Here is a 55,089-nt window from a genome sequence, read left to right on the forward strand (position 1 = left end):
TCCGCGTCTTGCGCAGGATGCGGCCGATCCGGGTGATGCGCGGGTCGTTCTTTTCGGCCCAGACGGCCGAACCGGCCGCCTCCGCATCGGTGCGCATCGAGCGCAGCTTGGGGATGTCGAAGCCGCTGCTGTACAGCCCGACGCGGCGCTGGCGGTAGAAGACCGGTCCGCGGCTGTCGAGCTTCACCGCCAGCGCCGCCAGCAGGATCACCGGCAGCGTCAGCGCGAGCAGCAGCAGGCTGGCGGCGATGTCGAACATCCGCTTGAACACGCTCGACACCATCCGCCCCGACGAGAAGCCGTCCGAAAAGATCAGCCATGACGGGTTGACGCTGTCGAGGTCGACGCGGCCCGTCTCGCGTTCGAGGAAGGTCGAGATTTCGTTGACGTGCACGCCCGTCGTGCGGATGCGCAGCAGGTCCTTGAGCGGCAGCGCGTTGCGCCGCTCCTCCAGCGCCAGCACGACTTCGGAGGCGCCGAGCAGCACGACATGGTCGGCGAGGTTGTAGATCGCGTCGCGGGCGATCGCTTCGGGGATGACCCGGTTCGCCTCGCTCATCGCGATATAGCCGACGACGACGAAGCCCGCACCGGGGCGCTGGCCGAGGTCCTTGAGCCGCTGTGCGCGCGGGCCGGCGCCCAGCACGATCACCCGCCGCTTGAACGCCTGTCCGCCCAGCAGCGTGCCGGTGACGATGCGCAGCAGGAGCAGGAGCACCGCGGCGAAGCCGACCGCATAGAGCAGGTTCGAGCGCCAGAAGGTGATGCCCGGCGCCACGAAGAACAGCACCGCGAGGAAGATGACGCCCAGCAGGATCGCCACGATCAGGCGCGCAGCGGCGAACTTCACCGATTGCAGCGCGTCGGTGCCGTACACCCCGACCGCGACCATCGCGATTTCCAGGCTGAGCGCGAAGCTCGCCAATTGCGGGATGCGGGTGTGGATCGGCTCCACCGCCATGCCGATCTGCATCGCGCGCGTGATCCAGCCCAGTTCGGCCGCCACGAGCAGCGCGGCGATGTCGAGCAGGCCGAGCAGCAGCACGGCATGGGGGATGTAATGCTTGAACAGCCGAATCATCGCGGCGATCCCGATACAGGTGTAAGGCAATCCGACACCCACCCGCTATGCCGCGAAAGCGCAAAGAAATACTGAACGCCACGATGACGCCGTTCGCCATTGTGGTCCGACCGCAACAGTTGTGGCGACTGGTCCCGCCTGTTCAGCCGGCGATCAGCATGGGCGCAGCATTGTCGCTGTTCGAACGGGACCGGACGGCGAATCCCCCTTCCCTTCGTCATCCAGCCATCTAGGCTGGCGTCAGTTCATGGAGTGGATGTGATGCGGGTACGGATCGGGGCGGCGTTGGGCGTGTTGGCGATACTGTCGGCCTGTGGCGGCGGCGGTGGTGGCGGGGGCAGCGTGACCGGCGGCAGTCCGGCGCCGACCCCGGCGCCCACCGCCACGCCGACCCCCACCCCGACGACCACGGCGGGCTGTTCGCTGCGCGAGCGGCAGGACTGGGCGCTCGCGCAGCTGCGCGAATGGTATCTCTTCCCCGAAACGCTGCCGGCCAATCCCAATCCGGCGGCGTTCTCGAACGTCGACGACTATATCGATTCGCTGACCGCGACGGCGCGGGCGCAGCGCAAGGACCGGTATTTCACCTATCTGACGTCGATCAAGGAAGAGGATGCCTATTACAGCTCGGGCGCGACCGCCGGGTTCGGCACCCGCTTCGCGCTCGACCAGACCGGGCGGCGGCTGTTCGTGATCGAATCGTTCGAAGACGCGCCGGCGCTGGGCGCCGGGATCGATCGCGGGACCGAGATCCTGCAGATCGGCACGTCGACCAGCAATTTGCGCAACGTATCGACGATCATCGATTCGGAAGGGACCGCCGGGCTGAACGCGGCACTTGGCCCCGATACGCCGGGCACGGCGCGGGTGTTCCAGTTCCGCACCATCGCGGGCGAGACCAAGACCGCGACGGTGACCCAGACCGACTTCTCGCTCCTGCCCGTCTCCACCCGCTATGGCGCCAAGGTGCTGACCGACGGCGGCAAGAAGGTCGGCTATATCAACCTGCGCACCTTCATCGATTCGGCCGAGGCACCGCTCAAGGACGCCTTTGCCAGTTTCCGGGCGCAGGGCATCAACGAGTTCATCATCGACTTCCGCTACAATGGCGGCGGGCTGATCTCGATCGCGAACCTGATGGGCGACCTGATGGGCGGCGGCAAGTCGACGAACGACGTGTATAGCTATACCAGCTATCGTCCCGAAAAGGCGTCGCGCAACACGGTCAAGTATTTCGCGCCGACCGCCCAGTCGGTTACCCCGACCAAGATCGCCTTTATCGGCACCGGGCGGACCGCATCGGCCAGCGAGCTCGTCATCAACGGCTTCGTGCCCTATCTCGGCAACAACATGGCGCTGATCGGCACCAACACTTATGGCAAGCCGGTCGGACAGATCCCGGTCGACCGGGCGAACTGCGACGACCGGCTGCGCATCGTCGCGCTGGCGGTGCAGAATTCGGCGCGGTCGGCGGCCTATTATGACGGCCTCGCGACGACGGTGCCCAATACCTGCCAGGCGAGCGACGACATCAGCTATCCGCTGGGCGACAATCGCGAACAGTCGGTCGCCCGCGCGCTCGACTTCCTTGCGGGCCGTACGTGCAGCCGCATCTCCGCCTCGACCGGCAGCAGCGCGCAGCGCGAGACGGTGCGCTTCGACGAGCGCACGCTGCTGCAGCCTGCCCGGCCGAACACGGCGCAGCGCGAGGTGCCGGGGTTGTTCTGACCGTGGTCGCTCGGCTACGCCTTCGATCATGAGAGGCGGTGCCGGCCCGCTCCCCCGCCCCACCACCTACGCCAGTATGGTGATGGGTGGGGGAGCGGGCTGGCACCGCATCCGCGTGAGCGGATCGAAAGGGCCAGGCCATGAGCGACGACGACTATATCTATGACGAAGCGAGCGGCGAGTGGATGCCGGCGTCGCAGGTCGCCGCCGCGCCGGCCGATGACGACGCGGTCGTGGTGCGCGATGCGGTGGGCAATGTGCTGGCCGATGGCGATCAGGTGACGCTGATCAAGGACCTGACCGTCAAGGGCGCGGGGCAGACGCTCAAGCGCGGGACGCTCATCAAGTCGATCCGCCTGACCGGCGATGCGCAGGAGATCGACTGCAAGTTCGACGGGATCAAGGGGCTGGTGCTGCGCGCCGAGTTCGTGCGCAAGCGGGCATGATCCCGAGCGCGATCGACCCGAGCTGGGCGGACGCGCTCGGCCCCGTCTTTGCCAGTCCGGGGATGGCGGCGCTGCGCGACTATCTGAAGGCCGAGAAGGCGGCGGGGAAGCGCATCCTGCCGCACAGCGCCGACTGGTTCACCGCACTCTCCCTCACCCCGCTCGACAAGGTGCGGGTCGTGATCCTGGGGCAGGACCCCTATCACGGGCCGGGACAGGCGCATGGGCTGTCCTTTTCGGTGCGGCCGGGGGTGGCGGTGCCGCCGTCGCTGCGCAACATCTACAAGGAGCTGCACAGCGACTTGGGCGTAGTGCCGCCCGCGCACGGCTTTCTGGAGCATTGGGCGCGGCAGGGGGTGCTGCTGCTGAACGCGGTGCTGACCGTCGAGCAGGGCCGCGCCGCCGCCCATGCCGGCCGGGGGTGGGAGGCGCTGACCGATGCGGTGGTCCATGCCGTCGCCGAACAGGGCCGGCCGAGCGTCTTCCTGCTATGGGGCGCGCATGCCCAGAAGAAGGCGGGCTTCGTCCGCGACGTTTCCGCCGGGGGGCGGCATCTGGTGCTGAAAAGCCGCCACCCCTCCCCGCTGTCGGCGCATAGCGGGTGGTTCGGCAGCCGCCCGTTCAGCCAGGCGAACGCGTTCCTCGAGGCGCAGGGACGCGGCAGCATCGACTGGGCGATCCCCCCGCTCGATACGCAGACGGAACCATCGGCCCTTCCAAGCGATTGAACACGCTTGTCCGCCACAGGGGCGGGATCAAAGAGGGAATTGCCATGAAGACGATGATGACGGCGACCGGCCTGGCCGCGCTGATGCTGCTGGGCGCGTGCGGTGGCAATGCCGACGACAAGGCCGCCGACAATATCGAGGCGATGACCGAGAACCGCGCCGACGCGCTGGAAGACCAGGCCGACATGACCAGCAACGAACAGGTTTCGGACGCGCTGGAAGCACAGGCTGAGAACGTCCGCGACATGGGCGAGGACGCCGCCGACAAGGCCGACGACGACGACAATGCCCAGGTCGAACAGGCCGTGCGCAACGCGATGTAAGTCGCGTCACGCGGCATGAAGGACCGAAAGGGGGCGCTGCGGGATCGCGGCGCCCCTTTTTGCATGTGACGGCGGCCAGCTACTGTCCCGTCACCCCGGACTTGATCCGGGGTCCCGCTTTCTTGCGACGGCGGCAGAAGAAGAAGCGGGACCCCGGGTCAAGCCCGGGGTGACGAGAGGGGTGGCGGTTTTCACGCACGGAACCGTCACCCCGGCGGAGGCTGGGGTCTCAAGCGGCGCTTGCCGTGCGCTACAACCGGAAGACCCCAGCCTGCGCTGGGGTGACGTTCGTGGCGGTTGGGGTCGACGGTTGAAATTCCACAGCGCGTTTCCCGTCCAAAGTTCACTAAGTTCACACTCGTCGCTGCGCGCGGCGGGCGCGGCGGTTCGGTTTGGGGCGGGGCACGACGATGCCGCGCTTGGCGAGTTCGAGCTCGACCTCGAACGCTTCGCCCAAGGGACCGGGTTCGCCGATATAGATGTCGTCCTGCGCGGCCAACGCGGCGGCGAGCGCGTCGTGGAGCGGCGGTTCGACCCGCTTGCGCGCGACGGGCTTGATACGGCGATCGGGGTCGAGCCAGCCGGGCAGGCGGCCGTCACTGAGGTCGGCGACCTGGATCGCGACGTCGAGATCGGCGGGCGACATCAGCTTTTCGGGCTCGGCCGGGGTGACGGGGGAAAGCGCGTCGAGCGCCGCCGCCACGCTTTGCGCCGAGGCCGGGGGCGGTGCCTCCGCCTCGCCGGGGGCCGGGCGGCGGCGCTGCTGCTTGCCGTAGCGGTCGGGATAATGGGCGGCGAGCAGGAACATCAACATCCGGTCGCCGGGGCGATGCTTCGACCCGACGCGGCGGCCATCGGCGTCGAGCACCGGTTCGACGGTGCCGTTGATCGCCCGGTCGAACGCGACGTCGACCAGCATGCCTACCGCTTGCGCAACCGCCGCATCCCAGGCGCGGGCGAACGCCTCGCCACCGGGCGAGCGACGCAGGCGATAGGCGCTGCTGGCCGACATGTGGACGGCGCGGGCGGCTTCGGCGACCGATCCGCCATCGGCGAGCGCCTCGATAAAGTCGCGCTGCTTGGCTTCGGACCAGCCGTCGCTGCGCGGTTTGCGCAGGACCGGGACCCATTGATAGGCGGCCGGGTCATAGCCGTTGGCGTCGAGATACGGCGTCTCGGACGGGACCGTCAGGTTCGAGGGGTCGAGCGCCGGTGCGGGCGCGGGCGAATGCTCCGGGAGCTGGGTGTTGGCGTGCATGGAGGGCAGGGGAACATATTGGGAACTTGTAGGACAGTGGTTTTTGGGGGATGCGTTGCAGTGGGCGTCGGTTCCGGTACACTCGGCGGATGGAATCAATCAGCCTGTCCGCCGCGCGTGCCGATCTGAAAGCGGTCATGGACCGGGTCGTCGCCGACCGGATGCCGGTGGCGATCACCCGCCGGCGTGGCGAGGGCGTCGTGATGATTGCAGCGAGCGAATGGGCGTCGATCGAGGAGACGCTGTATCTGCTGCGGTCGCCGAAGAATGCTGAGCGGTTGTTGGCGTCGGTGCGCGGGTTCGAGCGGGGCGTAGCTTTCCCCTGAAGCGCAGTTCCTCGGTGCCGTATCTGCCGAACCCTCTGGAACATGGATCACGCATTTTCATATTCGTCCGAACGGACATAAGCAGATACAGATCGCTTATAGATTTTACTTGATTGGTGGGTTAAGTGGCGTAGGTTCCCTCATAACTATCGTGGGGATCGCCCCGGACAAAAGCAAACACCGGGTTCTCCCCCGCCGCTTGCGGGGACGAAATTAGGCTGTGCAGGTGATGGCGATTGGCCATTGTCTTCGGCCAAAAGAATTGGGGCCACAACCGCGCCAACGGAAGTGACCCCTAGCGGAGGAGGCAGACGCCCACTCTCCGGTGCTTGGTAAGCCCTAGGAGTTTAGTGGACCTTCGCGACGCAATCAACCGTGCAGGCGTCTGCGCACGGGATCGCCGGAGCGCGATATGACACAGACTGCCGAAATCCAATGCATCAACAAAACCTATCGTAGCAGCGCCTATGACCGCATCTCCCATGTGGGAGGCGGTTATCCGACGCGCTGGAAACTCACACAGCAGCAAGCGATCATCGAGATCGAAACTGGTAGGTGGCGCTTCTACACCAATGTCGGCGGCTCGATTGCGTGGGTGGAGGTTGCCCGAAGCGCAGCGGGCAACAAATATCTCAAGACCGAGAACGACGGCGAGCAGCCGAACAACCTGCTCAGCCTGCCCGAGTGCCCCTGATCTGAAGTTGCGGCGGGGCGGTGGCTTTACCACCGTCCCGCTCGCGGCCGCGCCCCTCCACCATGCTGCGCATGGTCCCCCTCCCCGCATAGCGGGGAGGATCTTTGGGGTGGCACTTTCAACACAACCGCTCGTGCTGAGTAGGGGCTGAGCGAAGTCGAAGACCCGTATCGAAGCATCCGCCTCAGACGGTCCTTCGATACGTCGCTTCGACAAGCTCAGCGACTACTCAGGACGAACGGTTGCCGGGTGGGGTGTACGCCCCACCCTCCACCTCACTCCGCCGGCAGGTAAACCTCCCCACCCTTCTCGCGGAACTTCTCGCTCATTTCCGCCATGCCGGCTTCGGCCGCTGCGGTGCCGTTCGCGAACAACGCGCGGTCGGCGTCCACCTTGTCGGCGGCGAGGAACGTATCCGCCGGGGCGTTCTGCTTCGCGGCGAAGTCGCGCACTTCCTGCGTGATCTTCATCGAGCAGAATTTGGGGCCGCACATCGAACAGAAATGCGCGGTCTTGGCGCCTTCGGCCGGGAGCGTCTGGTCGTGGTAGCTTTCCGCCGTATCGGGGTCGAGCGACAGGTTGAACTGGTCGCGCCAGCGGAATTCGAAGCGGGCGCGGCTGAGGGCATCGTCGCGCATCTTGGCGGCGGGGTGACCCTTTGCCAGATCGGCGGCGTGGGCGGCGAGCTTGTAGGTCACCACGCCGACCTTCACATCGTCGCGGTCGGGCAGGCCCAGATGCTCCTTGGGCGTGACGTAGCAGAGCATCGCCGTGCCGTACCAGCCGATCATCGCCGCACCGATGCCGCTGGTGATATGGTCGTAACCGGGCGCGATGTCGGTGGTGAGCGGCCCCAGCGTATAGAAGGGCGCTTCGCCGCAGACCTGCAGCTGCTTGTCCATATTCTCCTTGATCTTGTGCATCGGCACATGGCCGGGGCCTTCGATCATGACCTGCACGTCCTGCGCCCAGGCGCGGTGGGTCAGTTCGCCCAGCGTATAGAGTTCGCTGAACTGCGCTTCGTCATTGGCGTCGGCGATCGAACCGGGGCGCAGGCCATCGCCCAGCGAATAGGCGATGTCATACGCCTTCATGATCTCCGTAATCTCGTCGAAATGTTCGTAGAGGAACGATTCGCGATGATGGGCGAGGCACCATTTGGCCATGATCGACCCGCCGCGCGAGACGATGCCGGTCACGCGCTTCGCGGTCATCGGGATGTACGGCAGGCGGACGCCGGCGTGGATGGTGAAGTAATCCACCCCCTGTTCGGCCTGTTCGATCAGCGTGTCGCGGAAGATGTCCCAGGTCAGTTCCTCGGCGATGCCGCCGACCTTTTCCAGCGCCTGATAGATCGGCACGGTGCCGATCGGGACGGGCGAGTTGCGCAGGATCCATTCGCGGGTGTCGTGGATGTTGCGGCCGGTCGACAGGTCCATGACCGTGTCGGCACCCCAGCGGATCGACCAGACGAGCTTGTCGACTTCGGCGGCGACGTTCGATGCGACCGCGCTGTTGCCGATGTTCGCGTTGATCTTGACCAGGAAATTGCGGCCGATCGCCATCGGTTCGGTTTCGGGATGGTTGATGTTGTTGGGGATGATCGCCCGGCCGCGCGCCACTTCGTCGCGGACGAATTCGGGGGTCACGTAATCGGGGATGGCCGCGCCGAAGCTCTCGCCGTCGCGGACGTACTCGCGCAGCATCTCGCGGCCGAGATTTTCGCGGGTCGCGACATATTCCATCTCGGGGGTGATGATGCCGCGGCGGGCATAGTGCATCTGGCTGACGTTCATCCCCGCCTTGGCGCGGAGCGGCCGCTTGACGACGTTGGGCAAGGGCTGGACGCCGCCCGAACGATCGGGGCCGAGCTGGCCGTTATCCTCGGGGCGGATTTCGCGGGCGTCGTAAGATTCGACGTCGCCGCGCGCGAGAATCCAGTCGCGGCGGAGCTGCGGCAGGCCGGCCATGATGTCGATGCGCGCGTTCGGGTCGGTGTACGGCCCCGACGTGTCGTAGACGTTGAGCGGCGGTTCGCCTGAAGAGGGATCGAGGTCGATCGCGCGCATCGCGACGTTCAGGGGGCCGACGTGAATCTTGCGGCTGCCACGGATCGGGCCTGTCGTTACGCCGATTTCGGTCTTTGCGGGGATGTCTGCCATATTCCACTCCATGCGGAGGGGGCGGGACTCGTGATGCCGCTCCCTCCCTACGCCGGTGTCAGCCGGATCAGGTTCAGCGGGTCGAAGGCTGCGGCCTTCCTCTCAAGCGTGACGGAACGCTCCCCCGGGGACGCGGGTGTTGTAGGCGGGTTGGGCCGGTGCGTCAAAGTGTTGCGCGCCGTATCCCCGCGCAGGCGGGGATCCAGGGCCAAGCAAACTCCCGTAGGCGCCTGTGGCTCTGGGCCCCCGCCTGCGCGGGGGTACGGGCTGGGCGGTCACTACAACAGGTCCAGCTGGCCACTCGGGCCTTCGCCCGCGCCAAAGCCGGCCATCGTTACCCCGACCAGCCGCAATCCCATGCGTAAAGGGTAGAGCGTCGCGATCAGGCTGCGGGCCGTGGCGTGGAGTGTCGCGCGGTCGGCGACGGGGGCGGAGAGCGTGCGGCTGCGGGTGACGATGCGGAAATCGGCGTATTTCGCCTTCACGGTGACGGTGCGACCGTGCTGGCCGGTCTTTTCGACCCAGTCCCACACGTCGTCGGCCATCGCCAGCACCCGCTCCTCGATCGCTTCCGGGTCGGTCAGGTCGTGGTGGAAGGTGGTTTCGGAGCCGGACGACTTGCGCACGCGGTTGGGCCGGACCGGGCGGTGATCCTCGGCGCGGGCGATGCCGTGATACCAGCTGCCCGCCTTGCCGAAGGTGCGTTGCAGGTCGGGAAGGCTCCATGCCGCAAGGTCGGCGCCGGTGCGGATGCCGAGTGCCTCCATGCGCTCCACCGTCTTGGGGCCGATGCCGTGGAACTTGCCGACCGGGAGCGACGCGACGACGCGCGGGCCGGCCTTTACGGGGATCACGAACTGGCCGTTGGGCTTGTTCATGTCGGAGGCGAGCTTGGCGAGGAACTTGTTGTAGCTGATCCCCGCCGATGCGGTGAGGCCGGTGGTGTCGAGGATGCGGGCGCGAATTTCCTCGGCGGTCGCGGTGGCGCTGGGCAGGCCGAGCCGGTTGGCGGTGACGTCGAGATAGGCTTCGTCGAGCGACAGCGGCTCGACCAGATCGGTATAGTCGAGGAAGATCGCGCGGATCTGCTGGCTGACGGCCTTGTAGACCTCGAAGCGGGGGCGGACGAAGATCAGGTCGGGACAGCGGCGCAGCGCGGTGACCGAGGGCATGGCGGAGCGCACCCCGAACACGCGCGCTTCGTAGGAGGCGGCGGCGACCACCCCGCGCCCGCTCGACCCGCCGACCGCGACCGGCTTGCCCTTCAGCTCGGGGGCATCACGCTGCTCGACCGACGCGAAGAAGGCGTCCATGTCGACATGGATGATCTTGCGGGTGGGGTCCGACATTGCGCGGGTTTACAATGCGCTACGGTACGAGACAGCGCAAGAACAAAGAGGGAATGGATGCTGCACGCTTGCCGTACCCCCGCGCAGGCGGGGATCCAGAGCCAAGCAGGCGAGCGGTAGCGTCTGACGCCCTGGACCCCCGCCTGCGCGGGGGTACGGAGCGCGCGGTACGGGCCGCTCAGCTGTTCGTCAGGTTGAGGAACACGTCCTCGAGGTCCGCTTCGCGCGTTACGACGTCGACGATGCCGTAGCCCTGTGCGGTCACCGCCGCGAGAACCTCGCCGGCATTGGCGACGTCCTTGCGATAGGTGATCGCCAGCAGCCGGTCGCCCTTGCGCTCGACCTTTTCGAAGCAGCTGGCATCGGGCAGGTCGGCGACGTCGCGGTCGAGGGTCAGTTCGACCGCCTTTTCCTGTGCCATGCCGAGGAGTTCGCGAGTCGGCTGGTTGGCGACGACGCGGCCATGGTTGATGATGGCGATACGGTCGCAGAGCTGCTCGGCCTCTTCCAGATAGTGCGTCGTCAGCACCACCGTCACGCCCGCCGCATTGAGTTCGCGGACATAGTCCCACAGCTGGTTGCGCAGCTGGATATCGACGCCGGCAGTCGGTTCGTCGAGGACGAGGACCGGGGGCGAATGGACCATCGCCTTCGCCACCATCAGCCGCCGCTTCATGCCGCCCGAGAGCGTCCGGGCATAGGCGTTGGCCTTGTCCTCCAGATGCACCGCGCGCAGCAGGTCCATGGTGCGGCGCTGGCCCTTGGGCACGCCGTAGAGGCCGGCCTGGATCTCCAGCGTTTCGGCAGGGGTGAAGAACGGATCGAACAGGATTTCCTGGTTGACGATGCCGATCGACGCCTTCGCATTGCGCGGGTGCTGGTCGATGTCGAAGCCCCAGATCGACGCGCTGCCGCTGGTCTTGTTGACGAGGCCGGCCAGCGTGTTGATCAGCGTCGACTTGCCCGCGCCGTTGGGGCCGAGCAGCCCGAAGATCTGGCCGCGGGGCACGTCGAACGACACGCCGTCGAGTGCCACCTTGGGCGCAGCGCCGCCCTTCCCCGCTGCATAGGTCTTGCACAGGTCGCGGATCGAAATGGCGGCTTGGGTTTCCATGGGGGTTGCCGATACGCCCGTGGGGGCCCCAAGGGAAGCATCGACTTGTCGAGGCTTCGCACCGTTGCTATTCGCGCAGACATGCTGCCTCCGCCCGAACTCCTCCGCGTCACCACCCCCCGCGTCGCCTGCGACGGCGCCGGCGACATCGCCCCCGCGCTCGGCCACCCGCGCGTGTGGTTGCAGATCGACGAGACGGGCTATGTCGATTGCAGTTATTGCGACCGGCGCTTCGTGCTGGTCGGCGGGCCGGCGGATGGGGCGGATCACAGCCAGTTGAAGGATCATGGGGACGGCGCGGGCCGGTAAGGCCGAACGTAGTTCGGACGACCAGCAAGGCCCGCGCCCGGCCGGCGGCGGGCAAGCTCGCCGTTGCCCGCCGACCGACGACGCGGCTTTGCCGCGGCGGTGAGACTGTTTCCTTACCCCGCCCCAACGTCATCCGCGCGCAGGCCGGGTATTTCGGCGATCGCGCGGGACGAGCGCCGCGAGAGACCCCAGCCTTCGCTGGGGTGACGGTTTAGGTCAGAAGTGCCGTTGCACCGCCCATACCAGCTGCATCACGATGGAGATGGCAACCACCGCCATGCAGATGAGGAACACCCGGCGGCGCAGCGGGCTTGCCGGCAGCAGGCCAGTTGGTTCCTGCTCCTCGGCCTCCACCGCCTGGATCCGGTCGCGCCGTGCCGTCAGTGTGCGCCGACCCAGACGCCGACGGCATAGGCCGCGCCGCTGCCCCATTTGAGCGCCGTACAGATGCCGAACACGACCAGCGCTGTGTTAGCCGCCGTCTGAAATTTCTGCTTCATTCGTCGATGCTCCACCCTTCAAGTTCTTCAGCCTATGGCCGACCGCCCGTGGCTGCAAGCACTGGAACGCGACCCCGGCTACGTCGGCAGCTGACGGCGGCACGGGGCAGGAATGGCGACGACTTTGGCTTGGGGGGAGGCCCGATATCGCAAAAGCTGAAAAGACGCCGTCAGGCTTCGTTGTCAGGCATAGGGCGGACCATCACGCTGCCAAGAAACGCGAGCAGGAATGACGTCCCCAGAAGGGCGCAACCACCATAGACCATCCAATCGTTCCGGCTGTCGAGCATGGCGTTTGCGTCCGACGCCAGTAACGCCAGCGCGCCGCCGCCCAGCAGGCCGCACGACATCGCGGAGAGCCATAACCGGCCGACGCGCCGTTCCGCCGGGGCGATGCTGTGGGCCATGGCATGAAGGCCCGGCACCAGACGCCAGGCAAGCCAGAGCGCACTCGCCAGGCACAACAATGTCAGGACAAGGAACGGCAGGTTCGGCGGATCGCCGGCCGCTACCGCGCCGAGGACCGTCGACAGGCCGCTCAACCCCGCAAAGGCCAGAACGGCGAAAGCATAGATCGAGTAGCTGACGTCGCGCTCGTGCATGGGCGAACGCTATGTGCCGGCACGCCCAAAGGCAACGTGGTCGCTCGTCCCGCACACCGGGGACCGACACCCCATTCCCCCACGCCGCCGCCGCCCTATATTGGCCGCATGACCCCGACCGATCCCCGCTCGTACCTCTATTCCGGCGACCTCGACCCCGCCGCTGCGCTCCGCGCCACGCAGGCGACGCTGGCCAATGTCGAGGATGGCGAACTCTATCTCCAGTATCGCCGGTCCGAGGCGTTCGGCTTCGACGACGGGCGGCTGAAGACCGCGTCCTACGATACCCATGCCGGGTTCGGGCTGCGTGGCGTTTCGGGGGAGACGACCGCCTTTGCGCACGCCAACGAGCTGTCCGAGGCGGCGATCCGCCGGGCCGGCGAGACGATGGCGCTGATCGATCCGGCCAAGGGGGCGAAGGCACCGCCGCCGCGCGGCAACAATAGGCATCTCTATACCGCCGCCGATCCGCTCGACCTGATCCCCTTCGCCGACAAGGTCGCGCTGTGCCAGTCGATCGATGCCGCCGCTCGGGCGCGCGATCCGCGCGTGTGCCAAGTGTCGGCGAGCCTGATGGGGTCGTGGACGGTGGTCGAGATCGTGCGGCCCGATGGCTTCGTCGCCACCGATGTCCGGCCGCTGGTGCGGTTGAACGTGTCGATCGTGGTCGAGGCGAACGGGCGGCGCGAAACGGGCAGCTTCGGGATCGGCGGGCGCTATCTGTACGAATCCTTGTTCGCCGACGCGACGTGGAACCGGGCGATCGACGTGGCGCTGGGCCAAGCGCTGGTCAATCTGGAGGCGGTCGACGCGCCGGCGGGCGAGATGACGGTGCTGCTGGGTGCGGGCTGGCCGGGGATTTTGCTGCACGAGGCGATCGGGCACGGCTTGGAGGGCGATTTCAACCGCAAGGGCACCAGCGCCTTTTCGGGCCGCATCGGCGAGCGGGTGGCGGCACCGGGCGTGACCGTCATCGACGACGGATCGATCGCCGACCGGCGCGGGTCGCTGAGCATCGATGACGAGGGTACGCCGACGCAGGAGAATATCCTGATCGAGGACGGCATCCTGAAGGGCTATATCCACGACCGGCTGAACGCGCGGCTGATGGGCGTCGCGCCGACCGGCAACGGGCGGCGTCAGGACTTTTCCCATGCGCCGATGCCGCGGATGACCAACACCTTCATGACCGGGGGGAAGGATGACCCCGCCGAGCTGCTGTCGCGGGTGAAGAACGGCATCTTCGCCAAGTCGTTCGGCGGGGGCCAGGTCGACATCGTGTCGGGCAAGTTCGTGTTTTCCTGCACCGAGGCGTACCGGGTCGAGAATGGCCGGATCGGTGCGCCGATCAAGGGCGCGACGCTGATCGGCGACGGGCCGGAAGTGTTGAAGCAGGTGCGGGGCATCGGCAACGACTTTGCGCTGGACGAAGGGATCGGCATGTGCGGCAAGGCCGGGCAGTCGGTGCCGGCAGGGGTCGGGCAGCCGACGCTGCTGATCGACGGGCTGACCGTCGGCGGCACCGCCTGATGCCGCTGGCCGAACTGGGGCGGTTTCCGCGGGTCGAGGCGCAGATCATCGTCGGGCGGCTGGAAAGCGAGGGCGTGCCGGCGGTCGCCTTCGATGGCGAGGCGAGCATCGGCGATGGCAGCTGGCTGCTGATCCCCGTGCGGGTGATGGTCGATGACGACGATCTGGATGCGGCGCGCGCAATCCTCGACGCGGCCGACGGGCCTGCCTGAAAAACGGGCAGTCGTGACGCGCTGCACAAATTAACCGCTCGTTAATCCGGCAACCGCGCCGCCAACGCCTGAAAATTGGTGGTACGGCACTTTGGCATGGCCGTTGCAACGTTTCCCCCGAGCAATGATGCGACACGGGGGGCGACATGAAATTAGTCATCGCCATCATCAAGCCGTTCAAGCTGGATGAGGTACGCGAAGCACTGACCGAGATCGGCGTCGCCGGCATGACGGTGAGCGAGGTGAAGGGATTCGGGCGGCAGAAGGGCCAGACCGAAATCTATCGCGGGGCCGAATACAGCACCAACATGGTGCCCAAGATCAAGATCGAGGTCGTGTGCGACAGCGAGATCGCAGCGCGCGTCGTCGAGGCGGTGCAGTCCGCCGCGAACACCGGCGCGATCGGCGACGGCAAGATCTTCGTTCTCGACGTCGGACAGGCGGTGCGCATCCGCACCGGCGAAACCGACCTGACCGCGCTGTGATGGGGGGCATCATGCAACATCCGAAGAAACTGATCGCCGGCATGGGCCTCGGCCTGTTCGCGGCGCTGCCCGCCTGGGCACAGGACGCCGCGCTGCAGGCACCCGCCGCCGCCGCCGCGCCGGTCGCGACCGTGAACAAGGGCGACACCGCGTGGATGATGGTGTCGACGGTCCTCGTGCTGATGATGATCGTGCCGGGCCTCGCGCTATTCTATGGCGGCCTGACGCGGACCAAGAACATGCTGTCGGTGATGACGCAGATCGGCGCGGTCGCGGCGCTCGCGATGCTGATCTGGGTCATGTACGGCTACTCGCTGGCCTTTGGTCCCGACGTGTCGAGCGCCACGCTGGCGAACTTCATCGCCAGCCCGGGCAAGGCGTTCCTGGCGGGCGTCACCTCGGCGTCGCAGGCGGCGACCTTCACCGCCGGGGTCGAAATCCCCGAATATGTCTTCATCAGCTTCCAGATGACCTTCGCCGCGATCACCATCGCGCTGGTGCTGGGGTCGGTGGTCGAGCGGATCAAGTTCGCTGCGGTGATGGTCTTCGCCATCGTCTGGCTGACGATCACCTATTTCCCGATCGCGCACATGGTGTGGGCATCGAGCGGCTATTTCTTCAAGGCGGGTGCGCTCGACTTCGCCGGCGGCACGGTGGTGCACATCAATGCCGGCGTGTCGTCGCTGGTCCTCGCCATCCTGCTGGGCAAGCGGCTGGGCTTCCCGACCGAGCGCATGGCGCCGCACTCGCTGACGCTGACCATGGTCGGCACCGGGCTGCTGTGGGTGGGCTGGTTCGGGTTCAACGCCGGGTCGGCGCTGGAAGCCAATGGCACCGCCGGTCTGGCGATGATCAACACCTTCGTCGCCACCGCTTCGGCAGGGCTGTTCTGGATGCTGGCCGAGAAGTTCTCGGGGCATAAGGGTTCGGCGCTGGGCTTCTGCTCGGGCATCATCGCCGGCCTCGTCGCGGTGACGCCGGCGGCGGGCAATTCGGGTCCGTTCGGCGCGATCGTGCTGGGCGCCGTCGCCTCGGTCGTGTGCTTCTTCGCAGTGACCGTCGTGAAGCCCAAGCTCGGCTATGACGACTCGCTCGACGCGTTCGGCATCCATGGCGTCGGCGGCATCATCGGCGCGATCGGTACGGCGGTCGTCTATGCCCCGTCGCTGGGCGGTCCGGGTGCGGCCGACTACGACATGGGCGCCAAGCTCGGCGTGCAGATATTCGCGGTGCTGGTCACCATCGTGTGGGCATCGGTCGGCACGACGATCGCATGGTTCGTCGCCAAGGCGCTGACCGGTGGCCGGGTGTCGAAGGAAGTCGAGCTGGAAGGCCTCGACCTCGGCGAACATGGCGAGCGCGCCTACAATTACTGAGTTTCCCTACCGGGCGGCGGCCTAGTCCCCTGCCGCCCGGAACCACAGTTTCCTCCTGCGGAAAAACCCCTGGGCCGGTGCGGTGACGCATCGGCCCTTTTTTTGGTTTCCGGTGCCCGGGAAGAAGAAGGGAGGGGTTCACGCGGAGGCGCGGAGACGCGGAGACGCGGAGGGGTTTCGCACGCTGGCCCGTTACCCGCGCCAGCGGCCTTATCCCAGTTGACGGCGGAGGAACGGAAAGCGCTGACGCGCGACGGCACCCCCTCCGCGGCTCCGCGTCTCCGCGCGAACCTCTTCCTTCTTCCCAGCCCACAACCCGCAGCCTAAGACGCCCCCATGACCCCTTATCTCGATCTGATGCAGCGCGCCCTGAACGATGGCGTACCGACCGACGACCGCACCGGAGTCGGCACAAGGTCGGTGTTCGGGCACCAGATGCGCTTCGACCTGTCGGCCGGCTTTCCGGTGCTGACCACCAAGAAGCTGCATCTGCGCTCGATCATCATCGAGCTGTTGTGGTTCCTGCGCGGGGATACCAATGTGCGCTGGTTGCAGGAGCAGCGGGTCAGCATCTGGGACGAATGGGCCGATGCGAACGGCGACCTCGGCCCGGTGTACGGCAAGCAGTGGCGCGACTGGGTGGCGGCGGACGGGCGGCATATCGACCAGATCGCCGAGCTGATCCACACCATCCGCACCAACCCGGCCTCTAGGCGACAGATCGTGACCGCGTGGAATCCGGGCGAGCTGCACGCCATGGCGCTGTCGCCCTGCCATTGCCTGTTCCAGACATACGTCGCGAACGGGAAATTGTCGTTGCAGCTGTACCAGCGCAGCGCCGATATCTTTCTGGGCGTGCCGTTCAATATCGCGAGCTATGCGCTGCTGACGCATATGCTGGCGCAGCAATGCGATTTGGCGGTCGGCGAGTTCATCTGGACCGGCGGCGACTGCCATTTGTACGAGAATCACCTCGATCAGGCCCGCGAGCAGCTGTCGCGCACCCCCGGCCCCCTGCCCCGGCTGGAGATCGTGCGGAAGCCCGAGGCGATCGACGGCTATGCGCTCGAAGATTTCGTGCTGCATGACTATGTCGCCCAGCCGCATATCAAGGCGGCGGTGGCGATATGATCGACGCGATCCTCGCGCGGGCCGACAATGGCGTGATCGGGGTCGATGGGCAGCTGCCATGGCACCTGCCCGCCGACCTCAAGCGGTTCAGGGCGCTGACCATGGGCCGGGCGATGGTGATGGGGCGCAAGACGTTCGAGAGTTTTCGCTCCCCCCTGCCCGGCCGGCGCCATATCGTGCTGACCCGCGACCGCGACTGGCGGTCGGACGGGGCGGAGGTGGTGCATGATCCGGAGGCCGCGCTGGCGCTGGCCGGTGGGCAAGCCGCAGTCATCGGCGGGGCGGAAATTTTCGCCCTGCTCCTGTCGCGGATCGAGCGGGTCGAGCTGACCGAGGTCCATGCGACCCCGGCGGGCGATGCGTTCGTCCCGCCCTTTACCGGCTGGGTCGAGGCGTGGCGCGAGGACCACAGTGCCGAGGGAGAACGTCCGGGGTACAGCTTCGTCACATTGCTCCGTCAGCCCACGACCGCGTAAGGGGCGGCAGCGCCGGGCAACGGCGCGTGGGGGAACGGAGCGGATGCGCAGGGCGATCTGGTGGGGCGTGGCATTGCTGGCGATTCTGGCCGCCGGCTTCCTTGCGTTGGCGCCCGGCATCGTCGAGCGGTCGATGAACAAGGTCGAGCCGACGCCGGCGATCGAGCAGCGCATGGGCGCCGATATCGATCCGGACGCGCTCGCCCGGGAACTGGCCAAGCCGACCCCCGAACCGGTTTTCGCCGACCCGATCGTGGATTTGCATGCCGACACGCTGCTGTGGTCGCGCGACCTGTTGACGCTCGGCACGCGGGGTCAGGTCGACCTGCCACGGTTGCAGCGGGGCAATGTCGCGCTGCAGGTCTTTTCGTCGGTAACCAAGACGCCACGCGGGCAGAATTACGACTCGAACGGCGACGACAGCGACAATATCACCCCGCTGGTGATCGCACAGTTGCAGCCGGTCCGGACCTGGGGATCGCTGCTCAACCGGTCGCTGTGGCACGCGACGAAGCTGCGCCGCGCGGCGCGGGCATCGAACGGGGAATTGCGGCTCATCACCAGCCCGCGCGAGCTGGACGCATTGCTGGTCGCGCGGGCGAATACGCGGCCTTGCCCGCATCATGCTGCGCCCGATTTCCCCTGCGTCAAACCGACCGGTGCGCTGCTGTCGATCGAGGGGCTGAACGGGCTGGAGGGGAGCCTGGCCAATCTCGACCGGCTGTATCGCAGCGGGTTCCGCATGGCCGGCCTGACCCATTTCTTCGACAATGAGATTGCCGGGTCGATGCATGGCCGGGCCAAGGGCGGCCTGACCCCGTTCGGGCGACAGGTGGTCGCGCGGATGGAGGACAGGGGCATGATCGTCGATGTCGCGCATCTGAGCCATGCCGGCATCGCCGACGTACTGAAGGTCGCAAGGCGGCCGATTGTCTCCAGCCATGGCGGGGTGCAGGCGACGTGCCGAGTCAACCGCAACCTGACCGATGACGAGGTGCGCGGCATCGCCCGGACCGGCGGGGTGGTCGGCATCGGATATTGGGCGGGCGCGGTGTGTTCGACCGATCCCAAGGCGATCGCGAAGGCCATCGTCCATGTCCGCGACGTGGCCGGGATCGATCATGTGGCGCTCGGGTCCGACTTCGACGGCGCGGTGACGACCGCGTTCGATACCGCATGGGTCGCGCTGGTCGCCGAGGCGCTGCGCGATGCCGGGTTGCGGCAGGACGAACTGGACAAGGTGATGGGCGGCAACGCCATCCTCGTGCTGCGCGCCGGGATGCAGCCCCTTTCGCCGGCAGCGCCCGCCCGCTAAGGGGCGGCGATGCAGCGTCTGGACGGTGGCGCGGCGGTTCCCGCGTCGTTGCGCGGGGGCATCGTCGCGCTGGGCAATTTCGATGGATTCCATGCCGGGCACCAGGCGGTGGTCGGGCGCGCGGTCGAACGGGCGCGCGCCGAAGGCCGGCCGGCGATCGTCGCGACGTTCGACCCGCATCCGCGCCGCTATTTCCAGCCGGGGCTGCCGCCGCTCCGGCTCACCAGCCTCGACCAGCGCGAGCGGCTATTCGCTGAGGCCGGGGCCGATGCGATGCTGGTGTTCACCTTCGACGCGGTGCTGGCCGGGCTGTCGGCGCAGGCGTTCGCGGCCGAGCGGCTGGTCGGGATGCTGGGCGTCGGCGGGGTGGTGACCGGGACCGACTTCACCTTCGGCAAGGCGCGCGGCGGCGATGTCGCGACCCTCAAGGCGCTGGGCGAGGCGCATGGCTTTTCGGCCGAGACGGTCGCGCCGGTCGGCGACGGACAGGCGGTGGTGTCGTCGTCGCGCGTCCGCGATGCGCTGCGCGAGGGGCGTCCGCGCGAGGCGACGGCGCTGATGACCCGCCCCTTCGCGGTCGAGGGCGTGGTGGAACATGGCGCGAAGCTCGGGCGGCAGCTGGGTTATCCGACCGCCAACTTGTCGATGGGCGGCTATCTGCGCCCCGCTTACGGCATCTATGCGGTGACCGGGCGGTTGGCGGACGGGCGGGTGCTGAAAGGCGCGGCGAATCTGGGCATCCGGCCGACGATCGAGGGCGAACCGGTCGAGCTGCTGGAGCCGTATTTCTTTGATTTTGCAGGCGATCTGTACGGACAGACGATCGAAGTCGCTCTGATCGAGTATCTGCGCGGCGAGGAAAAGTTCGAGTCGCTCGATGCGCTCAAGGTGCAGATGGCGGCGGATTGTGATCGTGCTCGGACGGTGCTGGGGTAGCTTCGGAAGTTGGCGAAGGTTGCGGTACGTTCGTTTTTGGATGGGCGGCTGGTTCGTTTTTTTTCAATGGGTTGAAGGGTTGCGCAGGGCCGTTCCGGGCGCGGAAGTTGACGCTGGTGGCGTGAAGAAGAAATCGGTTCACGCGAAGGCGCGGAGGCGCGGAGGGGTTGCGGTCCGGGCGAGCGCATCCGCGCCAGCGGCCTTGTCCTGCGGTTGCAACGAGGTTGGCGTCTCCCGATCGCGGGCGGGGGGTGCGGGCGGGACATTCTCCGCGTCTTCGCGCCTTCGCGTGAACCATTCTGCCCTCGCGGAGCAGGGATAACGACGATGCAAAGAGCGCGGCGATCCTGACCTGATGCGCCCTTGTAGGAAAGCGGTTTGCGTGGGGCCGCGCATCGGCTAATCGCTGGCGCAATCCTATGACCGATACCAGCGAACCCACGCGCGACTGGCGCGACACCGTCTTCCTGCCGAAGACCGACTTCCCGATGAAGGCCGGCCTGGCCGCCAAGGAACCCGCGATCCTCGATCGCTGGGCGAAGATGGGGCTGTACGACCGGCTGCGCGCCGAACGGCAGGGCCGCGAGCGTTTCCTGCTGCACGACGGCCCGCCCTACGCCAATGGCGACATTCATATGGGCCATGCGATGAACAAGGTGCTCAAGGACATCGTCGTCCGCACCCAGTCGCTGATGGGCAAGGACGCGCCGTACATTCCCGGCTGGGACTGTCACGGCCTGCCGATCGAATGGAAGATCGAGGAGGCGTATCGCGCCAAGAAGCGCAACAAGGACGAGGTGCCCGCGCCTGAGTTCCGCGCCGAATGCCGCGCCTATGCCGCGAAATGGGTCGATGTGCAGAAGGGCCAGTTCCAGCGGCTGGGCGTGATGGGCGACTGGGACGACCCGTATCTGACCATGAAGTTCGACGCCGAGGCGACGATCGCCAAGGAATTGCTGAAGTTCGCGATGAGCGGGCAACTGTATCGCGGGGCCAAGCCGGTGATGTGGTCGCCGGTCGAAAAGACCGCGCTGGCCGAGGCCGAGGTGGAGTATGAGGATGTCGTGTCGACGCAGATCGACGTGGCGTTCGAGATTGTGGACGCGCCGAATGCGCCCGAACTGGTCGGCGCGCATGCGGTGATCTGGACGACGACGCCGTGGACGATCCCGGTCAATCAGGCTTTGGCTTATGGGCCGGAGATCGAGTACGGAATCGCTCGAGTAACGTTGCAGAACGGTGACGTTAAGCGTGTCCTCACGGCGACACAGCTCTGGCCGCAGTTTTACTCGCGCGCAAATGCTGGCCAGCAAGGCATGTTCGCAGGAGAGTATGTCGCCAAGGTAGAAGTTGAAGGAGTCATCAAGGGCTTCGACCTCGCCGGCGCTACCGCGCGCCACCCGATGCACGCACGCGGCGGATTCTTCGCCAAGCCGCGTCCGCTGCTGGCCGGCGACTTCGTGACGACCGATGCCGGTACGGGCCTCGTCCATATGGCCCCCGATCATGGCGAGGACGATTTCGAGCTGTGCAAGGCGAACGGCATCGAACCGGTGTTCGCGGTGCAGGGCGATGGCCGCTACCGCGACGACTGGGCGTGGCTGGGCGGCGAAGGCAGCGTCATCAACCCGAAATTCGTTGCCGCCGGGCGTGGCGGCAAGCTGGAGGAAGGGCCGATCTGTCGCGACCTGCGCGAAGCGGGCGCGCTGCTGGCGGCGTCGGACGACTTTGCGCACAGCTATCCGCATAGCTGGCGGTCGAAGGCGAAGGTGATTTTCCGGGCGACACCGCAGTGGTTCATTCCGATGGACCGTTCTTCTAAGCCCTCTCCCCTTCAGGGGAGAGGGTTGGGAGAGGGGGTGTCGGGTGATCCGTTGCTCTCGGTGACCCATCTCGACGGCAGTCCCCTCTCCCCGACCCTCTCCCCTGAAGGGGAGAGGGAGGGTAACGGCGCGACTCTGCGCGAAATCGCGCTCGATGCGATCGAACGCACGCGGTTCGTGCCGGAGAAGGGGCGCAACCGGATCGGGGCGATGGTGTCGGGGCGGCCCGACTGGGTCATCAGCCGCCAGCGCGCCTGGGGTGTGCCGATCGCGCTGTACGTCAACCGGGCGACCGGCGACTATCTGCGCGACCCCGCCGTCAACGAACGCATTCTGACCGCCTTCCGCGAGGGCGGGGCCGATGCGTGGTATGCGGCGGATCATCAGGCGCTGCTGGGGGCGGACTACGCCCTCGCCGATTATGAGGTCGTGACCGACATTCTCGACGTGTGGTTCGATTCGGGCTGCACCCATGTCTTCACCATCGAGAAGCGCTTCGGGGCAGGCACCCGCGCGAACCTGTATCTCGAAGGGTCGGACCAGCATCGCGGCTGGTTTCAGTCGTCGCTGCTCGAAAGCTGCGGGACGCGGGGGCAGGCACCCTATGATGCGGTGCTGACGCATGGCTTCGCGCTGGACGGCAACGGGCGCAAGATGTCGAAGTCGCTCGGCAATGTCGTCGATCCGTTGAAGGTGATCGGCGAATCCGGCGCGGACATCCTCCGCCTGTGGGTCGCGCAGACCGATTATTTCGAGGATGTGCGGATCGGCAAGGAAGTGCTGGCCGGCACGGGCGATACCTATCGCAAGCTGCGCAACACCTTCCGCTATCTGCTGGGCGCGCTGGACGGCTTCAGCGAGGACGAGCGGGTGCGGGTGGCCGAGATGCCGGGGCTGGAGCGCTATGTCCTGCACTTGCTGGGCGAGCTGGATACCGAGCTGCGCGCGGCAGCGGAAGCGTTTGAGTTCAACCGCTATGCCCGCGCGCTGACCGATTTCGCCAACGAGGACCTGTCGGCGTTCTTCTTCGATATCCGCAAGGATTCGCTGTACTGCGACGCGAGCGAAGATGTGCGGCGGCGGGCATATCGCACCGTGCTGGACGTGCTGTTCCACGCGCTGGTCCGCTATGCCGCGCCGATCCTGGCGTTCACGGCGGAAGAGGTGTGGCAGGCGCGTTTTGCCAGCGAGGACGGGTCGGTCCATCTGCTCGAATGGCCCGAACTGCCGCAGCTGCCCGCCGACCAGCCGCTGGGCACGGCATGGGCCGAGGTGCGCGTGCTGCGCCAGCAGGTAACCGAGGCGATCGAGCCGCTGCGCCGCGCGAAGACGGTGCGGTCGAGTCTGGAGGCCGAAGTGACGGTGCCGTCGCTGCCGCTGCCGGCGGACGAGCTGGCCGAGCTGTTCATCGTCGCGAAGGTGCGCCAAGCCGATGGGCCGATCACGGTAGCGCGGACGGAGGAGGCCAAGTGCGGGCGCTGCTGGCGGCACCTGCCCGATGTGGCAGTCGATGGCGACCTGTGCGGTCGCTGTGCGGAGGTGGTGGCATGAGCCTGCGCAAGATGTCGGTGGGGATCGCGCTGCTGGTGCTGATCGTCGACCAGTTCGTCAAATACTGGGTCACTGGTCCGATGGGGATCGATTATCCGGGAGCGGAACTGAACCTGTTGCCCTTCTTCACGCTGCGCTTCGTCCAGAATTTCGGCGTGTCGCTGGGGTTATTGCAGGCCGGCAGCGAATTCGCGCGCTGGGCACTGGTCGCGATGACCGCGATCATCGCCACCGGCGTGGCGGTATGGATCCGGCGCGAGACGCAGAAGCCCGAGCTGATCGGCCTGGGGCTGGTGCTGGGCGGGGCGCTGGGCAACATCATCGACCGGGTCCGTTTCGGCTATGTCGTCGACTATGCCGACTTCCATGTTTTCGGCTACAGCCCGTTTCTGGTATTCAACATCGCCGATGCGGCGATTTCGATCGGTGTCGTGATCCTGCTCGTCCGCGCGCTGTTCACGCCGAAGCCGAAGCACGATGTTCCTGTGGAGAAGGCCAATGCGTAAGTTTGTCGTCATCAGCAGCCTCGGCCTGATCCTTGCCGGGTGTCAGGGCAATGCCCTGAACCGCCAGCGCCCCGACGAATTCGCCGTCGCGCGCCAGGCGCCGCTGGTGATCCCGCCCGATTATGCGCTGGTGCCGCCGCAGCCGGGCGCACCGCGTCCGCAGGACACCGCCGCCTCGACCCAGGCGATGCAGGCGCTGTTCGGCGGCCCGGCGCAGCGTAGCGCGACCGAGCGGCTGACGCTGGAACAGGCCGGCGGTGCCGGTGCGGCCGATGCGGGGATCCGCTCGGGCGTGGCCGATCCGGGGACGAACGTCGTCGACAAGGGTTCGACGACCCGCGACATCATCGCGGCGCCGGCGGGTGACGGGCAGACGGCGCGGACGACCACGCCGTAAGGGGTTTGGTTTCGGGTTTGGGAAAGGCCGGTTGCCCCACGGGGTGACCGGCCTTTCTTTTGCCCTACCTGCTCCCCGCCCCCCTTCGTTTGCTTCGAGCGCAGGTTCGAGCCTGTCGAGAACCATAGTCGAGAAGGCGGTGTCCCCAAACGGGGTGTTCTCGACCGACGCTTCTCGACAAGCTCGAAGCTGCTCGAACCGAATGGGATTTGGTTTGGTTAAAGCTCTTTGCGTTTGCCCTGAGTAGCCATTGAGCGAAGTCGAAATGGCGTATCGAAGGATTGCCTGAGGCGGGTGCTTCGATACGGGTCTTCGACTGCGCTCAGCCCCTACTCAGCACGAACGGGGTTTACGTTTCTTCGTCCCTTCAGAACGCCGCGGTCAGCGACACCACCACCGTGCTGGCGCCGATCGGGCTGCCGTTGGTGGTCTTGCTGAAGTTCGGCTGGAGATAGGCGACTTCGCTGTTCGACAGGTCGGTGTCGACATAGGCGACGCCCAGCGTCAGGTTCTTGTAGGCGAAGTCGGCACCGAGCAGCCAGTCCCAGTATTTGCCGGTCGGCGCCATGCTGGTGCCGTTGGGGCCGAGGCCGGGATTGCCGTCCGAATAGCCGATATGCGCCTTGAGTGTGACGGGCGTGTTCGGCACGCCGGCGGCGGCGTCGCCCGACAGGTAGATATTGTCTTCCTTGCGCCCGTCGCCCGGGATCAGCGGGGTGGCCGAGGCGGTGACGTAGCTGAGCGAGGTCTGCTTGGGCGCATAGAACACGCCGGCGGTCAGCGTGGCCGGGCCGGCGGTGCCCGAGACCTTGCCATAGAATTCGACGACGTCGGTTTCGTCGAAGCCGCCCGGATAGGTGTACCAGGTGACGCCGGCATCGACGGTCGCGTCGCCGAAGCTGTGCTTGTAGCCGGCGATCAGGTCGAGTTCGAGATTGGCGCCGCCGAACGTGCCCCAGCCGGCGAGGTTCGAACCCCAGGTACCGATATAGACGCCGCTTTCATGGGCGACGGTGATGCCGCCCTGGACCGCGACATTCTTGTCGGTCTGCGACACGCCGCGGAAGCGATAGTCGGACGCGACGGTCGCGCTGCCGCTGATGGTGATCGGTTCGGGCGGGGCGGTGTCCTGCGCAAAGGCGGGCATGGCGGTGGTGGCGGCGAGGATCGCGGCCAGGAGGAAGGTCGAGAATCGCATCGTAAACCCTTTCTAGGTTCCGTGGTGATTCTCCTGCGTTCGAAGGTCGCCGCGATTCGGTGGACCTGCTGGCCCGGGCGGTCTGACCCTCTGCGACCGAATATGTCGAAGCGTGCCGCGCCGCACAATGGAAATTGCGTAGGGTACGGATACGACACACCCGCTGTTGCAGGGGCGCAACAACGGGTGTGCTTGGCTGGACCTCCTGGACGACGTCACCCCAGCGGACGCTGGGGTCTCCTGCGGCTAGGCGCGGGCTTCATTACCGGGAGATCCCAGCCTTGGCTGGGATGACGTATCCGGCAGGATCAGGCGCGGATGGCGAGGATCGCGTCGATCTCCACGACGGCGCCGAGCGGCAGGACCGGCACGCCGACCGCGCTGCGGGCGTGGCGGCCGGCATCGCCGAACAGCTCGACCATCAGTTCCGATGCGCCATTGGCGACCTTGGGCTGGTCGGTGAAACTGCCGGCCGAGTTGACGAACACGCCGAGCTTCACGACGCGCTCGATCCGGTCGAGGCTGCCCAGTGCCTTTTCGGCCTGGGCGAGGATCATCAGCGCGCATTTCTGCGCGGCGCTGGTGGCATAGGCGAGGTCGCGGTCCTCGCCGGCGCGGCCGGTCATCAGGTTGCCGTCCTCGAAGGGCAGCTGGCCCGACAGGTGGAGCAGGCCGCCGGCCTCTACCGCGGGGACATAGGCCGCGACGGGGGCGGCGGCGGCGGGGAGCGACAGGCCGCGTTCGGCCAGCTTTGCGGGGATATCATAAGCCATGGAGCGTTCCTTTCGTGGATAGCGGATGGGGTCAAGCCTGCGCGGGCCGTCCCGTGGCGAAGCGGGCCTCGATCCATGCCTGCGCCTCGACCCAGTCGTCGATGCGGGCATGGGCGGCGGGGGCGGGGGGCACATGGATGGCGAGGTCGGGTTCGGACACCATGTGCAGCCGGTACACCTGCGGCGCGGTGTCGGCTACCGACTGATGATGCACCGCCAGGTCGTCGACGAACACCGCGACGCTGGGGTCGTATTCGGCCAGCAGCCGGGCGACCGGCGGCCCCTTGCCCCCCTGGTTGCATTCGACGCGGTGGACGATGCCGTGCTCGGCCAGCTGGTCGATACGGTGGGTGCGGCAATGGTCCTGCAGGTTGGTCAGGACCACGATATCGGCCTGGGTCGCCAGCGCCGCCAGTGCCTCGCGGGCATGGGGGACGAGGGTCTGGCGCGCCATCTGGCCGGGAAAGAAGCCGTCGAGATAGCTCCACATCTCCGCGCGGTCGAGCACGGTGCCGTCGGCGCGGGTCATCGACGTCGCGAAATCGCCCCCGGCCATGTCGAACGCGATCGCATGTTCCTCGCCCAGCCAGGTCCCGAAATGGCGGACCATGTGCAGCAGGACTTCGTCGCAATCGGTGATGAGCAGGGGTTTCATGCGGTCTCCAGTTCGGCGCGCGCCCGGACCAGGGCGGTCGGGGGCACGGCCAGCGCCTCGGCACAGGCGATGAGGTCGGGTTCGTAACTTTCGAGATGGCTGAGCAGTTGCGCGAGGAAGCCGGGGTCGCCCGCCCGCGCGCGCAGCTCGGCAGGGTCGATGCCGGTCAGCGCGAGGAACCGGTCGCGCCGGCTATCGTCGCCGATCACCCACACCAGCGCGTTGAGGCCCAGGGTCGCCGCGTCTTCATTTGTTTCCGGCCTGCGCATCGCCTAGACAGCCTTTCGAACTTCCAACGGGATGTGATGCGCGTGGCAAAAAGGGTACTCGTTGTCGAGGACAACGAACTGAACCTGAAGCTGTTCTGCGACCTGTTGCGCGCGCATGGCTTCGAAACCGAACCGGTCCGCGACGGGCGCGAGGCGGTGGCGAAGGCACGGGCGTTCCTGCCGGACCTGATCATCACCGACATCCAGTTGCCGCACATGACGGGGCTGGAGCTGATCCAGATGCTGAAGGCCGATGCGCGCTTACGCACCGTGCCGATCATGGCGGTCACCGCCTATTCGGGGCGCGACGACGAGGACCGGGTGCGGACCGCGGGCGCGAACGCCTATGTGACCAAGCCGATTTCGGTGGTGCGCTTCGTGGGCGAAGTGCGGGCGTTGCTGCCGGTGGAGGAGGTTCGGCGGGTGGAGGGCGAGTCGGACAACGACACCCCGCCCTTACCGTCACCCCGGACTTGATCCGGGGTCCCGCTTGTTAGCCGACCGTCGTAGAAGAAGAAGCGGGACCCCGGGTCAAGCCCGGGGTGACGGTGGGGTTAGGCCGGTGGCCGACCTCACTCCCAATCGACCCGCGCGACCAGCATGGTGAGGGCGGCGGCCAGTGCCGCGACGACCCAGAGCGCCGCCAGGCCCAGCCAGTTCCAGCCAACCCCGCCGATCGCCACCCCGGCAACGAAGCCGAGCCACAGCAGCAGGTCGCGGCGCGGGCCCGGTGCGGTACGGTCACCCATCAGGCGGCGGGCGAGGCGCTGGCCGATGCGGACCAGCGTGCCGGTCATGTAGGTCAGCCCGACGCGGACCTCGCCATCGGGCGCGACGACGCCATTCTGCGCGCCCATCGCGGCGGCGAGCAGCAGCATGGCGAGGGTCAGCGGCGCAAAGGTTGCGAGGGCCGCGCCCAGCGCCAGCAGGATGGTGACGAGCCCCATCACCGCCTCCGCCCGACGCGCAGGCCCCAGCCGCTCGCTCGCCGCCGCGCCGGCGATGGTGCCGAACATCGCGCCGGCGACGAACGACAGCACCAGCGCGGCAGCGGTCGCGGCGGCGCCGTTCCAGCCATGGGCGAGGCCGACGCCGAAGCGGGTCGAGTTGCCCGACATGAACGAGGCGAAGAAGCCGCCGAGGCCGCTGAAAGCCAGCGCATCGACAATGCCGGCCAGCGCGGCGAGCAGCATGGTGACGAGGGTGGCGGCGGGGGTCAGACGACGCATGATGCTCCTATTGCCCGATCGGCGGGGGGCGGGGCAATGCCCCCGTCGCCCGATCCGCCGGCGTGGACGCGGCGCCGGCCGCTCCGACACCCGCACCCGATCCTTTCCGGGTGGGAATGGGGGCGGCCACCGCCTCGACCCGGCATCACTGGATCAGACCCTGCAGGTACGATAGCGAGGCGGGATGGTTCCCTCTCCGCAGGCGCTGGGGCAGATGCTCGGCGCGCTCGACATGATCGGCATCGCGGTGTTCGCCGCGTCGGGCGCGCTGGCGGCGACGCGCGCGGCGCAGACCTTCGTCACCGCCGCCTTCTTTGCGCTCATCACCGGGGTCGGCGGGGGGACGGTGCGCGACCTGCTGATCGGCGCGCCGGTATTCTGGGTGCACGGGTCGCCGGTCGCGGCGATCTGTGTCGGGATGGCGCTGCTGGTGTGGTTCACCCCCGAACATTGGTGGCACGACAAGGCGCTCGACTGGCTCGATGCCGCGGGCCTCGCGGCCTATGGTGTGTTCGGCGCGGCCAAGGCGCTGAGCTATGGCGTGCCGCCCCTGCAGGCGGGGATGATGGGCGTGCTGACCGCGTGCGTCGGCGGCATATTGCGCGACGTTCTGGCGGGCGTGCCGTCGATCCTGATGCGGCCGGAGCTGTATGTGACGGCGGCGGCGCTGGCGGCGGGGCTGCATGTCGTGCTGGTGGGCTGCGGGCTGCCGCCGTTCGTCGCGGCGCTGCCGGCGGCGGCGGCGGGGTTCGCGTTGCGCGGGGCGGCGATCCGGTTCCGGATCGCGCTGCCGGCGTATCGGGGGAAACGGTAGGGTTGCCCGGCCCATCCTGCCCCCGCCGTTCGTCCTGAGTAGCCGCTGAGCTTGTCGAAGCGGCGTATCGAAGGACTGGCCCCAAGTGCTTCGATACGGGCCTTCGACAAGCTCAGTCCCTACTCAGCACGAACGGTTGGGGTGTGAAGCCATGCCGATAGGATACTCTCCGGCCCTGACCTCTTACCCGTTTGCTTCGAGCGTAGGTTCGAGCCTGTCGAGAACCGTAGTCGAGAAGGGGGTTGCCCCAAGAGAGGCGTTCTCGACGAGGGTTGGGTCGGATTGTCCCCCGGACAATCCTGAACCATGCGGGGCATGGTTCACCCAACCCTCTTCTCGACAAGCTCGAAGCTGCTCGAACCGAACGGGGAGGTAGGAGGCGGGGTCAGCCCCGCACCACCCCCGTCTCACTGAACGGCTTGGGCTCCCTTGGCGGCACCGCGCTGTCGTTCAGCTGGCATTGCCAGAAGCCGACATCGATCCAGCGCCCCTGCTTGAAGCCGATCTCGCGATACACCCCGGCGCGGCGGAAGCCGACCGCTTCGTGCAGCGTGATCGAGGCGTCGTTGGGCAGCGACAGCACGCCGATCGCCTGGGTAAAGCCCTGCGCCCTGAGCGTGTCGACCAGCGCTTCGTAGAGCAGCCGCCCTGTCCCCTTCTGTTGCGCGCCGCCGGCCATGTAGATCGAGGTTTCGACGACATAGCGGTACGCCGGGCGGTCGCGGAAGCGGGTGGCATAGGCATAGCCGAGCACCGCGTCGCCATCCGCCTCCCCCGTCGTCGCGACCATCCAGGGGTAGAAGCCATCGCTGGCCGCCATCCGGTGGCGGATCGCGCGGGCGTCGGGGGCCTCGGTCTCGAACGAGACGGTGCCGCCCAGCACATAGGGGGCATAGATCGCGGCGATGGCGGCGGCGTCCTCGCTGCGGGCGGGGCGGATCGCGATCATGCGAACCACCGCGCGACGATCAGGTCGAACAGCGAGGCATCCTCCGCCGATGCCCGGACCGGCCCCAGCCCGCCGCATTCGAGGCAGCGCGCCTGCACCCCCGCCGGCGCGGTCAGCATCCGCCGCGCGTCGCCCAGCGCCTGCGCCAGGACGCTGCGCTGTTCGATCGCGACGCGGCCGAGCAGGTCGGTCGCCGCCTGGTCCGGCGCGTCGCCGCGCTGACGGTCGGCAAAGCCCTTCAGCGCCTTTTCCAGCGGCGAGGGTTCCTTTTCGAGATAGACGGTCTGCACCTTGGCCGGATCGAGCCCGGCGCGGCGGGCGGCTTCGCCGACGGCATCGGTCAGGTTGCCGAACCGGTCGACCAGCTTCAGCTGACGCGCGGTGCCACCGTCCCACACCCGGCCCTGCCCGATCTGATCGACGCGTGCCTGGGGCAGCCCGCGCGACTGGGCGACCATCCCGGTGAAGCGGGCATAGATATGCTCGACCCCGCTCTGCATGATCGTGTCGAACGCCGGATTGGTGCCGCGCAGCACGTCGGGCTGGCCGCTCAAGGGCGTAGTGCCGACGCCGTCGGCGGTGACGCCGATCTTGGACAGCGTGTTCTCGAAGGTGGGGATGACGCCGAACACGCCGATCGACCCGGTGATGGTGTTGGGTTCGGCGAAGATCACGTCGCCCGGGGTCGACACCCAATAGCCGCCCGACGCGGCGAGGCCACCCATCGACACCACGACCGGCAACTTCGCCGCCTTGGCCTGCAGGATCGCCTGGCGGATGCGTTCGGAGGCCAGCACCGAGCCGCCCGGCGAATCGACGCGGACGACCAGCGCCTTGAGGTTCTTGGTAGCGAGGCCGTCGAGCAGCAGCTTGGCGATGGTGTCGCCGCCCGCCGTGCCGGGCTTCGCCTCGCCATCGACGATCGTGCCGGCGACGGTGATGACGCCGATCGCATCGCCCGAGGTCGGCGCGGGGTTCGCCGCCAGCCAGCTGGCATATTTGATCGTGCGGAAGCTGCCCGCCGCCTTGCCCTTGTCCTCGCCCGCCAGTTCGGCGACGCGCTTGCCGAAGGCGAGACGGTCGCCCAGCTTGTCGACGATGCCGCCGCGCAGATTGGCCTGGGCGATGTCGCCGCCCGCCGCCTGGATCACCGCATCGGGGCGGGTGAGGAAGGCGTCGAGCTGCGCCTTGGGCCGGGCCTTCTGCACCGCCGCGCGCCACTGGTCGAAGATCGCGCCGTACAGCGCCTGGTTGGCGGCGCGGGCCGGTTCGGACTGGTCGGCGCGGGTGAAGGGTTCGACCGCCGACTTGAACTGGCCGACGCGATATACATGGGCGTTGACGCCCAGCTTGTCGATCAGCCCCTTGTAATAGAGCTGCGCCCCGCCGGGACCGCGAAACATCGTGCCGCCGAACGGATTTTCCCACACTTCGCTGGCGTTCGACGCGATGCGATAGGCACCGTCGGTGTAGAGCGTGGCATAGGCCAGCACCGGCTTGTTGCTCGCGCGGACGCGGGCAACGGCATCGCCGACCTCGGCCAGTGCCGCCGGATAGCCGCCGGTGAACCTGTCCATGTCGAGCACGACCGCCTTGACCCGCGAATCGGTGCGCGCGGCGTCGAGCGCGCGGACCACGTCGCGCAGGCGCAGCTCCTGCGCTGCCGGCTGGCCGCTCAGCAGCGCGACCGGATCGGCCTCCGCCGGCTGCTCGACGATCGACCCGGCGAGGTCGAGGACCAGCGCGCCGTCGGTGATGCGGGTATTGGGCTTGGCCGACAGGGCCGCGAACAGGGCGCCGAAGAACAACAGCATCAGGATCAGCACGAGGCCGTCCTTGATCCCGACCAGCAGCTTCCACGCACCCCGGACCAGTTTCACGGCAATTCCTTCTTTATCGTCTAGCGATAAATAGCGGACGGATACGGGGAGTAAAGCGGAGTCCGCATCATCGGGCCGACTGCGCTATGAACGCTCTCCAACAAGCGTCATCCCGGCGCAGGCCGGGATGACGTATTTGTCCGTAGCCCCGCTGCGTCAGACGCGCATCGGCATCAGCACATAGAGCGCGGGCGAGGCGTCGCTTTCGCGGATCAGCGTCGGCGCGGCGGCGTCCGACAGGTGCACCTCGCACAGGTCGCTGTCGATCTGCCCCAGAATGTCGAGCAGATAGCGGCTGTTGAAGCCGATTTCGAAGGGCAGCGCGGTATATTCGCCGGGCACTTCCTCCGCCGCCGCGCCGTTTTCGGGGCTGGTGACCGACAGGGTGATCTTGTCGCGGTCGAGCGCCATCTTGACCGCGCGGGTCTTTTCGGTGGCGATGGTCGACACGCGATCGACACCTGCCATGAAGCTCTTCGGGTCGAGCTTCAGCAGCTTGTCATTGGCGGTCGGGATGACGCGCGAATAATCCGGGAAGGTGCCGTCGATCAGCTTGCTGGTCAGGATCGCCTGTCCCAGGTCGAAGCGGATCTTGCTGCCCGACAGCGACACGCCGACCGAGCCATCGACTTCGTCCAGCAGCTTGCGCAGTTCGGCGACGCATTTGCGCGGCACGATGACGTCGGGCATCTTGTCGGCGCCCTCGGGCCGTTCGACGGTCATGCGCGCGAGGCGGTGGCCGTCGGTCGCGGCGGCCTTCAGCACCGGCTTTCCGTTGTCGTCGGCGACGTGCAGGAAGATGCCGTTGAGATAATAGCGCGTCTCCTCGGTCGAGATCGCGAAGCGGGTCTTGTCGATGATCGCCTTCAGCGTGGTCGCGGGCAGTTCGAATTGGGTCGGCAGTTCGCCCTCGGCAATGACCGGGAAATCGTCGCGCGGCAGCGTCGACAGGTTGAAGCGCGCGCGCCCGGCGACGATGGTCAGCCGCCCTTCGGCGGCGGTCAGCTGGACCTGCGCGCCGTCGGGCAGCTTGCGCGCGATGTCGAACAGGGTGTGGGCCGACACGGTGATCGCGCCGGGCTGGTCGATCGCCGCGGCGATGGTTTCGTCGATCTGCAGGTCGAGGTCGGTCGCCATCAGGCGGATGCTCGATTCGCCCGCCTCGATCAGGACGTTCGACAGGATCGGGATGGTATTGCGCCGCTCGACCACCGACTGGACGTGGCTGAGGCCCTTCAACAGGGTCGCGCGTTCGATCGTCGCCTTCATGATGTTCCCCCGCGCGGATGCGCTCGCACTTGGGCCGGCGGATTCGGTGCCGACCCCATAGAAAACCGAGCAGTGTGTCTAGCGCAAAGAAGGGCCGGAGCAAACTGCTCCGACCCTCCTCGCGCAACTTGGTTACTGAGAAGTAAACAGGTGCGTTTGATCGCTCTCTCGCGCGACTTGCGGTGCCGGCCCGCTCCCCCACCCGGCCACCCATTCAGGATGCTGTCGTGGGTGGCCGGGTGGGGGAGCGGGCCGGCACCGCCTGCGGGAACGCGCCCTTAGGCGCGTTCCCGCCAAGCATCAGAACCGGATGCCGACGCCGGCGACGACCTGGTGGCGGTCGGTGTCGATGTCGAACTGCGACGTCACGCTGCCGTTGCGGGCCTGGAAGTCGGCATTGTTGTAGTTCGAATAGCGATATTCGAGCTTGGCATAGGCACGGTTGCCCAGCGACTGTTCCACGCCGGCGCCCAGGCGATAGCCGTTCAGTTCGAAATTCTCGCGCGTGTCGACGCTGCCGTCGCTGGCGACGACGTTCAGCCGGGCGTTGGTGTAGCCGCCCTTGGCATAGACCAGGGTCTGCGGACCCGCCATCAGGCCGGCGCGGGCGCCGACATAGAGGTCGCGGCCGGTCTTCACGCTGCCGAAGCCGAAGAAGTTCGGGTCGGTGCGCGCGGTTTCGACCTTTCCGGTCGACCCGGTATATTCGCCCTCGACACCAATCAGGAAGTTGCTGAGCGCGAAGTCGTAGCCGGCGTCCACGCCGTACACCATGCCGTTCACGGTCTGGTTATCGCCGTCGAGATCGCTATCCTCGGTGCTGCCCGGGCGGATACCGTCATAACCGGCCAGCGCCCCGACGCGGAAACCGGTGAAGGCGGGGTTCACGTCCTGCGCGAAGGCAGGGGTCGCCAGCATCGTGCCGGCAGCGGCAAGACCAAGAATGAGGGTACGCATCGTCTAAACTCCATTATCACCGCCCATGGTCAGGGCGCGGGGGTTCAATGGACGTTTTGGCCGGGCGTTGCATGAACCTCACCTAAACAGCAAAATCCGTTGCAATTGCGCAACACCGGCTTGAAAGCAGGACCATGGCAACCCAATCCCCGCCCGCTCGAAAAGGTCGCGACTTCATCGCCCGGCATGGCGAGACCGTCTATAACATCGCGCAGCGGATGCAGGGCGATCACCCCCACACCCCGTTGACCCGCGCCGGTTTCGCGCAGGCCGATGCGATGGGCGCCGCGCTGCGCGAGATGCTGGGGGTCAGGCCCGCGATCACCTTATGGGCGTCGAGCGCGGGACGGGCGCTCCAGACGCTGGCGATCATCGCCGAACATCTGGAACTCGACTGGCACGCGGCGCGGCGCGACGACCGGCTGGTCGAGATCGGCATGGGCGAATGGTCGGGCCGCTATTATCGCGAGCTGACCGGGGCGGATGCCGATTTCCTCGATGTCGAGGCGCGGCTGTACCGCCGCCCCGCCCCCGGCGGCGAATGGTATGACGCAATCGCCGCGCGGGTGGCGAGCTGGGCGGCGGATACGGCGGAGGATCCCGGCGACCGGCTGGTCATCATGCACGGCATGTCCAGCCGGGTGCTGCGCGGGGTGCTGACCGGCGCGCCGATCGACCCGCGCTTCGCCGCACCGGTCGCCGACGACCTGTCGCAAGGGTCGATCGCGCTGATCGAGGGCGGGCGCGAGAGCGTGCCGCATATCGGCCGGGGGCGGGCCTCGCTCGCCGCGCCTGCTTGATCGCGCTGCTGCTGGCGGTCGCGGCACCGCAGGCGATCGGCATTCACCAGCGCTGGGGGGCGTTTCGCGATGAGGGGCCGACGCGCTGCTATGCGATCAGCCGCCCGGTGCAGGGGAAGGTCGGCGCGCCGTTCGCCAGCGTCGCGACGTGGCCGGGCGCGAGGGTGCGCGGGCAGCTGCACGTGCGGCTCAGCCGGCCCAAGGCGGCACGGGCGGGCGTCGTGCTGGCGATCGGTGAGCGGCGATTCGACCTGACCGCCGGACGGATCGATGCGTGGAGCCCCGATGTCGCCACCGACCGCGCGATCGTCGCAGCAATGCGCGGCGGGCGTTCGATGAGCATCGAGAGCGTGGCCGCGAATGGGGCGGCATTCGTCGATGTCTATGCGCTGTCGGGCGCGGCAACCGCGATCGATGCGGCGGCGCTGGCGTGTTTGTAGGCTGACTGCCGCCCCGGTTCGTCATTCCCGCGAAGGCGGGAATCCATTGCCGCCGACGTTCGCGCTAAAGCCGCTACCGCTGCGTATATGGATCCCCGCCTGCGCGGGGATGACGGGTGGCGGAGCGGGTCTTACCCACCAGTGGAAATCCCACCCCAAATCGGCTATATCGCGTGCATGCTGACAGTCTCGACGCCGCCCATGCCGATTCCCGGCCATGTCGATCCCGTGCCCGTGCCGCGCGGCCTTGCGCCGCGTCCCGATGGCCGCACCGACCTGGTCGGGCTGTCCAAGGCAGAGATTCGCGCCGCGCTGGAGGCGGCCGGCTTCGATGCGCGTCAGGCGAAGCTGCGCGCCAAGCAGCTGTGGCACTGGATCTACAATCGCGGCGCGACCGAATTCGCGGCGATGACCGACATCGCCAAGGCGCAGCATCCGGTGCTGGACAAGCATTTCGTCATCGGCCGGCCGGACGTGAAGGAAGCGCATGTGTCGACCGACGGCACGCGCAAATGGCTGCTGACCTCGCCCGACGGGCAGGATTACGAGATGGTGTTCATCCCCGATGCCGATCGCGGGACGTTGTGCGTGTCCAGCCAGGTCGGCTGCACGCTCAACTGCACCTTCTGCCACACCGGCACGATGCGCCTCGTCCGCAACCTGACCGCGGGCGAAATTGTCGGACAGGTGATGCTCGCGCGCGATTCGCTGGGCGAATGGCCGAGCCAGCCCGAGGGGCGGATGCTGACCAACATCGTGATGATGGGCATGGGCGAGCCGCTGTATAACTTCGATTCGGTGCGCGACGCGCTGGGCGTCGTGATGGACGGCGACGGGCTTGCCCTGTCGAAGCGGCGGATCACGCTCAGCACGTCGGGCGTGGTGCCGATGATGGCGCGCGCGGGCGAGGAGATCGGCGTGAACCTTGCCGTCTCGCTGCACGCGGTGACCAAGGAAGTCCGCGACGAGATCGTCCCGCTTAACCGCAAATACGGCATCGACGAGCTGTTGCAGGCGTGCGCCGACTATCCCGGCGCCAACAATGCCCGGCGCATCACCTTCGAATATGTGATGCTGAAGGACAAGAACGACAGCGACGACGATGCGCGCGAACTGGTGCGGCTGCTGCGCAAATACCAGCTGCCGGCCAAGGTCAATCTGATCCCGTTCAACCCGTGGCCGGGCGCGCCCTATGAATGCTCGACGCCCGACCGCATCCGCGCGTTCAGCGACATCGTGTTCGAAGGCGGCATCTCCGCCCCCGTCCGCCGCACGCGCGGGCAGGATATCGGCGCGGCCTGCGGCCAGTTGAAGACGGCGGCGGAAAAGAAGAGCCGGGCGGAGCGCGACCGTGAGGCGGCGGAAGCGGCGTGAAAGCCGGGTTGTCGGTGACCGCCCGTCGCGGCGCGGGTCACCGGCATCCTCCCCTCAGCCGCACGCTGCTCCATCGCGCAAGCGGACGTACACGATGAACCTGCTATCCGACGCGTAAAGGCTGAACCGGCCACCATAGTCGGCCGGAGTATGCAGGCGTCGGGGATCATCGGAATCACCCGTCAGCAACGGCCAGAAATAGCCACCGCCCCGCTGTTGTGCGAAGACATAGGTGCCGGCCGGGGAAGGTTGCGGTAGAAGGGCTGGGCGCACGGTCAGTCGATAGCCTTGCTTTGCCGGTTCCGCGACGTATCGCAGGCTACGCCCGGTGCCATCCAGGATACGGATACGATCCCGATCGACCATGAGCGGAGGGGCGCCGTTGGCGACATAGCATCCCCAAACCTGCCTTTGATCGATCGGGTCCGGCCGTAGAAAGATCATTCCGATCAGGAACAGGACGAACAGCGGGCCGATCATGATCCCAAGCCCGATGATGCGGGCTTTGAGAGGCACCTGATGAAACGGCCACCGGCGCTGCATCAAGCGACCTCGCTCGGCGATGATATCCGTCGAACCATCAGCGGACGGACAAACGGCCTTGCTTGGTGACGACATGCGCCGCCTGTCCTGCGGGTGGTGACGCCGTTCTCCGGCAAATACGGCAAGGCATCCACCAAATCGCTCTACTGCATCGGTCCGGCCACGGCCACCGCCCCCTCGACAGCGCCGCGGCGATAGTATCTAGCGCGACCATGCTCGATGCGACTTCCCTTGCCCTTGCCGCTGGCGCCGGCGTGCTCGGCGGTGCGATGAACGCGCTGGCCGGGGGCGGGACGTTCGCGACGATGCCCGCGCTGATCGCGTTGGGGTTGCCCGGATCGGTCGCCAACGCGACCTCCAACGTCGCGTTGCAGCCGGGTGCGATCGCCAGCGCCTGGGCCTATCGCCGGGGGCTGGGGCCGCTGGGCGGGATACCGATCCGGGTGTTGGCGACCATCACCTTCGTCTCCGGCCTGCTCGGCAGCCTGTTGCTGGTGTGGACGCCCAGCACGTTGTTCGACGTGATCGTGCCGTGGCTGCTCCTCCTCGCCTTCCTCGCCATCGCGTTCGGGCGGCGGGCGGCGGACTGGTTGCACGACCGCGTCGCGATCGGGCCGACGACGCTGGTCGTGGCGCAGGTGTTGCTCGGGATTTACGGCGGCTATTTCGGCGGTGGCGTCGGCATGATGGTCAGCGCGACCTATGGCCTGCTCGCCGGGCAGAGCGTGAAGTCGATGGCCGCGCCGCGCACGCTGATGCTCGCCACCGCCAACAGCGCGGCGGCGATCGTGTTCGTCGCGACCGGCATGGTGGTGTGGGCGGCGTGCGTGCCGATGATCCTCGGCGGCATCCTCGGCGGGTGGCTGGGCGCGAAGGTCGGCGCGCGGCTGACGCCCGGCCAGATTCGCGCGTGGACCTTGCTGGTGACGTTCAGCGTGACGGTCGTGTTCTTCGTGCGCGCGTACGGATAGCAGCCGGCCTGCGTACCGCCCCTCCACCATGCTGCGCGCGATCCCTCTGCCCGTGCCCGGGAGGATTCAGCCCGGCCGCCGCATGTCGAAGCGGTCGCCAAGCTCGAAATAGTCCCCCGCCCCGCCGCCGCGCAGGATCGGGCGCGCACGTTCGGTGCGATAGATGCCGTCCTCCAGCAGCGCCGGGTCGATATGGACCTGCACCACCTCGCCCAGCACCAGCCAGGTATCGATGTCGCCGCCATGGCTGTTGGTCAGGCGGACGATCTGCGTCGTGCGGCATTCGAACTGGACCGGCGATCCCGCGACGCGTGGTGGCGCGACGACGATCGAGGGCAGCGTGTCGAGGCCGGCGAGCGCGAACTCGTCCGCTTCGGTCATCGCCGAGGTGGCGTTCATCGCCTCTGCTTGGTGCCGGGTCGCGAGGTTCCACACGAACTCTTGCATATCGCGGGCATTGGCCAGCGTGTCCTTGGCCCCGGTCGAGGCGAAGCCGATGATCGGCGGGCGATAGTTGAATGCGTTGAAGAAACTGTAGGGGGCGAGATTGCGTTTCCCTTGCCTCGAACACGTCGCGATCCAGCCGATCGGCCGCGGGGCGACGATCGCGTTGAACGGATCATGCGGCAGGCGATGGCCCTCCGCCGGGGCATAGGAGTGAAAGTCGGTCATGGCGGTTCCCAACGCACGATCCGGACGCAGGGTGCAACGCCCTTTCGCCGTGCCCCGCTCGCGGCATAGGATGCCGGCATGACGACGCGAACGATCCACCGCCATGCGCTCGCCACCCGGTTGTGGCACTGGGTCAATGCGGTCGCGGTGATCATCCTGATCGGCAGCGGGCTGATGATCCTGAACGCGCATCCCCGGCTCTATTGGGGGCGCTATGGCGCGAATTTCGACCGGGCATGGCTGACGTTCGACCGGTTTCCGGGGTGGGTGACGATCCCGCAGACCTACAACCTCGCGCTCGCCCGCAACTGGCACCTGACCTTTGCGCTGGTGCTCGGCTTCGGGCTGCTGGCCTATATGATCGCCAGCCTGAGCAACCGCCATTTCCAGCGCGATCTGGCGCTCAGGCGGGGTGAATTGTCGCGGCGGCACCTGCTGGCCGATATCCGCGCGCATCTCGCCTTCCGCTTCCACGATCCGGAGGCGCCGGGCGATTACAATGTGTTGCAGAAGCTGAGCTATGTGCTGGTGATCTTCGGCCTGCTGCCGCTGGTGATCCTGACCGGCATCGCCATGTCGCCGGGGCTGAACGCGGCATTTCCGTGGGTGCTGGAGCTGCTGGGCGGGCGGCAGTCGTCACGGTCGATCCATTTCCTCGCGGCCAGCGGCATCACGCTGTTCGTCATCGTCCATCTGGTGCTGGTGATCCTTGCCGGCGCGTTCAACGAGGTGCGATCGATGATCACCGGGCGCTGGCGGATGCCCGAATGAGCCGGCTGATCTCCCGCCGTTCGGCGCTGGTGGTCGGGGCCGGCGGACTGGTCGCGGCGTGCGACCGGGTGGCACAGCTGCCGACGGCGCAAAGCGTGCTGGGCGGAGCGGAGGATGTCCATCGCGGCCTGCAGCGCGCGATCACCGCGCGCGACGCGCTGGCGGTCGAATATCGGCCCGATCAACGCTCGCCGATCTTTCGCGCCAACGGCACCAACAACCCCAATACGCCCGACTATAACGCGCACGCCGCGAACCGCTTCGCCGACTGGCGCGTGACGATCGACGGGCTGGTCGCCCGGCCGCTGTCGTTGCGACTCGACCAGATCCGGTCGATGCCGTCGCGGCAACAAATTACCCGACACGATTGCGTCGAAGGCTGGAGCGCCATCGGCAAATGGACCGGCCCAAGGCTGTCGCGGCTGCTCGATCTGGCGGGGTTGCGGCCCGATGCTCGCTATCTGGTGTTCCACTGCGCCGATGCGATCGGCGGGCGACCCTATTACGAATCGATCGATCTGGTCGATGCCTTCCACCCGCAGACGATCCTGGCGTGGGCGTTGAACGACCGGCTGCTGGGGGTGCCGAACGGCGCGCCGCTGAGGCTCAGGGTTGAACGACAGCTGGGGTATAAGCACGCAAAGTATGTGCAGCGGATCGAGGCGGTCGCGTCGCTGGGTGGGATCGCCGGGGGCAAAGGCGGCTTCTGGGAGGATGTCGCGGGTTATGATTGGTATGCGGGGATTTAGGTAGAAGAAGGCTGGTTCACGCGAAGGCGCGGAGACGCGGAGGGGTCGCACTCGGGGTGACGGCATACCGCGCCAGCCGCCTTATTGCATGTTAAAGCGAGCGAGCCGGTCTCCTGATCCCGCCGGCGTTTCCCGGTGCGGGCCCCCTCTGCGCCTCCGCGTCTCTGCGCGAAATACTTCCTTCTTCTCCGCGTCTTCGCGCCTTCGCGTGAAACCGATCTTCTTCTCCATTCGAGAGAGACCCCAGCCTGCGCTGAGGTGACGTTTGGGCTGGGGGGCGGTGTGTCGCTCTGGACCCCCGCCTGCGCGGGGATACGCCTACGGAGCGCGTACGAAAAAGGGGCCCGCGTCGCCGCGAGCCCCCTTCCCTGTACGCCGAAGCGTAGGCCGATCAGTTGTCGGTGATGAACGACGGCAGGCCGGCGTTGCCGCCGTCTTCCTTCGATTCCTCACGACGCGGACGGTCGCCACGGTCGCGGCGCGGGCCTCGGTCGCCGCCGTCACGACGGGGGCCACGATCGCCACGGTCGCCGCCGTCCCGCGGACCACGGTCGCCACGCGGGCCACGGTCCGAACGCTCACGCGGTTCGCGCGCCGGGCGGGTGTCTTCCAGCTCGGCACCGGTTTCCTGATCGACGACGCGCATCGACAGGCGCACCTTGCCGCGCGGATCGACTTCGAGGACCTTGACCTTCACTTCCTGCCCTTCGGACAGGACGTCGGCGACCTTCTCGACCCGCTCGTTGCGGATTTCGGAGACGTGGACGAGGCCGTCCTTGCCGCCCATGAAGTTCACGAAGGCGCCGAAATCGACAAGGTTGACGACCTTGCCGTTGTAGATCTTGCCGACCTCGGCCTCTTCGACCAGGCCCTTGATCCAGTTGACGGCGGCTTCGATCTGCGCCGGATCGGACGACGACACCTTGATGACGCCCTCGTCGTCGATGTCGACCTTGGCACCCGTGGTGGCGACGATCTCGCGGATCACCTTGCCGCCGGTGCCGATGACTTCGCGAATTTTCGACTTGTCGATGGTGAAGGTTTCGATGCGCGGCGCGTGCGCCGACAGCTCGGTGCGGGTCTCGCCCAGCGCCTTGGCCATTTCGCCGAGGATGTGGGCGCGGCCTTCATTGGCCTGGGCCAGCGCGACCTTCATGATCTCTTCGGTGATGCCGGCGATCTTGATGTCCATCTGCAGCGAGGTGATCCCCTCGCTGGTGCCCGCCACCTTGAAATCCATGTCGCCGAGGTGATCCTCGTCGCCCAGGATGTCGCTGATGACCGCGTAATCCTTGCCTTCGAGGATCAGGCCCATGGCGATGCCCGACACCGGACGCTTCAGCGGCACGCCCGCGTCCATCATCGACAGCGAACCGCCGCACACCGTTGCCATCGACGACGAGCCGTTCGACTCGGTGATGTCCGACAGGACGCGGATGGTGTAGGGGAACTCGTCCTTCGACGGCAGGACCGGGTTCAGCGCGCGCCACGCCAGCTTGCCATGGCCGACTTCGCGGCGGCCCGGCGCACCGAAACGACCGACTTCACCGACCGAATAAGGCGGGAAGTTGTAGTGCAGCATGAAGCGTTCGTAGTGCAGGCCGTTCAGCCCGTCGATCATCTGCTCGGCGTCCTTGGTGCCCAAGGTCGTGGTGCAGATCGCCTGCGTCTCGCCACGGGTGAACAGCGCCGAGCCGTGCGCACGCGGCAGGAAGTGGACCATCGCCTCGATCGGGCGGACCGTCTTCGTATCGCGACCGTCGATGCGGCGGCCGTCCTTTAGGATGGCGGTGCGGACGATCTCGGCTTCCAGCTTCTTCACGAGCTTCAAGGTGCCGAGATACTGGGCCGGATCGCTTTCCTTGAGGTCGGCGAAGGCGTCGCGCGCCTTGGTCCGCGCCTCGTTGATCGCGTTCTGGCGGGCCTGCTTGTCGGTCAGCTTGTAGGCGGCAGTCAGGTCCTTGCCGATCAGCGACTTCAGCTTCTTCTTGGCGGCCGACTGGTCGGCGACCGGCGCCAGTTCCCACGGGTCCTTGGCGGCCTGTTCGGCGAGGTCGATGATGCAGTCGACGATCTTCTTCGACGCTTCGTGCGCGAACACGACGGCGTCCAGCATGACCTCTTCCGACAGCTCCTTGGCTTCGGATTCGACCATCATCACCGCGTCGCCGGTGGCGGCGACGACCAGGTCGAGATCGCCTTCCTTCACCTGATCCAGCGTCGGGTTCAGGATATATTCGCCATTCTGATAGCCGACGCGCGCCGCGCCGATCGGGCCCATGAACGGCACGCCCGAAATGGTCAGCGCGGCGGACGCGGCGATCATCGCGACGATGTCCGGCTCGTTCTCGCCGTCATAGCTCAGCACCTGGGCGATGACGTTGATTTCGTTGTAGAAGCCTTCGGGGAACAGCGGGCGGATCGGACGGTCGATCAGGCGGCTGACCAGCGTTTCCTTTTCGGTGGCACCGCGTTCGCGCTTGAAGAAGCCGCCGGGGATGCGGCCCGCAGCCGAATACTTCTCCTGATAGTGGACGGTCAGCGGGAAGAAGTCTTGGCCTTCCTTGACCGAGCGTGCGGCGGTAACCGCGCACAGCACCACGGTTTCGCCGAGCGTCGCGATGACCGCGCCGTCGGCCTGGCGGGCGACACGGCCCGTTTCGAGGGTCAGCGTCTTGCCGCCCAGGTCCATGGTGCTTTTCTTGATATCGAACATTGCGTTTCCTTCGCGTCCGGCGGCCCTATGCACGCCGGGGCAGCTTGCAGATCAATGCCTGCGGAGTGAGCCGGTTCGGCTCGGACGGCGCTACCGAATTGTAGCGCGGTCTTATCGGTTTTCGTACCCCGGCGAAGGCCGGGGTCCAGTTGGTGTGGTTAGCGTGGAATGCGCTGCCGCGCATCGGTTTTCCTGGATCCCGGCCTCCGCCGGGATGACAAAAAGGGCGGCCTTTTGGGCCGCCCTTCCCGTCACTTCCGAAGGCCGAGCTTCGCGATCAGCGCGCTGTAGCGCTCCGCGTCCTTCTTCTTCAGATAGTCGAGCAGCGAACGCCGCTTGTTGACCAGCATCAGCAGACCGCGACGCGAATGATTGTCCTTCGCATGGGTCTTGAAGTGTTCGGTCAGGTTCTGGATGCGGGTGGTCAGGATCGCAACCTGCACTTCGGGGCTGCCGGTGTCGCCTTCGGCGCGGGCATGTTCCTTGATGAGGGCCTGACGGTTTTCAGCAGTGATCGACATCGAACGTCCTTTCTATTCGAGGTTGAAGCCGCGGACGACACGGGTTTCCCCGCCTTCGGTCTCGACCAGCGCCACCGGCACATCGTCCAGTGTCGCGAAGCCCAGACCGTCGTCCGCTGCAAACCCGATCAGTCGAAGCCCCTTGCGGAGCCGCCCTGCCTGATCGGGGTCGAGGGACAGAGCCGGGATGTCGTCCAGCCCCGCCCCCAGTGGCAGGAGCGTTTCTTCAAGCGCGTGGCCCTTACCCAATTCCGCCAGTTTGTCCAGCGAAATGGCCGATTGGAGGGTAAACGGCCCGGCCTTGGTCCGGCGGAGCATGGTGACATGGCCGACCGTGCCGAGTGCGAGGGCGATGTCGCGGGCGAGGGAGCGGATGTACGTGCCCTTGGAAACGAAGGCCGAGAGGGTGATTTCCTCCAGCTCCTTCCCGCTCACGGGGAGGGGGACCGCCGGCGCAGTCGGGGGTGGAAGGGGGCTGGCGACATCCACAGCGGTTGCGTTGCGAGGCGATCCCCCTTCACCAGCTTCGCTGGTCCCCCTCCCCGTGCCGGGGAGGATTTGCAGTGAGAACACCGTCACCTTGCGAGTCGCAAGGACCACCTCCTCACCCTTGCGCGCGAGGTCATAGGCACGCTCGCCATCGATCTTCAGCGCCGAATAGGCCGGTGGCACCTGCTCAATCGGTCCGGTGAAGCGCGCCAGCACCGCCTCGACCGCCGCGAGCGTCGGCCGCACCGCCGATTCGGCGATCACCTTCCCCTCCAGGTCCAGCGTATCGGTCTGCGTGCCGAAGCGGATGGTGAAATCGTACCGCTTCGACGCATCGAGCATCCGCCCGGCAAGCTTCGTCGCCTCGCCGATCGCGACCGGCAGCACGCCGCTTGCCAGCGGGTCGAGCGTACCGCCATGGCCGACCTTGTGCTTGCCATAGCCGCCCTCGCGCAGCGCCCGCTTGACCGCCGAAACGACCTGCGTTGATCCCGGCCCCAGCGGTTTGTCGATGATGATCCAGCCGTGCATCAGCGCATCGCGTCGCAGAAATGGCGGCGGCACAGCGCGACATAGCGGTCGTTGCCGCCGATCTCGGTCTGCTGCCCGTCGCGGACGGCGTGGCCCTGTGCATCGACGCGCAGGTTCATCGTCGCCTTGCGTCCGCAGGTGCAGACCGATTTCAGCTCGATCAGCGCGTCCGCAATCGCCAGCAGCCGTGCCGAGCCGGCGAACAGCTCGCCGCGGAAATCGGTGCGCAGGCCGTAGGCGAGGACCGGCACGCCGAGATCGTCGGCGACCTGCGCCAGCTGGTCGACCTGAATGGCAGAGAGAAACTGCGCCTCGTCGACCAGGACGCAGCCGACCGCATGCTGGCGGTGCTGGGCGGCCACGCTTTCGAGCAGGTCGGTGTCGGCATCGAACGGGGTCGCGGGGGCGGACAGGCCGATGCGCGAGCCGATCGTTCCCGCGCCCTCGCGCGTGTCGATCGCGGCGGTGAACAGCAGAGTGGTCAGCCCGCGCTCGCGATAGTTGAAATCGGCCTGCAGCAACGTCGTCGATTTGCCGGCGTTCATCGACGCATAATAGAAATAGAGCTTGGCCACTCAGCCCTCGGCCTCACCCTCGCCCGGCTCCAGATCGCGGGCGACCTTGGGATCGCGCAGCAGCTGGTCGATACGGGTGCCTTCGTCGAAGCTCTCGTCGATCAGGAATTTCAGCTTGGCGGCATATTTCAGGTTCACCCGCCGTGCGACCTCCGACTGGAGATAGGCGGTGTTGGTCCTGAGCGCCTTGAGCACGACCTGCTCGTCCTTGCCGAGGAACGGCTTCACGAAGACGGTCGCGTGGCGCAGGTCGGGCGACATGCGGACTTCGGTGACCGAGACGAGATGCTTTTCCAGCACCTCGTCATGCACGTCGCCGCGCGCGAGAATGTCCGACAGGATGTGGCGGACCTGTTCGCCGACGCGCAGCAGGCGGACGGAGCGGGTTTCGGGCGTGGTGTCTGACATGATCTAACCGAATTGACAGTGGAACCAGTGGCTGTCGAGTCGCTGGCACCAGATGGTGTTGTTGCCGAAGATGTTTCGAATGTCGGCGGCGACCGGTCCGCCGTTCCAGCCGCGTGCAGCTGCAATGCGGTCGGTGGGGTCGTGAACGATGCCGGCCCATTCGCCATTGACGCCGATGATGGTGCGGAAGGCGGTGCGCGGCGGAGCACGGAAGATGCCGGTAATGCCAGTCGGTATCGGACCACCGGCCAACGCCCCGTCAAAGGCGGCACGGTCGGACCGGAGCATCATCCACGACGGTGCGACATGCGACCAGTAGAGGACATGATTGGCTGCGAACGCCGCGAACATCAGGGAAAGGACGGGAACGAACACCAGCAACAATGCCGGGATGCCCGCCGATCGCCAGCGCCATGCCTGAACGGCACCTTCCAGCATGAGCGCCGGCCACGACGTGGCCAACACCGGCACGACAACCAACATTGCAGTGCCCGACAGGGCATTGGCGACGAACAATGCCGCCGCCCCGCCGATCACCCATGCAACCGCGAAACGGAGCCGAGGGCGAAGCGTGGCGGCAAGGGTTGCCCCCTGCCGCCCGTTACTCACAGCGTGCGATCGCGCAGTTCGACTTCGTAGGTTTCAAGGAAGTCGCCCGCCTTGATGTCGGTGAAGTTCTGCGTGAACGTGACACCGCATTCGAGGCCTGCGCGCACTTCGGGGACATCGTCCTTGAAGCGACGCAGCGACGCGATCTCACCCTGATAGATGATGACGTCGTTGCGCGTGATGCGCGCCTTGAGCGCCTTGCGGATGATGCCTTCGACCACCAGGAGCCCTGCGGCCTTGCCATGCTTGCCCGCCGAGAAGACCTCGCGGATTTCGGCGCGGCCGACGACCGTTTCGAACGCTTCCGGACCCAGGGTACCGGCCATGCCCGCACGGATATCGTCGGTCAGCGTGTAGATGACGTCGTAGTACTTCAACGCCACCTTGTTCCGCTCGGCAATCTCGCGTGCCTTCGCATTGGGACGCACGTTGAAGCCGATGATCGGCGCGCCGCTAGCCGCTGCCAGCGTCACGTCGCTCTCGGTGATGCCGCCCACGCCCGAATGCAGGATGCGCACCCGGATATCGTCGGTCGAGATCTTGTTGAGCGAGCCGACAATGGCTTCGACCGACCCCTGGGTATCGGCCTTGACCACCAGCGGATATTCGATCGCCTGCTTCGACTTGAGCGCGGAGAACATGCTCTCGAGGCTGGCCGGCGCCTGGGTGGTGCGCTTCTGGAGCAGCACGCCCTGACGATATTCGGCGACCTCACGGGCGCGTGCTTCGCTCTCGACGACCTGCAGCGGATCGCCCGCCATCGGCACGCCCGACAGGCCCAGCACCTCGACCGGAGTCGACGGGCCGGCTTCCTTCACCTGACGACCCTTGTCGTCGATCAGCGCGCGGACCTTGCCGCTTTCCGCGCCGACGACGAACACGTCGCCGACCTTCAGCGTACCGCGACGGACCAGCACGGTCGCGACCGGACCACGGCCCTTGTCGAGCTTCGCCTCGATCACGCTGCCTTCGGCGGCGCGGTCGGGGTTGGCCTGCAGTTCGAGCAGTTCGGCCTGAAGCTGGATCTTGTCGATCAGCTCCTGCAGACCGGTCTTCTTGAGCGCCGACACTTCGACGTCCTGGGTCTCACCACCCATTTCCTCGACCTGCACGTCATGTTCGAGCAGGCGTTCGCGGATGCGCTGCGGGTTCGCCTCGTGCTTGTCGACCTTGTTGATCGCCACGATCATCGGCTTGCCGGCGGCGCGGGTGTGATGGATCGCCTCGATCGTCTGCGGCATCAGCCCGTCATCGGCGGCGACCGCGAGGATCACGATGTCGGTCACGTCGGCACCGCGCGCGCGCATTTCGCTGAACGCTTCGTGGCCGGGCGTGTCGAGGAAGGTGATCTTCGACTTGTCCTTCATCGTCACCTGATAGGCGCCGATATGCTGGGTGATGCCACCGGCTTCGCCGCGCACGACATCGGTGCCGCGCAGCGCGTCGAGCAGCGACGTCTTGCCGTGGTCGACGTGACCCATGATCGTGACGACCGGCGGACGCGGACGCAGCGCTTCGGCCGAATCCTCGGTCGTGTCGAGCGCGAGGTCGATGTCCGAATCGCTGACGCGGACGATGTTGTGGCCGAATTCGGTCACCAGCAGTTCGGCGGTGTCCTGATCGATCGTCTGCGTCATCGTGACGGGCATGCCCATCTTGAACAGCGTCTTGACGAGGTCGGCACCCTTTTCCGCCATGCGGTTGGCGAGTTCCTGCACCGTGATCGCCTCGGGCACCTGCACGTCGCGGACCTGCTTGACCTGCGGCTCGCGCGGGCCGCCAAAGCCACGCTTTTCCTTTTCCCGCGCACGCTTCAGCGCGGCGAGGCTGCGCGAACGCGCCCCGTCGTCGCCCAGCGCACGGGTGACGGTCAGCTTGCCCGACTGGCGGCGATCGTCGCCCTTGCGGTCACGCGACGGTGCGGCACCCCGCGCCGGTTCGTTGCGACGCGGAGTCGCCTGACCGGTGCCCGACGGAGTCGGACGTGCCGTCTGACCACCGGCGGCCGGACGTGCCGTAGCGGCGGCCGGAGTCGGCGCAGGCGCCGGTTCGGGCTTGGGCTGCGGCTTGGGGATCTCCGGACGCTGCACCGGGGTGAAGCGACGCGGCGCCGGCCGGTTGGGGTCGGCGGTCAGGATGATCGGCTGCGGCGCGGGAGCCGGAGCCGGTGCGGGACGTGGCGCGGGCTTCGCCTGCACCGGTGCCGGGGCGGGCTTCGCCTCGACCGGAGCGGGCGCAGGTGCGGGCGTCGGCGCAGGAGCCGGCGTGTCCGCAACCGGTGCCGGAGCCGGCGTCGCCTCTACCGGAGCAGGCGCAGGGGTCGGTTCGGGCGCAGGCGTCGGCGCGGCCTCGACAGGCTTCGTCGCGGGCGCTTCGGCGGCCGGGGTCGGTTCGGGTGCTGGAGCCGGCTTCGGCTCGGACGCGGCACGGGCCTTTTCCTCGGCGCGCGCACGTTCGGCCTCGGCGGTTTCCCGCGCGATCCGTTCGTCGCGACGACGATTTTCCTCGGCCGCGTTCATGCGGGCCTCTTCGGCCTCGCGCAGCAGCTTGGCCTGCAGCTCGTGGCGCGAGAGGCCGGCATTGCTGCTGGCCGCCGGGCGCGGTGCGGGGGCCGCCGGAGCGGGAGCCGGCGCGCGCTGCGGGGCGGGTGCCGCCGCTTCGGGGGCGGCCTGCTGTTCGGTGCCCTGCTGTTCCTCGCCGGGACGGCCGAGCACGCGGCGGCGCTTCACCTCCACGACCACCGTATTGGAGCGGCCATGGCTGAAGCTCTGCTTCACCTTGCCGGTCTCCACGGTGCGCTTGAGGCCGAGCGGCGCGCGGGTGCCCAGCTTCGGCTTGTCGTTGTCGATGTCGCTCATCCGGTTACTCAGAGTCCTGCTTCAATTGGTCGACGCCCATGTGTCCGGCATCGTCCATGCCGGAAAATTGCGCCGTCGATGCGCCCTGCGAAGGTGTTTCGCAAGCCGCAGGGATAGGTTCGGGTCCGATAAAGTGCAGCCAGCGGGACAGCGCGTCATTGGCTCGCTGTGCCGCCCGTGCGTCGGTCAGGCCGACATGTACCACATTTTCGCGCCCAAGCGCCAATGACAATATGGTGCGTGGGACCGGCAATGCCAATCCCTTGCGCCCGGAACCTTCGTCATCGGTTCCGACACGCCATGCCTGTGCCAGTTTCCCGGCGCCGTCGGGGGCGGCGTCGGACGCATGGTACAGCGCGTACAGCCTGCCGCTACGCGCCGCCTTATCGATCGCGGTGCCGCCGATGACGACGAAGCCGGACTTCGCCTCCAGCCCCAGCCGGTCGAGCGCATGCCGCCGAAGCGCATCCTCGACCAGTTGCGGCAGGTCGGCCGGAATCGTCAGCGCCGCGCCCTTGAACGCCCGCGCCAACGCGCCCTTCAGCTTCCCCTTGGCCATCGCCGTTTCCAGCTCGGCCCGGCTCACGCCGATCCACGCGCCACGGCCGGGGGCCTTGGCACGCACATCGGGCAGCACGTCGCCATCGGGCGACAGGGCGAGCCGCACAAGCCCGTCGCGCGAGCCATGCTCACGCGACAGGATGCAGCTGCGCTCGGGGCTGTCGGTTAGCCGCGCGGTGTCATTGGTCGGATTCCGCAACTGCGTCCTCCGATTCTTCGGTCGCCGCGTCTTCATCGGCGAACCAATGGGCGCGGGCGGCCATGATGATCTCGTTACCCTGCTCGTCGCTCAGGCCATATTCGGCGAGGATGCCGCCCTTGGGCGCTTCGCGCTTCGGGGCATCGTCGCCGCGACGGCGCGGTTCGGCCTTCTTCTTTTCGACCAGTTCGTCGGTCGCGAGGTCGGCGAGATCGTCGAGCGTCTTGATGCCGGCCTTGCCGAGCGTGACCAGCATCGCTTCGGTCAGGTACGGCAGTTCGGCCAGTGCATCCTCGACGCCCAAAGCGGTCCGCTCTTCGCGAGCGGCCTGTTCGCGGCGTTCGATCGCTTCCTGCGCACGGCTCTGCAGCTCCTGCGCAAGGTCTTCGTCGAAGCCTTCGATGCTCGCCAGTTCCTCGATCTCGACATAGGCAACTTCTTCGAGTTCGCCGAAGCCTTCGGCGACCAGCAGCTGCGCCAGCGTCTCGTCGACGTCGAGCTCCTTCTCGAACATGCCCGAGCGTTCGATGAATTCCTTCTGCCGCTTTTCCGACGCATCGGCTTCGGTCAGGATGTCGATCGCCTTGCCGGTCAGCTGGCTGGCGAGGCGGACATTCTGGCCGCGACGACCGATGGCGAGCGACAACTGATCATCGGGAACGACGACTTCGATGCGGTCCTCTTCCTCGTCCAGCACCACGCGCGCGACGTTCGCCGGCTGCAGCGCGTTGACGACGAAGGTCGCGGTGTCGGGCGACCACGGGATGATGTCGATCTTTTCGCCCTGCATTTCCTGCACGACCGCCTGCACGCGGCTGCCCTTCATGCCGACGCAGGCGCCGACCGGATCGATCGAGCCGTCATGCGAAATGACGCCGATCTTGGCACGCGACCCCGGATCGCGGGCGGCGGCCTTGATCTCGATGATGCCGTCGTAGATTTCGGGCACTTCCTGCGCGAACAGCTTCTTCATGAAGTCGGGATGCGCGCGGCTGAGGAAGATCTGCGGACCGCGGTTTTCGCGGCGGACGTTCAGGATCAGCGAACGGACGCGGTCGCCGACGCGGACGGCTTCGCGCGGGATCTGCTGGTCGCGGCGGATGACGCCTTCGGCGCGGCCGAGATCGACGACGACGTGACCGAATTCGACCCGCTTGACGACGCCGGTGATGATCTCACCCTGACGGTCCTTGAATTCTTCGAACTGGCGCTCGCGCTCGGCGTCGCGGACCTTCTGCAGGATGACCTGCTTCGATGCCTGCGCCTGGATGCGACCGAATTCGATCGGGGGCAGCGGATCGACGATATAGTCGCCGACGGTCGCGCCCTTCTGAAGCCGCTGCGCGTCCTTCTCGCCGATCTGCTTGAAGTGATCGTCGACCAGTTCGACGACTTCGAGCACGCGCCACAGGCGAAGGTCGCCGGTCTGCGGATCGAGCTTCGCACGGATGTCGTTTTCCGACCCGTAGCGCGTCTTGGCGGCGCGCTGGATCGCGTCCTCCATCGCCTCGATCACGATGGCCTTGTCGATCATCTTTTCCGATGCGACCGAATTCGCGATCGCGATCAGTTCCGCCCGGTTGGCGGTGACGGCGGTGGCCATGTCAGTTCAGTCCTTCTGCGTCAGCCGGTTCGTCGTCGGCAGGTTCGTCTTCGAATTCGTCGGCACCCTCGGCAGAGAGCGGCGCGGTCGCCTTGAGCAAGGCGTCGGTAATCAGCAGCTTGGCATCGATGATCGCGGCGAAGGGGACGGTCATCGCCTTGTGCTTGCGCACGTCGATGCTGACCTGATCGCCGTCGGTGCCGAGCAGGATGCCGGTCAGCTGCTTGCGATTGTCGATCGGGGCGTCGAGCGTCACGCGCGCCTCGAACCCCTTCCAGTCGTCATAATCGGCAAGGCGCGTCAGCGGCCGGTCGATGCCGGGCGACGATACCTCCAGCCGATACGCCTCCTCGATCGGGTCGTTCTCGTCGAGTAGGTCGGAGATGCGGCGCGACAGTTCGGCGCAGTCGTCGATGGTCAGCTGGCGCGTGTCGGGGCGTTCGGCCATGATCTGCAGCGTCGGGTCCGACTTGCCGCCCATCATCTTCACGCGCACGAGCGCAAAGCCCAGCGCCTTGGCCTCCGGTTCGATCAGTCGCGTCAGTTCGGCGATATCCGCCATGCCGTCTCCATCAGATGCACCGCTTCGTTGCCGGTCCCTGTCGGGGCCGGCCTCGGCACGTTGGCGATGTCGAGGAAGCACGGTCCATATATGTAAAAAACCATGTCCGGGCAAGGGGCGCCGGATCGACCCCGCCCTGCGGCGCGTTGCCGCAGGCAAGAACGATGCTCTCGAGAGGATTCCCGTGATGTTGCCATTCCATGCGCTGATCCCCGCCGCGATGTTGCTGGTCGCGTGCAACGGCGGCGGGGCCGATGCGCCGGGCACGGTGTCGCCCGCGCCGACCGCCACTCCGACGCCCACGCCCTCCCCGACCGCCACCACCCCGACCGGCGGGGTGCCGTTCGCGACTCGCGAGGTCGCGACGTTCAACGCACCTTGGGCGATGACCTTCCTGCCCGACGGACGGATGCTGGTGACCGAAAAGGGGGGCACGCTGGTGCTGGTCAGTGCCGATGGCAGCCAGAAGACGACCGCCGCGACGATCCCGGTCGATTCGGCGGGGCAAGGCGGGCTGATGGACGTGGTCCTCGCCCCCGACTTCGCCAGCAGCCGGCGGGTGTATCTGAGCTATTCGGTGGCGGGTGACGGCGGCAAGGGCGTGGTGCTGGCGCGCGGGGTGCTCGACGGCAATCGGGTGACCGGAATCAGCGAACTGTTCCGCGCGACGCCGTTCGTCAGCGGCGACGGCCATTATTCGGGCCGCATCGCCTTTGCCCCCGATGGCCAGCACCTGTTCTTCACCAATGGCGAACGGCAGAAATTCGATCCGGCACAGGACCCCAAGGCGACCCTGGGCAAGGTGCTGCGCCTGACGCTCGACGGAAAGCCCGCGGGCGATCCGGGACTGACAGCCAAGGGCTTCCATCCCGCCGTCTGGTCGTACGGCCACCGCAACCTGCTGGGCATCGCGTTCGACGCGCAGGGCAATTTGTGGGAGCAGGAAATGGGGCCGAAGGGCGGCGACGAGGTCAATCTGATCCTGCCCGGCCGCAATTATGGCTATCCTTTGGTGTCGGAGGGGGACCATTATGACGGCCGGCCGATCCCGCGCCATTCGACCCGCCCCGATCTGGAGGCGCCCAAGGTCGCGTGGAACCCGGTGATCTCGCCGGGCGGGCTGATCGTCTATTCGGGCAAGCTGTTCCCGCAATATGCCGGCGACCTGTTCATCGGCGGCCTGTCGAGCGAGGCGCTGGTCCGGGTCGATGTCAACGGCACCAATGCCGCCAAGGGCGACCAGTGGCCGATGAACGCCCGCATCCGCGAGGTGGAGGAAGGGCCGGATGGCGCGATCTGGGTGTTGCAGGACGGGAGCAATGCCAAGCTGCTGAAGCTGACTCCGCGCAGCTGACGCCGCCATGGTCGATCGCCTGCCGCCGCCCGACCCCGTGCCGCTCGCGCCGTTCGCAGCGGTGTTCGCCGATCCGGGGTTCGCCTTCGGATCGTGGGGCGGCGGCGGATCGACCGATGGGGTGGTGGAGATGCCCTATTTCCAGCTGTCGGCAGAGGCCGGGGCCTTCGTCCAGGCGGCCTATGCCGCGCATTGGGTACGACCGGATATCGATTGGTCGACCTTTGCGGGCAGCGAAGCCTATCGGTCGCTGCGAGACGATCCGGCACGGGTCGCCATGGCCGATACCGACCTGCTGGCAAGGATGCTGACGATGCTCATCCGGGGCGATCGGTTCAGCGAGGGGTTGCTCGCTGCCGCCTTTGCGGACGGAACCCTGCCCGCCATCGCCCGGCGTATGGCGGTGTTAGCCGAGCAGGCGTAGCGTCACCGGGTCGCGCGCGCCTGCGTAAAAAGCGTCGAGGACTGCGGCGAAGCGCGGTTCGGTATTCGCCGTCGCACGCTCGAACAGGGTCATCGACGAGCGCAGCTTCATCGCGTCGATGCTGCCGAGGATGGCGACGATATCCTTGCCGCGATGTGCCAGCAGCGCCTCGGCCGATTCGACCAGCCGCGCGCCGAGCACCGGATGGGCCAGATACGCCCGCGCCTCGGCGAGATCGGCGATGCCATAGGTCTCAGCCATCGCGCTCTGCCCCAGCCCGCGCAGCTGCGGAAAGATGTACCACATCCAGTGGCTGCGCTTGGCCCCGGCGCGCAGTTCGGCGAGCGCGGTGGCATGGTCGCGCTGTTGCGCGATGACGAAGCGGTCGAGCGATCCGGTCATCGGTTCCAGATGGGCACGCGCCGTACCAAGATCAAATTTCTGACAACGCTGACGGTTGATCGGAAGATGTGGATACGATTACGATGGCCGCCTATAATTTCCTTGGGAGGGGATATGCACAAGAGCTGGATGGCGGCCGCGCTGGTTGCCATGGTCGCCGCGCCGGTCGTCGCGCAGAGCGCCGAGGACATGGCCGCCAAGGTCATCAATGCACCGATGCCGGCGAGCCTGAACGTCTATGGCCTGCCCAAGCCGCCGCTGACCCGCGTCAAGGAAGTCGATGGCGGCAAGGTCATCCGCCTCGCCATTCCCGGCGCCGACAAGGATGCATGGAAGATCCAGCTCCAGTCGCCGACCACCGAACCGGTGAAGCAGGGCGACCGCCTCGTCCTCGCCTTCCACGCGCGCGCACACGGCATGGCGCCGGGCACCAAGGCGCGGATCGCGGTGGCCGGTATCCAGCTGAACAAGGAACCGTACAGCCAGGTCATCGGCGGCCCGATCGAGGTCGGCGAGGCGTTCGAGTTCCATCAGGTGACGGGCAAGGCGGATCGCGACTATGCGGCGGGCGAGCTGATGGCGTCGTTACAGCTGGCGACGGGCAAG

57 protein-coding genes, 1 pseudogene and 1 riboswitch (2 of these 59 cut by a window edge) are annotated in these 55,089 nt (G+C 67.0%); of the genes and pseudogenes, 29 read left to right on the top strand and 29 right to left on the bottom strand.

Going from position 1 to position 55,089, the window contains the following annotated elements; all coding sequences use genetic code 11:
• A protein-coding gene (locus AVT10_RS13275) for a TIGR03013 family XrtA/PEP-CTERM system glycosyltransferase (protein WP_066692291.1) crosses the window boundary here: on the bottom strand, window positions 1-1,081 show its 5' portion. The gene continues 308 nt to the left of window position 1, outside the view; only the first 1,081 of its 1,389 coding nucleotides appear in the window; it begins with the start codon at window positions 1,079-1,081; its stop codon lies off the left edge, out of view.
• 261 nt (window positions 1,082-1,342) lie between these two features.
• Between AVT10_RS13275 and AVT10_RS13280 the strand changes: the two genes are divergently transcribed.
• The 4 genes from AVT10_RS13280 to AVT10_RS13295 all read left to right on the top strand — a co-directional run bounded on the left by AVT10_RS13280 (window position 1,343) and on the right by AVT10_RS13295 (window position 4,306).
• A complete protein-coding gene (locus AVT10_RS13280) occupies window positions 1,343-2,809 on the top strand; it encodes a S41 family peptidase (RefSeq protein ID WP_066692294.1) in 1,467 nt (488 codons plus the stop codon).
• Window positions 2,810-2,949: 140 nt separating this feature from the next.
• Complete coding sequence (locus tag AVT10_RS13285; RefSeq protein WP_066692297.1) at window positions 2,950-3,255, top strand: alkylphosphonate utilization protein; 306 nt, start codon at window positions 2,950-2,952, stop codon at window positions 3,253-3,255.
• Window positions 3,252-3,983, top strand: a complete 732-nt coding sequence (ung, locus tag AVT10_RS13290) for a uracil-DNA glycosylase (RefSeq protein WP_066692300.1) — start codon at window positions 3,252-3,254, stop codon at window positions 3,981-3,983. Before AVT10_RS13285 ends, ung begins: the two co-directional genes overlap by 4 nt.
• A 44-nt stretch (window positions 3,984-4,027) precedes the next feature.
• Window positions 4,028-4,306, top strand: coding sequence for a hypothetical protein (locus tag AVT10_RS13295; protein ID WP_066692303.1), 279 nt, complete (start codon window positions 4,028-4,030; stop codon window positions 4,304-4,306).
• Window positions 4,307-4,658: 352 nt separating this feature from the next.
• Here AVT10_RS13295 and AVT10_RS13300 read toward each other — a convergent pair whose 3' ends face one another.
• Window positions 4,659-5,564 carry a hypothetical protein gene (locus AVT10_RS13300; protein WP_066692306.1) on the bottom strand — a complete coding sequence of 302 codons (906 nt, stop codon included), beginning with the start codon at window positions 5,562-5,564 and terminating at the stop codon, window positions 4,659-4,661.
• Between the two features lie 89 nt (window positions 5,565-5,653).
• On the opposite strand from AVT10_RS13300, the gene AVT10_RS13305 reads away from it, so the two are divergent.
• Together AVT10_RS13305 and AVT10_RS13310 are read left to right on the top strand one after the other, a co-directional pair.
• Window positions 5,654-5,890, top strand: coding sequence for a type II toxin-antitoxin system Phd/YefM family antitoxin (locus AVT10_RS13305; protein WP_066692310.1), 237 nt, complete (start codon window positions 5,654-5,656; stop codon window positions 5,888-5,890).
• A gap of 412 nt (window positions 5,891-6,302) precedes the next feature.
• The gene (locus AVT10_RS13310; protein WP_066692311.1) at window positions 6,303-6,584 is read left to right on the top strand and encodes a DUF3892 domain-containing protein; all 282 of its coding nucleotides are present in this window, start codon (window positions 6,303-6,305) and stop codon (window positions 6,582-6,584) included.
• A 275-nt stretch (window positions 6,585-6,859) separates the two neighbouring features.
• Here the strand turns inward: AVT10_RS13310 and thiC are convergent, their stop codons facing one another.
• The 3 genes from thiC to AVT10_RS13325 all read right to left on the bottom strand — a co-directional run bounded on the left by thiC (window position 6,860) and on the right by AVT10_RS13325 (window position 11,209).
• A complete protein-coding gene (gene thiC, locus AVT10_RS13315) occupies window positions 6,860-8,746 on the bottom strand; it encodes a phosphomethylpyrimidine synthase ThiC (protein ID WP_066692313.1) in 1,887 nt (628 codons plus the stop codon).
• A gap of 27 nt (window positions 8,747-8,773) precedes the next feature.
• Window positions 8,774-8,883, bottom strand: a riboswitch (TPP riboswitch).
• Window positions 8,884-9,024: 141 nt separating this feature from the next.
• Complete coding sequence (gene dinB / locus AVT10_RS13320) at window positions 9,025-10,095, bottom strand: DNA polymerase IV (RefSeq protein WP_066692315.1); 1,071 nt, start codon at window positions 10,093-10,095, stop codon at window positions 9,025-9,027.
• A gap of 178 nt (window positions 10,096-10,273) precedes the next feature.
• Window positions 10,274-11,209, bottom strand: coding sequence for an ABC transporter ATP-binding protein (locus tag AVT10_RS13325; protein ID WP_066692317.1), 936 nt, complete (start codon window positions 11,207-11,209; stop codon window positions 10,274-10,276).
• A gap of 81 nt (window positions 11,210-11,290) precedes the next feature.
• Between AVT10_RS13325 and AVT10_RS13330 the strand changes: the two genes are divergently transcribed.
• Window positions 11,291-11,518, top strand: coding sequence for a zinc-finger domain-containing protein (locus AVT10_RS13330; protein WP_066692320.1), 228 nt, complete (start codon window positions 11,291-11,293; stop codon window positions 11,516-11,518).
• A 216-nt stretch (window positions 11,519-11,734) separates the two neighbouring features.
• Here the strand turns inward: AVT10_RS13330 and AVT10_RS18305 are convergent, their stop codons facing one another.
• Entirely contained in the window at window positions 11,735-11,872 is a 138-nt protein-coding gene (locus AVT10_RS18305) for a hypothetical protein (RefSeq protein WP_157092775.1), read from the bottom strand.
• Between the two features lie 316 nt (window positions 11,873-12,188).
• Window positions 12,189-12,620 (bottom strand): hypothetical protein, encoded by a 432-nt coding sequence (locus tag AVT10_RS13335; RefSeq protein ID WP_066692323.1) that lies wholly within the window; start codon window positions 12,618-12,620, stop codon window positions 12,189-12,191.
• A 108-nt stretch (window positions 12,621-12,728) separates the two neighbouring features.
• On the opposite strand from AVT10_RS13335, the gene tldD reads away from it, so the two are divergent.
• The 11 genes from tldD (at window position 12,729) to AVT10_RS13390 (ending at window position 24,358) form a co-directional block, all read left to right on the top strand.
• Window positions 12,729-14,150 (top strand): metalloprotease TldD, encoded by a 1,422-nt coding sequence (gene tldD / locus AVT10_RS13340; protein WP_066692326.1) that lies wholly within the window; start codon window positions 12,729-12,731, stop codon window positions 14,148-14,150.
• Complete coding sequence (locus tag AVT10_RS13345) at window positions 14,150-14,362, top strand: putative signal transducing protein (RefSeq protein ID WP_066692328.1); 213 nt, start codon at window positions 14,150-14,152, stop codon at window positions 14,360-14,362. Before tldD ends, AVT10_RS13345 begins: the two co-directional genes overlap by 1 nt.
• Before the next feature lie 146 nt (window positions 14,363-14,508).
• Window positions 14,509-14,847: a P-II family nitrogen regulator gene (locus AVT10_RS13350; protein WP_066692331.1), complete on the top strand. Its 339-nt coding sequence runs from the start codon at window positions 14,509-14,511 to the stop codon at window positions 14,845-14,847.
• A gap of 11 nt (window positions 14,848-14,858) precedes the next feature.
• A complete protein-coding gene (locus AVT10_RS13355; protein WP_066692804.1) occupies window positions 14,859-16,223 on the top strand; it encodes an ammonium transporter in 1,365 nt (454 codons plus the stop codon).
• A gap of 336 nt (window positions 16,224-16,559) precedes the next feature.
• Window positions 16,560-17,354, top strand: coding sequence for a thymidylate synthase (locus AVT10_RS13360; RefSeq protein WP_066692334.1), 795 nt, complete (start codon window positions 16,560-16,562; stop codon window positions 17,352-17,354).
• On the top strand, window positions 17,351-17,830 hold the full coding sequence (locus AVT10_RS13365; protein WP_066692336.1) for a dihydrofolate reductase: 480 nt from the start codon (window positions 17,351-17,353) through the stop codon (window positions 17,828-17,830). Before AVT10_RS13360 ends, AVT10_RS13365 begins: the two co-directional genes overlap by 4 nt.
• A 43-nt stretch (window positions 17,831-17,873) precedes the next feature.
• A complete protein-coding gene (locus AVT10_RS13370) occupies window positions 17,874-19,145 on the top strand; it encodes a dipeptidase (protein WP_066692339.1) in 1,272 nt (423 codons plus the stop codon).
• A 9-nt stretch (window positions 19,146-19,154) separates the two neighbouring features.
• A complete protein-coding gene (locus AVT10_RS13375; protein WP_066692342.1) occupies window positions 19,155-20,081 on the top strand; it encodes a bifunctional riboflavin kinase/FAD synthetase in 927 nt (308 codons plus the stop codon).
• A 419-nt stretch (window positions 20,082-20,500) separates the two neighbouring features.
• The gene (gene ileS / locus AVT10_RS13380; RefSeq protein ID WP_066692344.1) at window positions 20,501-23,455 is read left to right on the top strand and encodes an isoleucine--tRNA ligase; all 2,955 of its coding nucleotides are present in this window, start codon (window positions 20,501-20,503) and stop codon (window positions 23,453-23,455) included.
• Window positions 23,452-23,961, top strand: coding sequence for a signal peptidase II (lspA, locus tag AVT10_RS13385; RefSeq protein ID WP_066692346.1), 510 nt, complete (start codon window positions 23,452-23,454; stop codon window positions 23,959-23,961). The genes ileS and lspA overlap by 4 nt, the downstream gene beginning before the upstream one ends.
• Window positions 23,954-24,358 carry a DUF3035 domain-containing protein gene (locus AVT10_RS13390; protein WP_066692349.1) on the top strand — a complete coding sequence of 135 codons (405 nt, stop codon included), beginning with the start codon at window positions 23,954-23,956 and terminating at the stop codon, window positions 24,356-24,358. The genes lspA and AVT10_RS13390 overlap by 8 nt, the downstream gene beginning before the upstream one ends.
• 367 nt (window positions 24,359-24,725) lie before the next feature.
• Here the strand turns inward: AVT10_RS13390 and AVT10_RS13395 are convergent, their stop codons facing one another.
• From AVT10_RS13395 to AVT10_RS13410, 4 genes are all read right to left on the bottom strand, one after another.
• Window positions 24,726-25,556, bottom strand: coding sequence for a TorF family putative porin (locus tag AVT10_RS13395; RefSeq protein ID WP_066692351.1), 831 nt, complete (start codon window positions 25,554-25,556; stop codon window positions 24,726-24,728).
• A gap of 308 nt (window positions 25,557-25,864) precedes the next feature.
• Entirely contained in the window at window positions 25,865-26,329 is a 465-nt protein-coding gene (locus AVT10_RS13400) for a RidA family protein (RefSeq protein ID WP_055998998.1), read from the bottom strand.
• Window positions 26,330-26,360: 31 nt separating this feature from the next.
• Window positions 26,361-26,984 (bottom strand): hypothetical protein, encoded by a 624-nt coding sequence (locus tag AVT10_RS13405; RefSeq protein ID WP_066692354.1) that lies wholly within the window; start codon window positions 26,982-26,984, stop codon window positions 26,361-26,363.
• Window positions 26,981-27,253, bottom strand: coding sequence for a DUF3572 domain-containing protein (locus AVT10_RS13410; RefSeq protein WP_066692357.1), 273 nt, complete (start codon window positions 27,251-27,253; stop codon window positions 26,981-26,983). The genes AVT10_RS13405 and AVT10_RS13410 overlap by 4 nt, the downstream gene beginning before the upstream one ends.
• Window positions 27,254-27,295: 42 nt before the next feature.
• On the opposite strand from AVT10_RS13410, the pseudogene AVT10_RS13415 reads away from it, so the two are divergent.
• A pseudogene (locus tag AVT10_RS13415) lies at window positions 27,296-27,655 on the top strand (response regulator); the annotation flags it as partial.
• A gap of 170 nt (window positions 27,656-27,825) precedes the next feature.
• On the opposite strand, the gene AVT10_RS13420 reads toward AVT10_RS13415, so the two are convergent.
• Window positions 27,826-28,482: a YoaK family protein gene (locus AVT10_RS13420; protein WP_066692360.1), complete on the bottom strand. Its 657-nt coding sequence runs from the start codon at window positions 28,480-28,482 to the stop codon at window positions 27,826-27,828.
• Between the two features lie 184 nt (window positions 28,483-28,666).
• Here AVT10_RS13420 and AVT10_RS13425 point away from each other — a divergent pair, with 184 nt between their 5' ends.
• On the top strand, window positions 28,667-29,296 hold the full coding sequence (locus AVT10_RS13425; protein WP_066692362.1) for a trimeric intracellular cation channel family protein: 630 nt from the start codon (window positions 28,667-28,669) through the stop codon (window positions 29,294-29,296).
• A gap of 385 nt (window positions 29,297-29,681) precedes the next feature.
• On the opposite strand, the gene AVT10_RS13430 is transcribed toward AVT10_RS13425, so the two are convergent.
• From AVT10_RS13430 to AVT10_RS13445, 4 genes are all read right to left on the bottom strand, one after another.
• Window positions 29,682-30,245, bottom strand: coding sequence for a GNAT family N-acetyltransferase (locus tag AVT10_RS13430; RefSeq protein WP_066692364.1), 564 nt, complete (start codon window positions 30,243-30,245; stop codon window positions 29,682-29,684).
• Complete coding sequence (sppA, locus tag AVT10_RS13435) at window positions 30,242-32,125, bottom strand: signal peptide peptidase SppA (protein WP_066692366.1); 1,884 nt, start codon at window positions 32,123-32,125, stop codon at window positions 30,242-30,244. The genes AVT10_RS13430 and sppA overlap by 4 nt, the downstream gene beginning before the upstream one ends.
• Before the next feature lie 156 nt (window positions 32,126-32,281).
• Window positions 32,282-33,394 (bottom strand): DNA polymerase III subunit beta, encoded by a 1,113-nt coding sequence (gene dnaN / locus AVT10_RS13440; protein WP_066692368.1) that lies wholly within the window; start codon window positions 33,392-33,394, stop codon window positions 32,282-32,284.
• Window positions 33,395-33,694: 300 nt separating this feature from the next.
• The gene (locus tag AVT10_RS13445; RefSeq protein ID WP_066692371.1) at window positions 33,695-34,351 is read right to left on the bottom strand and encodes an outer membrane protein; all 657 of its coding nucleotides are present in this window, start codon (window positions 34,349-34,351) and stop codon (window positions 33,695-33,697) included.
• 134 nt (window positions 34,352-34,485) lie between these two features.
• On the opposite strand from AVT10_RS13445, the gene AVT10_RS13450 reads away from it, so the two are divergent.
• The 3 genes from AVT10_RS13450 (at window position 34,486) to rlmN (ending at window position 36,965) form a co-directional block, all read left to right on the top strand.
• Complete coding sequence (locus AVT10_RS13450) at window positions 34,486-35,151, top strand: histidine phosphatase family protein (RefSeq protein WP_066692376.1); 666 nt, start codon at window positions 34,486-34,488, stop codon at window positions 35,149-35,151.
• Window positions 35,148-35,591 carry a hypothetical protein gene (locus AVT10_RS13455; RefSeq protein ID WP_066692378.1) on the top strand — a complete coding sequence of 148 codons (444 nt, stop codon included), beginning with the start codon at window positions 35,148-35,150 and terminating at the stop codon, window positions 35,589-35,591. The genes AVT10_RS13450 and AVT10_RS13455 overlap by 4 nt, the downstream gene beginning before the upstream one ends.
• 177 nt (window positions 35,592-35,768) lie before the next feature.
• A complete protein-coding gene (gene rlmN / locus AVT10_RS13460) occupies window positions 35,769-36,965 on the top strand; it encodes a 23S rRNA (adenine(2503)-C(2))-methyltransferase RlmN (RefSeq protein WP_066692806.1) in 1,197 nt (398 codons plus the stop codon).
• A 54-nt stretch (window positions 36,966-37,019) separates the two neighbouring features.
• Here the strand turns inward: rlmN and AVT10_RS13465 are convergent, their stop codons facing one another.
• Complete coding sequence (locus AVT10_RS13465) at window positions 37,020-37,583, bottom strand: hypothetical protein (RefSeq protein WP_126012466.1); 564 nt, start codon at window positions 37,581-37,583, stop codon at window positions 37,020-37,022.
• 137 nt (window positions 37,584-37,720) lie between these two features.
• Between AVT10_RS13465 and AVT10_RS13470 the strand changes: the two genes are divergently transcribed.
• Entirely contained in the window at window positions 37,721-38,479 is a 759-nt protein-coding gene (locus AVT10_RS13470) for a TSUP family transporter (RefSeq protein ID WP_066692383.1), read from the top strand.
• Window positions 38,480-38,545: 66 nt separating this feature from the next.
• On the opposite strand, the gene AVT10_RS13475 is transcribed toward AVT10_RS13470, so the two are convergent.
• On the bottom strand, window positions 38,546-39,151 hold the full coding sequence (locus AVT10_RS13475) for a flavin reductase family protein (RefSeq protein ID WP_066692386.1): 606 nt from the start codon (window positions 39,149-39,151) through the stop codon (window positions 38,546-38,548).
• 78 nt (window positions 39,152-39,229) lie between these two features.
• On the opposite strand from AVT10_RS13475, the gene AVT10_RS13480 reads away from it, so the two are divergent.
• On the top strand, window positions 39,230-39,922 hold the full coding sequence (locus AVT10_RS13480; protein ID WP_066692389.1) for a cytochrome b/b6 domain-containing protein: 693 nt from the start codon (window positions 39,230-39,232) through the stop codon (window positions 39,920-39,922).
• A complete protein-coding gene (locus tag AVT10_RS13485) occupies window positions 39,919-40,671 on the top strand; it encodes a molybdopterin-dependent oxidoreductase (protein WP_066692392.1) in 753 nt (250 codons plus the stop codon). Before AVT10_RS13480 ends, AVT10_RS13485 begins: the two co-directional genes overlap by 4 nt.
• A gap of 391 nt (window positions 40,672-41,062) precedes the next feature.
• Here the strand turns inward: AVT10_RS13485 and pnp are convergent, their stop codons facing one another.
• The 10 genes from pnp to rimP all read right to left on the bottom strand — a co-directional run bounded on the left by pnp (window position 41,063) and on the right by rimP (window position 52,303).
• Window positions 41,063-43,387 (bottom strand): polyribonucleotide nucleotidyltransferase, encoded by a 2,325-nt coding sequence (gene pnp / locus AVT10_RS13490; protein WP_066692395.1) that lies wholly within the window; start codon window positions 43,385-43,387, stop codon window positions 41,063-41,065.
• Window positions 43,388-43,638: 251 nt separating this feature from the next.
• Window positions 43,639-43,908, bottom strand: coding sequence for a 30S ribosomal protein S15 (rpsO, locus tag AVT10_RS13495; RefSeq protein WP_056455357.1), 270 nt, complete (start codon window positions 43,906-43,908; stop codon window positions 43,639-43,641).
• Between the two features lie 12 nt (window positions 43,909-43,920).
• Window positions 43,921-44,928 (bottom strand): tRNA pseudouridine(55) synthase TruB, encoded by a 1,008-nt coding sequence (gene truB / locus AVT10_RS13500; protein ID WP_066692397.1) that lies wholly within the window; start codon window positions 44,926-44,928, stop codon window positions 43,921-43,923.
• Window positions 44,928-45,503 carry a thymidine kinase gene (locus AVT10_RS13505; RefSeq protein ID WP_066692399.1) on the bottom strand — a complete coding sequence of 192 codons (576 nt, stop codon included), beginning with the start codon at window positions 45,501-45,503 and terminating at the stop codon, window positions 44,928-44,930. Before AVT10_RS13505 ends, truB begins: the two co-directional genes overlap by 1 nt.
• A complete protein-coding gene (gene rbfA, locus AVT10_RS13510) occupies window positions 45,504-45,911 on the bottom strand; it encodes a 30S ribosome-binding factor RbfA (protein WP_066692401.1) in 408 nt (135 codons plus the stop codon).
• 3 nt (window positions 45,912-45,914) lie between these two features.
• Complete coding sequence (locus tag AVT10_RS13515) at window positions 45,915-46,448, bottom strand: hypothetical protein (RefSeq protein WP_066692404.1); 534 nt, start codon at window positions 46,446-46,448, stop codon at window positions 45,915-45,917.
• A 68-nt stretch (window positions 46,449-46,516) separates the two neighbouring features.
• Window positions 46,517-49,378, bottom strand: a complete 2,862-nt coding sequence (infB, locus tag AVT10_RS13520) for a translation initiation factor IF-2 (RefSeq protein ID WP_066692406.1) — start codon at window positions 49,376-49,378, stop codon at window positions 46,517-46,519.
• 4 nt (window positions 49,379-49,382) lie between these two features.
• Window positions 49,383-50,138 carry a DUF448 domain-containing protein gene (locus AVT10_RS13525; protein WP_066692408.1) on the bottom strand — a complete coding sequence of 252 codons (756 nt, stop codon included), beginning with the start codon at window positions 50,136-50,138 and terminating at the stop codon, window positions 49,383-49,385.
• The gene (gene nusA, locus AVT10_RS13530) at window positions 50,119-51,741 is read right to left on the bottom strand and encodes a transcription termination factor NusA (RefSeq protein ID WP_066692412.1); all 1,623 of its coding nucleotides are present in this window, start codon (window positions 51,739-51,741) and stop codon (window positions 50,119-50,121) included. The genes AVT10_RS13525 and nusA overlap by 20 nt, the downstream gene beginning before the upstream one ends.
• Window position 51,742: 1 nt before the next feature.
• Entirely contained in the window at window positions 51,743-52,303 is a 561-nt protein-coding gene (rimP, locus tag AVT10_RS13535) for a ribosome maturation protein RimP (protein ID WP_066692415.1), read from the bottom strand.
• A 187-nt stretch (window positions 52,304-52,490) separates the two neighbouring features.
• On the opposite strand from rimP, the gene AVT10_RS13540 reads away from it, so the two are divergent.
• Window positions 52,491-53,657 carry a PQQ-dependent sugar dehydrogenase gene (locus tag AVT10_RS13540; RefSeq protein ID WP_198158590.1) on the top strand — a complete coding sequence of 389 codons (1,167 nt, stop codon included), beginning with the start codon at window positions 52,491-52,493 and terminating at the stop codon, window positions 53,655-53,657.
• A gap of 7 nt (window positions 53,658-53,664) precedes the next feature.
• Complete coding sequence (locus tag AVT10_RS13545) at window positions 53,665-54,081, top strand: DUF6508 domain-containing protein (RefSeq protein WP_066692422.1); 417 nt, start codon at window positions 53,665-53,667, stop codon at window positions 54,079-54,081.
• On the opposite strand, the gene AVT10_RS13550 is transcribed toward AVT10_RS13545, so the two are convergent.
• Window positions 54,064-54,483 carry a DUF1810 domain-containing protein gene (locus AVT10_RS13550; protein WP_066692425.1) on the bottom strand — a complete coding sequence of 140 codons (420 nt, stop codon included), beginning with the start codon at window positions 54,481-54,483 and terminating at the stop codon, window positions 54,064-54,066. The genes AVT10_RS13545 and AVT10_RS13550 overlap by 18 nt on opposite strands.
• A gap of 114 nt (window positions 54,484-54,597) precedes the next feature.
• Between AVT10_RS13550 and AVT10_RS13555 the strand changes: the two genes are divergently transcribed.
• Window positions 54,598-55,089: the 5' portion of a hypothetical protein gene (locus AVT10_RS13555; RefSeq protein ID WP_066692428.1), read on the top strand. Its footprint extends 51 nt past the window's final position; the window shows 492 of its 543 coding nt (coding positions 1-492); its start codon is at window positions 54,598-54,600; the stop codon falls past the right edge of the window.

Origin of the sequence: Sphingomonas hankookensis, from assembly GCF_001619955.1 — a bacterium.
In the GTDB taxonomy this organism is placed as follows: Bacteria; Pseudomonadota; Alphaproteobacteria; order Sphingomonadales; family Sphingomonadaceae; genus Sphingomonas; species Sphingomonas hankookensis_A.

Coding starts and splice junctions, on each gene's coding strand:
- dnaN (WP_066692368.1), bottom strand. CDS start 33,394: ATGAAGGCGACGATCGAACGCGCGACCCTGTTGAAGGGCCTCAGCCAC.
- AVT10_RS13540 (WP_198158590.1), top strand. CDS start 52,491: ATGTTGCCATTCCATGCGCTGATCCCCGCCGCGATGTTGCTGGTCGCG.
- AVT10_RS13430 (WP_066692364.1), bottom strand. CDS start 30,245: ATGATCGCGATCCGCCCCGCCCGCAGCGAGGACGCCGCCGCCATCGCC.
- AVT10_RS13465 (WP_126012466.1), bottom strand. CDS start 37,583: ATGTCGTCACCAAGCAAGGCCGTTTGTCCGTCCGCTGATGGTTCGACG.
- AVT10_RS13360 (WP_066692334.1), top strand. CDS start 16,560: ATGACCCCTTATCTCGATCTGATGCAGCGCGCCCTGAACGATGGCGTA.
- rpsO (WP_056455357.1), bottom strand. CDS start 43,908: ATGTCGATCACTGCTGAAAACCGTCAGGCCCTCATCAAGGAACATGCC.
- AVT10_RS13450 (WP_066692376.1), top strand. CDS start 34,486: ATGGCAACCCAATCCCCGCCCGCTCGAAAAGGTCGCGACTTCATCGCC.
- rlmN (WP_066692806.1), top strand. CDS start 35,769: ATGCTGACAGTCTCGACGCCGCCCATGCCGATTCCCGGCCATGTCGAT.
- ileS (WP_066692344.1), top strand. CDS start 20,501: ATGACCGATACCAGCGAACCCACGCGCGACTGGCGCGACACCGTCTTC.
- AVT10_RS13285 (WP_066692297.1), top strand. CDS start 2,950: ATGAGCGACGACGACTATATCTATGACGAAGCGAGCGGCGAGTGGATG.
- rbfA (WP_066692401.1), bottom strand. CDS start 45,911: ATGTCAGACACCACGCCCGAAACCCGCTCCGTCCGCCTGCTGCGCGTC.
- nusA (WP_066692412.1), bottom strand. CDS start 51,741: ATGGCCACCGCCGTCACCGCCAACCGGGCGGAACTGATCGCGATCGCG.
- AVT10_RS13395 (WP_066692351.1), bottom strand. CDS start 25,556: ATGCGATTCTCGACCTTCCTCCTGGCCGCGATCCTCGCCGCCACCACC.
- AVT10_RS13480 (WP_066692389.1), top strand. CDS start 39,230: ATGACGACGCGAACGATCCACCGCCATGCGCTCGCCACCCGGTTGTGG.
- ung (WP_066692300.1), top strand. CDS start 3,252: ATGATCCCGAGCGCGATCGACCCGAGCTGGGCGGACGCGCTCGGCCCC.
- AVT10_RS13410 (WP_066692357.1), bottom strand. CDS start 27,253: ATGCGCAGGCCGGAAACAAATGAAGACGCGGCGACCCTGGGCCTCAAC.
- AVT10_RS13425 (WP_066692362.1), top strand. CDS start 28,667: ATGGTTCCCTCTCCGCAGGCGCTGGGGCAGATGCTCGGCGCGCTCGAC.
- thiC (WP_066692313.1), bottom strand. CDS start 8,746: ATGGCAGACATCCCCGCAAAGACCGAAATCGGCGTAACGACAGGCCCG.
- AVT10_RS13370 (WP_066692339.1), top strand. CDS start 17,874: ATGCGCAGGGCGATCTGGTGGGGCGTGGCATTGCTGGCGATTCTGGCC.
- AVT10_RS13400 (WP_055998998.1), bottom strand. CDS start 26,329: ATGGCTTATGATATCCCCGCAAAGCTGGCCGAACGCGGCCTGTCGCTC.
- infB (WP_066692406.1), bottom strand. CDS start 49,378: ATGAGCGACATCGACAACGACAAGCCGAAGCTGGGCACCCGCGCGCCG.
- AVT10_RS13280 (WP_066692294.1), top strand. CDS start 1,343: ATGCGGGTACGGATCGGGGCGGCGTTGGGCGTGTTGGCGATACTGTCG.
- AVT10_RS13475 (WP_066692386.1), bottom strand. CDS start 39,151: ATGACCGACTTTCACTCCTATGCCCCGGCGGAGGGCCATCGCCTGCCG.
- pnp (WP_066692395.1), bottom strand. CDS start 43,387: ATGTTCGATATCAAGAAAAGCACCATGGACCTGGGCGGCAAGACGCTG.
- tldD (WP_066692326.1), top strand. CDS start 12,729: ATGACCCCGACCGATCCCCGCTCGTACCTCTATTCCGGCGACCTCGAC.
- AVT10_RS13545 (WP_066692422.1), top strand. CDS start 53,665: ATGGTCGATCGCCTGCCGCCGCCCGACCCCGTGCCGCTCGCGCCGTTC.
- AVT10_RS13300 (WP_066692306.1), bottom strand. CDS start 5,564: ATGCACGCCAACACCCAGCTCCCGGAGCATTCGCCCGCGCCCGCACCG.
- AVT10_RS13345 (WP_066692328.1), top strand. CDS start 14,150: ATGCCGCTGGCCGAACTGGGGCGGTTTCCGCGGGTCGAGGCGCAGATC.
- AVT10_RS13485 (WP_066692392.1), top strand. CDS start 39,919: ATGAGCCGGCTGATCTCCCGCCGTTCGGCGCTGGTGGTCGGGGCCGGC.
- AVT10_RS13330 (WP_066692320.1), top strand. CDS start 11,291: ATGCTGCCTCCGCCCGAACTCCTCCGCGTCACCACCCCCCGCGTCGCC.
- AVT10_RS13350 (WP_066692331.1), top strand. CDS start 14,509: ATGAAATTAGTCATCGCCATCATCAAGCCGTTCAAGCTGGATGAGGTA.
- AVT10_RS13550 (WP_066692425.1), bottom strand. CDS start 54,483: ATGACCGGATCGCTCGACCGCTTCGTCATCGCGCAACAGCGCGACCAT.
- dinB (WP_066692315.1), bottom strand. CDS start 10,095: ATGTCGGACCCCACCCGCAAGATCATCCATGTCGACATGGACGCCTTC.
- AVT10_RS13405 (WP_066692354.1), bottom strand. CDS start 26,984: ATGAAACCCCTGCTCATCACCGATTGCGACGAAGTCCTGCTGCACATG.
- AVT10_RS13390 (WP_066692349.1), top strand. CDS start 23,954: ATGCGTAAGTTTGTCGTCATCAGCAGCCTCGGCCTGATCCTTGCCGGG.
- AVT10_RS13365 (WP_066692336.1), top strand. CDS start 17,351: ATGATCGACGCGATCCTCGCGCGGGCCGACAATGGCGTGATCGGGGTC.
- AVT10_RS13420 (WP_066692360.1), bottom strand. CDS start 28,482: ATGCGTCGTCTGACCCCCGCCGCCACCCTCGTCACCATGCTGCTCGCC.
- AVT10_RS13445 (WP_066692371.1), bottom strand. CDS start 34,351: ATGCGTACCCTCATTCTTGGTCTTGCCGCTGCCGGCACGATGCTGGCG.
- AVT10_RS13375 (WP_066692342.1), top strand. CDS start 19,155: ATGCAGCGTCTGGACGGTGGCGCGGCGGTTCCCGCGTCGTTGCGCGGG.
- lspA (WP_066692346.1), top strand. CDS start 23,452: ATGAGCCTGCGCAAGATGTCGGTGGGGATCGCGCTGCTGGTGCTGATC.
- AVT10_RS13325 (WP_066692317.1), bottom strand. CDS start 11,209: ATGGAAACCCAAGCCGCCATTTCGATCCGCGACCTGTGCAAGACCTAT.
- rimP (WP_066692415.1), bottom strand. CDS start 52,303: ATGGCGGATATCGCCGAACTGACGCGACTGATCGAACCGGAGGCCAAG.
- AVT10_RS13310 (WP_066692311.1), top strand. CDS start 6,303: ATGACACAGACTGCCGAAATCCAATGCATCAACAAAACCTATCGTAGC.
- AVT10_RS13470 (WP_066692383.1), top strand. CDS start 37,721: ATGCTCGATGCGACTTCCCTTGCCCTTGCCGCTGGCGCCGGCGTGCTC.
- AVT10_RS13295 (WP_066692303.1), top strand. CDS start 4,028: ATGAAGACGATGATGACGGCGACCGGCCTGGCCGCGCTGATGCTGCTG.
- truB (WP_066692397.1), bottom strand. CDS start 44,928: ATGCACGGCTGGATCATCATCGACAAACCGCTGGGGCCGGGATCAACG.
- AVT10_RS13305 (WP_066692310.1), top strand. CDS start 5,654: ATGGAATCAATCAGCCTGTCCGCCGCGCGTGCCGATCTGAAAGCGGTC.
- AVT10_RS13335 (WP_066692323.1), bottom strand. CDS start 12,620: ATGCACGAGCGCGACGTCAGCTACTCGATCTATGCTTTCGCCGTTCTG.
- AVT10_RS13355 (WP_066692804.1), top strand. CDS start 14,859: ATGCAACATCCGAAGAAACTGATCGCCGGCATGGGCCTCGGCCTGTTC.